The sequence below is a fragment of the Streptomyces sp. NPDC002032 genome (assembly GCF_042890765.1).
Lineage (GTDB): Bacteria > Actinomycetota > Actinomycetes > Streptomycetales > Streptomycetaceae > Streptomyces.
Genome location: NZ_JBIASM010000014.1, coordinates 112,260 through 169,930 on the forward strand (window position 1 = coordinate 112,260; position 57,671 = coordinate 169,930).

Here is a 57,671-nt window from a genome sequence, read left to right on the forward strand (position 1 = left end):
GGAGTCCGAGCCCGGCGCGGCCCCCGTGCTGGTGATCGGCTCGCCGTTCCTGTGGTGGATGCGCGTCGCGGAGCTACGGGCCGTCCTCGCGCCCGTCGTCGCCGGTACGGGCCCCTCCGCGCATCCGGACATAGCCGACGCGCGCGGTTTCGTGCGCGGGCTCGACGCCGCCGTGGACGTGGGGAGCCGGCCCGGCCTGGGCTGGATCGCACACCCGGCCCGGCTGCTGCTGAGGCTCTGCCAGAACGACGCCGCCGAGATGGAGCGCGGCGTGGCCGCGGCCGCCTCGGACCGCGCCCACGACGTGGACTACGGGCTGCGCATCGTCGCCCAGGAGCAGGTCGGCCTCGCCTACGCGGGCTGGGACCGGCTGCTGACCCGGGTCGCGCTGCCCGCCTGGCGGATGGGCCGCTGGCCCACGCACCTCGACGCCGGGGTGGTCTCCGCCCTGACCGAGCTCTCCCGCCGGGACCGGCTCGCGGAGGAGTTCACCTCCCGGCTCGGCGAGCGCCCCGCCTGCGATCTGCTGGAGCGGCCCGGAGTGATCGACGAGGCCACTTCGCTGCTGGCCGCCCGGCTGTTCCACGGGGGTCCGGCCGAGACCGGGCCCGACTGGTCGCCGGTCGACTGGGCGGCGTATCCGGAGGAGGTCGTGGACCGCCAGTGGCGTACGGAGGCGACCCGCCTGCACGCCGCGCTGGATGCCGTCCGCGTCCCGGCGGGCGGCGCCGGTCGCCCCGGAGCCGCACCGGCCGCCCCCGACCCGGCCGCCCCCGCCCCGCCCGCCCCCGCCGGGGACGGCTTCGGCGGGCCGACGCTGGAGCGGGTGCTCGGGTACCTCACCGATCCCGGCGGCGACTGCTGCGCCGGAGAGGCCCTCGCCGGGCGGCTCAGCGCGGACCTGGCCCGCGAGGACCTGGCGCGCGAGGAGCGCACCGCGGACCCCCGCGCGGGCTCCGGCGGCTCCCGGGGCGCGGACACCCTCCCGCTGTTCCCGCTCCAGCCCCCGCGCGCCGGCCGGGACCTGCTGGCCGACCACGTCACCGCCCTGGTGTGCTGCGCGGCCGTGGACTCCGCGGGCGCGGCTCCCGGCCTGGACTGGCTCGACGGCCCGGTCCTGCTGGTCGGCGGCGAGCGCCGCGCCGACCTGGCGCCCCGGGTGCTCTCGCTCGTCGAGGAGGGGGATCCGGAGCCGCTGCGGGACTGGCTGGCGGAGGTGGGCGTACGCCCCGAGAAGCCCGTCCGCCTCGTCTGAAAGCGGCGGTCCACGTTCCGGTCACGTCAATTCGCGACGAACGGTGACGGACTGCGCGCGTTATGTGATGTGCTGGGACCGGTCGCGGCGGGAGTGTCCGAAACCCGCCGCACCGAGGTGACGGAAACGCGTTCGGGGGAGCGAGGGAGGGGAGCGGTATGGGTGCGGACCAGATCCGGCGGTGGGAGTCAGGTGCGCTCGCGCACGCGGTCAACGACCCCTTCGGCCAGGGCCCCCTGCCCTGGTTCCGCGGCAGCGAGCTGTACTTCGACGACACCGGCCAGGTCGTCCCCTGGTACGTGGACCCGTCCCTGGCCCCCGGCCAGCTCCCGCGCCCCCGCAGCAACGGCGGCGGCCCGCTCACCGCCGACGACGTCCACCGCCAGATCAAGGGTTTCGCCTCGAACGGTCCGGTGGCCCCCGGCGAGGCCATCGACTTCCACATCACCGTCGACCCGCCCCAGCAGTTCTCCGTCGACGTCTACCGGATCGGTCACTACGCGGGCGACGGCGCCTCCAAGATCACCACCAGCCCCCGGCTGTCCGGGATCGTCCAGCCGCCCCCGCTCACCGCCGACCGCACCGTCTCCTGCCACCACTGGTGGCTGTCCTGGCGGCTCCAGGTGCCTTCGTACTGGAGCGTCGGCGCGTACGTCGCCGTCCTGACCACCGCTGACGGCTACCGCTCCCACATCCCCTTCACGGTCCGCGACGACGAGCCCGCCGACCTCCTGCTGATCCTGCCCGACATCACCTGGCAGGCCTACAACCTCTACCCCGAGGACGGCCACACCGGCGCCAGCCTCTACCACGCCTGGGACGAGGAGGGCCGCCTCCTCGGCGAACGGGACGCGGCCACCACGGTCTCCTTCGACCGCCCCTACGCGGGCGCCGGCCTGCCCCTGCACGTCGGCCACGCCTACGACTTCATCCGCTGGGCCGAGCGCTACGGCTACGACCTCGCCTACGCCGACACCCGCGACCTGCACGCCGGCCGCGTCGACCCCACCCGCTACCGGGGCCTCGTCTTCCCCGGCCACGACGAGTACTGGTCGGCCCCCATGCGCCGCACCGTCGAAAGCGCCCGCGACCACGGCACCTCGCTCGTCTTCCTCTCCGCCAACACCATGTACTGGCAGGTCGAGCTGGGCCCCTCCCCCTCCGGGGTCGAGGACCGGCTCCTCACCTGCCGAAAACGCCGGGGCCCCGGCCGCCCCAGCCTGTGGCGCGAAGTCGACCGCCCCGAACAGCAGCTGCTCGGCATCCAGTACGCGGGACGGGTCCCCGAGCCCGCGCCCCTGGTCGTCCGCAACGCCACGCACTGGCTCTGGGAGTCCACCGGCGCCACCGAGAACGACGAGCTCGACGGCCTGGTGGCGGGCGAGGCCGACCGGTACTTCCCGCGCACCCAGCTCCCCGAGCACCAGGACCGGATCCTGCTCGCGCACTCGCCGTACGCGGACGGCGAGGGCGCCAAGCGCCACCAGGAGACCTCCCTCTACCGCTCTCCCAGCGGCGCCCTCGTCTTCGCCTCCGGCACCTTCGCCTGGTCCCCGGCGCTGGACCGCCCCGGGCACGTCGACGAACGGATCCAGCGGGCCACGGCCAACCTCCTCGACCGCATCTGCAAGCGCGACTGACCGCCTAGGCCCGGGACGGTCCGGTGCGGCGGCCACCCCCTGCCCCGCGCACGGACCCGCGTGCGGGAGAATGGCCGTGCGCTCGTACAGAACCACAGGGAGACTCCGTGCCCGGATTCGTCGAAAAGCCCGAGCCGGTGCAGGTGCCCGGCCTCGTCCACCTCCACACCGGCAAGGTCCGCGACCTCTACCGGGACGAGGACGGCCGACTCGTCATGGTCGCCAGTGACCGCATCTCCGCCGCCGACTGGGTGCTGCCCACCGAGATCCCCGACAAGGGCCGCATCCTGACGCAGCTCTCCCTCTGGTGGTTCGACCAGCTCGCCGACCTGGTCCCCCACCACGTCATCAGCACCGAGCTGCCCGCCGGCGCCCCCGCCGACTGGGCCGGCCGCGCCCTGGTCTGCAAGAACCTCGACATGATCCCCGTCGAGTGCGTGGCCCGCGGCTACCTCACCGGCTCCGGCCTCGCCGAGTACCGCAAGACCCGTACGGTCTGCGGACTCGCCCTGCCCGAGGGCCTGGTCGACGGCTCCGAGCTGCCCGCCCCGATCTTCACCCCGGCCGCCAAGGCCGAGGTGGGCGACCACGACGAGAACGTCCCCTACGAGGAGGTCGCGCGCACCACCGGCGCCGAGACGGCGGCGCTGCTGCGCCAGACCACCCTCGCCGTCTACGGCCGCGCCCGCGACATCGCCCGCGAGCGCGGGATCATCCTCGCGGACACCAAGTTCGAGTTCGGTCGCGACGCGGACGGCACCCTGGTCGCCGCCGACGAGGTCCTCACCCCGGACTCGTCCCGCTTCTGGCCCGCCGACCAGTGGGAGCCGGGCCACGCGCAGCCCTCCTTCGACAAGCAGTACGTCCGCGACTGGCTGTCCTCCCCGGCCTCCGGCTGGGACTCCAAGGGCGAACTGCCGCCGCCCGTCCTCCCGCAGGAGGTCGTCGAGCGGACCCGCGCCAAGTACGTCGAGGCCTACGAGCGCCTCACCGGCCAGACCTGGAGCTGACGCGGGGGCCGGAACACGAAGAAGGCCCCGATCGGATTCACCGACCGGGGCCTTCTCCAGCTGAGCGGACAACGCGACTCGAACGCGCGACATCCACCTTGGCAAGGTGGTGCTCTACCAACTGAGCTATGTCCGCCTGTGCGCCGTAGCGCGAGGACAACTATACCCAACCCCGCTCGCGTGCGAGACGCACTGCCGTGTGACGGTTCTCGGCGCCCAGCTTCGTCGCCGCCGAGGACAGGTAGTTGCGCACCGTCCCCTGCGACAGCGAGGCCCGCTCCGCGATCTCCGCGATGGGCGCGCCGTCCCCCGCGAGTTCCAGTACCTCCGCCTCCCGGGCCGTCAGCGGGGAGTCCCCCGCGCTGATCGCGTCGGCCGCCAACTCCGGGTCCACGTAACGGCCTCCGGCGTGCACGGTGCGGATCAGCTCGGCCAGCCGCTGGGCCGAGACGGTCTTCGGGGCGAAGGCCCGCACGCCCGCCGCGAGGGCCCGCTTCAGGTGCCCGGGACGGCCGTGACTGGTCACGATCATGGTCTTGCAGCCGGGGAGTTCGGCCCGCAGCGCTGTGGCCACGCTCACACCGTCGGCCCCCGGCATCTGCAGGTCCAGCACCGCCACGTCGGGCCGGTGGGCCCGCGCCATCGCCAGGGCCTCCGGCCCCGAAGCCGCCTCGGCGACCACCACCAGATCGTCCTCCAGGCCCAGCAGCGCGGCCAGCGCGCCCCGGATCAGGTGTTCGTCGTCGGCCAGCAATACCCGTACGGCGCTCACGCCCGCACCTCCACTCGTTCCGTCCGGCTTCCCGGGATCTCGGCCCGCAGCCGGAACCGGCCGCCCTCGGCCGGTCCCGCCAGCAAGGTCCCGTCCACCGCCGCGAGCCGCTCCCTCAGGCCCGCGAGCCCGGATCCGGGCGGTCCCGCCGGGGCGTCGGGCGCCCCGTCGTTCTCCACCAGCAAGGTCACCGTGCCGCAGGGCTCCTGCGCCGTCAGCCGGATCAGGCAGCTGCGCGCGTCCCCGTGCCGCAGCACGTTCGTGGTCGCCTCCCGCACCACCCAGCCGAGCGCCGACTGCACCTCGGCGGGCAGCGCGAGGCCGGCCGTCCCGTACTCGACCCGGCAGTCCATCCCGGCGGCGCTCAGCACCCCGCGCGCGCCCTCCAGCTCCACCGCGAGGTCTGCCTCCCGGTAGCCCCGCACCACGTCGCGCACCTCCCGCTGGGACTCGCGCGCGATCCGCTGCACCTCGATCATCTGGTCGACGGCCTCCGGCCGTTCGCGCCGCGCGAGCTGTACCGCCAGCTCGCTCTTGAGCGCGATCACCGCCAGGTTGCGGCCCATCACGTCGTGCAGGTCCCGCCCGAACCGCAGCCGTTCCTCGGCCACGGCCAGCTGCGCCTGGAGCTCACGGGCCCGGTCCAGCTCGTGGACGGTGTTGAGCAGCCAGCCGGAGAACCCGTAGGCGACGGCCAGGAACGAACTGGTGATCAGCACCCCGACCGCGTACCCGAGGGCCTCACCCAGCGGCATTCCGAGGGCGTAGACGGCCGCGCCCAGGCTCCCCGCCGTCGCCGGCGGTACGTACCGCATGTGCCGGACCTTCTCCAGGGACAGCACGACCGAACCGCAGCCGAAGCAGGCCAGCCCGGACACGGCCACGGCCGCCACCTGCTGGTCGAGCCGCCCGGTCCGGCGCAGGGTGAGGAGGACCAGACAGCCGGCCGCCGTCACGGCCACCACCGCCAGCGCCAGCCGGACCGGCCGCTCCCGGCTGCCGACGATCCGGTCCAGCGCCCTGGAGGTCAGGAAGCCGACGAGTACGGCGTGCGCGCCGACCAGCAGCAGCACCGCCGCCCCGGCCGCGGCGGACGGACCGTCGGGCGCGGAGAGCAGCCCCGAGAGCCCGAACCCGAGGATCTCCATGAGCACGAAGGAGTGGAAGGACCAGCGGGTGTAGAGCTCGACCTTCCCCGCGCTGGTGCGGTGCTTCCACCACCCCGTCAGTTTCGACACGGCTACGTCCCCCGGTGTTCCTCGTGTGCCGGGACCGCGCCCGGACCCTGTTCCCCCAGCCTCGGCGCGTACGGGCCGGACCGGCAGTGTGCGTCGTCATGATCCGCGATGACATTTGTCATCGAGGGGTGACGTGTGCCACATAAAGGATGGGGGGAGCGGCGGCGCCGGACAACGACTGCCGGACAACGACAAAGGCCCCGATCAATGATCGGGGCCTTTGCTTTCTGAGCGGACGACGCGACTCGAACGCGCGACATCCACCTTGGCAAGGTGGTGCTCTACCAACTGAGCTACGTCCGCATGCTTCCCACGGCACAAGTGCCGTGCTCTGCGAGCTCACTCTACCTGATCCACAACCGTGGCCGGTAAAGCGTGCAGAGCGGGTGACAGGGATTGCACACTGCGCCTCCCCCCTGGAAGGGGGGTGTTCTGCTACTGAACTACACCCGCACGACTTCGGGGCCCGGCCTTTCGGCCTCGCCCCTCGGCGTGATCCACACACTAGCCGATCGGAGGGGGTGGATGGCAAATCCGGGGTCAGTGGGCTTCGTTGTAGGCGGCGTAGACCCGCTTCGGGATGCGCCCGCGGGGCGGCACGTCGAGCCCGTTGGACCGGGCCCAGGCCCGTACGACCGCCGGGTCGGGGGCGATCGCCGTGTGCTTGAAGGCCTTCCCGGAACGGGACTGGCGGCGGCCCGCGGCCACGAAGGGGGCCAGGCTCTTCCGCAGTTTCTTTGCGTTGGCCACATTGAGGTCGATCTCGTAGGACTTGCCGTCCAGGGCGAACACGACCGTTTCCGCCGCTTCCCCGCCGCTGATGTCGTCGGAGATCGTGACTACTACGCGTTGCGCCACGGATATCGGTCCCTTCGTGCGCCCTCACCGTCGCTCGCTGACGTGCGGTGATGTCGCCTGTGTGGATGTTTCGGTGGAATGCATCAAACCGTCGGAATCCCGGCTGATTCCTTTGTACCGTGATTCTCATTGAATAGCGAAGCCCAGTTAATTCTCCCCGCGTGTCCCGCCGCAATGCCGGGCACGTGGTTTTCCGGTGGATTTTGCGAAGCGTTGGTGAAGCCCAAACGGCGGGCCGGGCGTCCCCGCAGGATATCTACCCGCGTAGAAATTTCCGCCGGGTACGCTGAGGGAACCGCCTTCGCACCAACCACCACACGGGAGTGCCAGTGGCACGCGTCGTAGTCGACGTCATGCTCAAGCCGGAGATCCTCGACCCCCAGGGCCAGGCGGTGCAGCGTGCACTGCCGCGTCTGGGCTTCGATGGGATCGCCGACGTCCGCCAGGGGAAGCGCTTCGAACTGGAGGTGGAGGGACCGGTCGACCAGGCCGCCCTCGACCGCATCCACAAGATGGCCGAAACGTTCCTCGCCAACACCGTCATCGAAGACTTCACCGTGAAGGTCGAGGCCTGACGGTGAGCACACGCATCGGAGTCGTCACGTTCCCCGGAACGCTCGACGACCGTGACTCGCTGCGCGCCATCCGCCTCGCGGGGGCCGAGCCGGTCCCGCTCTGGCACCGCGACAAGGACCTGCACCAGGTCGACGCGGTCGTCCTCGCGGGCGGCTTCTCCTACGGGGACTACCTGCGCGCCGGAGCCATCTCCCGGTTCTCGCCGGTGATGGGCACCATCATCGAGCAGGCCAGGGCGGGCATGCCCGTCCTCGGCATCTGCAACGGCTTCCAGGTCCTCACCGAGGCCCACCTGCTGCCGGGGGCGATGCTCCGCAACAACCACCTCCACTTCATCTGCCGCGACCAGAAGCTGCGGGTGGAGAACGCGGACACCGCGTGGACCGGCGACTACACCGCCGGCCAGGAGATCTCCGTCCCCCTCAAGAACATGGACGGCCGCTACACCGCCGACGAGCGCACGCTCGACGAACTGGAGGCCGAAGGCCGCGTGGCCTTCCGGTACCTGGACGTCAACCCGAACGGTTCGCTGCGCGACATCGCCGGCATCACCAACGCCGCGGGCAACGTCGTCGGCCTCATGCCGCACCCCGAGCACGCGGTCGAGCCGCTGATCGGGACCGGCCGCACCGACGGCCTCCCGTTCTTCACCTCGGTCCTGAAGAAGCTGGTCAGCGCATGAGCCTCGACACCGTCAAGAACGCCACCGAGACCCCGGACGCCTCCCAGCCCTGGAAGGAACTCGGCCTCAAGGAGGACGAGTACGCCCGGATCCGGGAGATCCTCGGCCGCCGGCCCACCGGCGCCGAGCTCGCCATGTACTCCGTCATGTGGTCCGAGCACTGCTCGTACAAGAGCAGCAAGGTCCACCTGAAGCAGTTCGGCGAGAAGGTCCCGCCGAACGACGCGATGCTCGTCGGCATCGGCGAGAACGCCGGTGTCGTCGACGTCGGCCAGGGCTACGCGGTCACCTTCAAGGTCGAGTCGCACAACCACCCCAGCTACATCGAGCCCTACCAGGGCGCGGCCACCGGCATCGGCGGCATCGTCCGCGACATCCTCGCCATGGGCGCCCGCCCCGTCGCGGTCGTCGACCCGCTGCGCTTCGGCGCGGCCGACCACCCCGACACCAAGCGCGTCCTGCCGGGCGTCGTCGCGGGCATCGGCGGCTACGGCAACTGCCTGGGCCTGCCCAACATCGGCGGCGAGGTCGTCTTCGACGCCTGCTACCAGGGCAACCCGCTCGTGAACGCCGGCTGCATCGGCGTCATGAAGCACGAGGACATCCACCTCGCCAAGGCCTCCGGCCCCGGCAACAAGGTCATCCTCTACGGTGCCCGCACCGGCGGCGACGGCATCGGCGGCGTCTCGGTCCTCGCGTCCGAGACCTTCGACGACACCAAGCCCACCAAGCGCCCCGCCGTCCAGGTCGGCGACCCCTTCCAGGAGAAGCTCCTCATCGAGTGCACCCTGGAGATCTTCAAGGAGAAGCTGGTCGCCGGCATCCAGGACCTCGGCGGCGCCGGGCTCTCCTGCGCCACGAGCGAGCTGGCCTCGGCCGGCTCCGGCGGCATGCGCGTGGAGCTGGACACCGTCCCGCTGCGCGACGCGACGCTCTCGCCCGAGGAGATCCTCATGAGCGAGTCGCAGGAGCGCATGTGCGCGATCGTCGAGCCGCAGTACGTGGACCGCTTCATGGAGATCTGCGAGAAGTGGGACGTCATCGCCACCGTCATCGGTGAGGTGACCGACGGCGAGCGCCTGGAGATCTTCTGGCACGGCGAGCAGATCGTGGACGTGCCCCCGGGCACCGTCGCCCACGAGGGCCCGGTCTACCACCGCCCCTACGCGCGCCCCTCCTGGCAGGACGCCCTCCAGGCCGACGACGCGGGCAAGCTGCCCCGTCCGCAGACCTCCGAGGAGCTCCGCGCGCAGGTCCTGGCCCTGGTCTCCTCCCCGAACCAGGCCTCGAAGTCCTGGGTCACCGACCAGTACGACCGCTTCGTGCAGGGCAACACGGTGCTCTCGCAGCCCGAGGACGCCGGCATGGTCCGCATCGACGAGGACTCCAACCTCGGCGTGGCGATGGCCACCGACGGCAACGGCCGCTTCGCGAAGCTCGACCCGTACACGGGCGCGCAGCTGGCGCTGGCCGAGGCGTACCGCAACGTCGCCGCCACCGGCGCGAAGCCGCTCGCGATCTCGGACTGCCTGAACTTCGGCTCCCCCGAGGACCCGGACGTCATGTGGCAGTTCGCCGAGGCCACCCGCGGCCTCGCCGACGGCTGCTTCGAGCTGGGCACCCCGGTGACCGGCGGCAACGTCTCCCTCTACAACCAGACGGGCGAGAACGCGATCCACCCGACCCCGGTCGTGGCGGTCCTCGGTGTCATCGACGACGTCAACCGCCGTACGCCGATGGCGTTCGCGGAGGCCGGCCAGCTGCTCTACCTGCTCGGCGACACCGCCGAGGAGTTCGGCGGCTCGGCCTGGTCGCAGGTCGTCCACGACCACCTCGGCGGGATGCCGCCCAAGGTGGACCTGGGCCGCGAGAAGCTGCTCGCCGAGATCCTGATCTCGGCCTCCCGCGACGGCATGATCGACGCCGCGCACGACCTGTCGGACGGCGGCGTCATCCAGGCGCTCACCGAGTCCTGCCTGCGCGGCGGCAACGGCGCCCGCGTCGTGGTCCCCGAGGGCCTGGACGCCTTCACCTTCCTGTTCTCCGAGTCCGCGGGCCGCGCCATCGTGGCCGTCCCGCGCAGCGAGGAGCTCCGCTTCACCGACATGTGCGGCGCCCGCGGTCTGCCCGCGGCCCGCATCGGCGTGGTGGACGGCGAGGAGATCGAGGTCCAGGGCGAGTTCACGCTCCCCCTGGCCGAACTCCGCGAGGCCCACGAGGCGACGATCCCGGCCCTGCTGGCCTGATCGTCCCTCCACCGCGAGCCCCCGGCCGGACCTCCGGCCGGGGGCTCGCGTCGTGCCGCGCCGCCGCCCCGGCCGGCGGTGACGCGTTCGAGACGCGCGCAACGGCCGGATTCCGCAAGCCGGTTGATAACTTCGATCATGCCGTCGGGTACCGGGCGGCCGTGCGAAGGACCGGGGTGGGGGATGTTCGAACCGATGGGGCCGACGGGGGGCGGGCCGCTGCCCGACCGAGGCCGACGCCGCAACGCGGTCAACGCGCTCGTGTTCCTCGCCGGCGTCGCCGGCCTGGCCCTCGGCGGCTGGGGCCTGTACGACGCCGTCACGACGCACCAGGCCCGCGGGGCAAGCCGCGCGCTGATCACCTCCGCCTGCGCCGGACTCGTCGACGGCGACGAGGTGCTCGGGCTGCGCGGCGGAGTCGACCGGCTGCGGCTCTCCGACCGGGCCGAGAACACCGTCGACTTCGTCTCGCTGCCCGACAGCTGCGACTTCCAGACCGTCATCGACGGGAAGAAGTACGGGGACCAGCACTTCGTGCTCAAGGTCCGCGTCCTGCCCGCCGGGCCGCCCGAGAACCGGCTCGACACCGTGCCCCGCGCCCCCTTCCCGGGACGCGGCGACGCCCCCCGGGCCGACCTCACCGCGCAGACCGCCCCGACGATGCGCCGCCCCCTGGGCGACGGGCTCCTCGGCGACTACGGCGCCCGCGACGTCACCGTCACCGCCCCGTGCGCCACCCCGCTGCCCGGGACCGGCGCCACCGCCGTACGGGCGAGCGCCCTCACCGGGGACTCCCGGGCCACCGACACCGACCGCCGCGCCCTCGCCCGGATCGCCCGCACGGCCGCGCTGCGCCTGGCCGCCGAACTGGGCTGCACGACCCGGCTGCCGGAGCTGCCCGACGCCCTCCCCGCCCAGGCCACGGCCCTGGGCCCGGCCACCGGGGACCGCCACGACGCCTGCGGCTGGTACGCCGCCCTGCTGCGCACCACGGACCGCGGCGCCCTGCCCGACCGCGCCCTCGGCAGCCCGCAGGCCGCCGCCGCCCGGACGGAGACCTGCCGGCTGGCGGTCAGTCCCGGCGAGACGGAGCGGATCCACACCGCCAGGCCGCGCGCCGACCGGGACCACGTCGACCTCCATGCCGTCCTGACCCGCGACCCCTGGTGGCTGGAGACCCGCTCCTACTTCGGCGAGGACGGCGGCTCCGTCGGCATCGGCGACGGCCGTCTGCCCAGCCCGGTGGGGCCCGGCACGGCGGGGGAACGCGGCGCGCTGACGTACGCGACGGCCAGTTGCCAGGGCCACCCGGCCGTCTTCACCCTGCTGGCCGACCGCACCTACGCCTCCCAGGTCATCCGCGACCGCTACGCCGAGGTGTTCGGGGCCTACGTCCGGGACGCGGCGGCCCGTCACGGCTGCACCCAGGTCACCCTCCCCCAGTAGGGTCGCCCCATGCCGCCCGTCAAGAAGAAGCCGCGCACCTACGACCAGGCGAGGATCCGCGCGGCCGTCACCGCGCAGTTCGGGCACCTCGCCGAAGCCGTACGGGGGCTGACCCCGGAGCAGCTCGCGCGGCCCAGCGGGGTCGGGGACTGGAGCGTGGCCGACCTCGCCGGGCACGTCGCCTGGATCGCCGACTCCCTCGCCGCCGGCCTGGCCCGGCCGCCCGGCGCCGTCCCCGAGCTGACGGCCGTCGAGTGGCCCTTCGCCACCGCCTCCCTCGCCGGGAAGATCTCCGAGGCCGCCCGGGAGACCCTCACCGGCGCCCCGCTCCCCGAGCTGTACGCGCGGGCCGCCGCCGCGCTGGCCGGGGCCCTGGAGCAGAGCCCGGGCAGCCGCGTGCTGGACCTGTGGATCGGCGACATGACCCTCGCCGACTTCCTGGTCACCCGGACCGTCGAACTGGTCGTGCACACCGACGACCTCAACCGGGCCCTGCCCGGCCTCGGCGTCCCCGTCGAACGCCAGGCCCTGGCCGCCTGCACCCGGCTGCTCGCCGACGCCCTCGCCGTGAAGGCGCCGGGCGGCTCCGTGGAGGTGCGGATCCCGCCCTTCGCGGTGGTCCAGTGCGTCGAGGGGCCCCGCCACACCCGCGGCACCCCGCCCAACGTGGTGGAGACCGACCCGCTCACCTGGATCCGGCTCGCGACGGGCCGCAGCGGCTGGGCGGCGGAGCTCGCCGCGGCCCGGGTCAGCGCGAGCGGGGAGCGCGCCGACCTGGCCGGGCTGCTGCCCCTGATGAGCTGAACGGGCGAGCCGGGGAACCGGCCGCGCCGCCGGCCCGTCCCAGGGGCATGCGTACCCTCAGGCACCTCGCCCCCGGCCTGGCCGCCCTGCTCGCCGCGCTCGCCCTCACCGGCTGCCGGGGCGGCTCCTCCGACGCCGTCCTCACCCCGGACGGCCCCGGCTCGCAGCGGCCCGCCGCGAACGCCCCGCTCACCGCGACCACCTGGACCGTGGCATCGGTCGACGGCGCGGCCGCCCCCGCCGGCCCGCCCGGCCCCGCCCGCCTCACCATCGCCCCCGACGGCACGGCGAGCGGCAGCCTCGGCTGCAACCGCTTCAGCGCCCCCGTCACCGTCGCGGGCGCCACGCTCACCGTCGGCCCGCCGACCACCACCCGGATGGCCTGCGAGGGCCCGGCCGGCGCACAGGAGCGCGCCCTGACCGCGCTGTTCGCCGCGGGCCCCCTGACCTGGAAGATCCAGGAGCGGACCCTGACCCTGACCGCCCCCGACGGCAAGGGCCTCACCGCCGAGGCGGCCTCCGCCGCCGAATGACCCCGGCGCGGGGGCGCGCGGCCTCAGGCCGGGTACGGCAGCAGCCCCGCGTCCGTCTTCTCCCAGGCCGCGCGCAGTTCGGCCAGCCGGGCCGGTTCCACGGCCGCCTTGTCGGCCTGCTCGCGCAGGTCCCCGGCGAGGTCGAACAGCTGGTCGCGCCCCGACTTGCCCCGGTAGTACTTCCAGTCGCCCCGGCGCAGCGCCCGCTCCCCGCGCACCCGCCAGAACAGGTTCCGCTCCGCCACCTGCTCGCCGCGCAGCAGGTACCCGGCCAGGCTCACCCCGTCCAGCGGGTACGCGCGGTGCGGCCGGGTCCCGGCCAGCTCCAGCAGCGTCGCCGTCCAGTCCGGGCTGAACACCGGCACCCGGCTGACCTGGCCGCCGTCCAGCCGCGCGGGCCAGCGCACGATGTTCGGCACCCGGATCCCGCCCTCCTGGAGCGAGGCCTTGTTGCCCGACAGCGGCCAGTTGTACGAGAAGCGCTCGCCGCCGTTGTCGCTGGAGAACACCACGACGGTGTCCTCCTCCTGCCCGGAGCGCTTCAGCGCCTTCAGCACCTCGCCGACCGACCGGTCCAGGTCCTCGACCATCTGCTTGTACTTCTCGACGGAGCCGCCGTCCTGGTGCCACAGCGCCCGACCGTCACCGGCCTTGATCCGCCGGACGATCTCGGCGCTCTCCTTCGTGTCCCCGTCGGCGATCCACGGCCAGTGCGGGGTGGTGAAGTTGAGGTTCAGCAGCCACGGCTTGCCGTGGTGGTCGCGGGAGACGTACTCGCTCGCCCGCTCGGTGATGATCCTCGTGTAGTAGCGCAGGTCCTTGTACTCGGCGTCGCCCTCGTACAGGTCGTACTCGCCGCCCAGGCCGAGCTTGGAGTAGTACTCCAGCGCCCCGCCGAAGTTCCCGAAGAACTCCTCCCAGCCCGACTTGGTGGGGCTGTAGTCCGGCAGGTAGCCCGCGTGCCACTTCCCGATGAGCGCGGTGGCGTACCCCGCCTCCTTCAGCAGCGAGGCCAGCGTCGGGTGACTCGGCTCCAGGCCAGCCGACTTGTCGGCGATCGGCTCGGCCAGACCGCCCTTGGTACGGGCCGGATAGCGCCCGGTGTACAGGCTGAACCGGGTCGGCGAGCAGGTCGCCGAGCCCGAGTAGGCGTCGGTGAACCGCACCCCCTGGCGGGCCAGCCGGTCCAGGTTCGGGGTCTTGATGTGCGGCGAGCCGTACGAGGACAGGTCGGCCCAGCCCAGGTCGTCGCCCAGGATGAACAGGATGTTCGGCCGCCGGGAACGCCGCTCCCGCGCGGCCCGGAACTCCCGCTCCGAGGACCCCGCGGCGGGGCTCTCGGCAGCGGCTGCGGGGCTCGCGCCCAGCCCGACCGCGGCGGCCGCCGCGCTCGCTCCGACGGCGCCGCCGAAGGCACGCCGGGACAGGGGGGATTCGTACGAAGACACGAGTACTCCAGGGCATGGCCCGTCGGCCTGCCCGGGGGCGGCGCGGGACGGCGCACGGCACGACGGGACAGGCCTGGACGGGACGGGAGGGAAAGACCGGGGGACGGCCGGACGCCGGGCGCGGAACGCCGCAACGGCGGTCGCGGCGACGGGAAACGCCGCCGGGATCCGGACGCAGGAGGCACTGGGGAGGAACGGCGCGCGTCAGCGCGCGGCGGAACTACGCGCAGCTACGACAGATGGCGCTCGCGACACGGACCAGGTCCACGTGCCGGCGCTCGACGAGGGTGACGGCTCGGTCACCGAGGGGCTGCATGAGCCGGAAGCCTGTACGAACCCACAGGCACCTGTCAACCAGGGCATTCCGGATGCCGAGACGCCCGCCCGGTCACCCTCCGCACGGGTAACCAGACTGTCCGCACTGTGACTTTTCCCGAGCGTCCCCAATTCGGACCAGTGGTCGATCTCGCCTACACTCGGAGCCGTGCCTCGTGGTGATGGACGACTCAACCACGACCTGCTCCCCGGTGAGAAGGGCCCCCAGGACGCTTGCGGCGTCTTCGGTGTCTGGGCTCCGGGTGAAGAGGTCGCCAAGCTCACCTACTTCGGACTGTATGCACTGCAGCACCGCGGACAAGAGTCTGCGGGCATCGCTGTGAGCAACGGTTCCCAGATCCTCGTCTTCAAGGACATGGGCCTCGTGTCCCAGGTCTTCGACGAAACCTCTCTCGGCTCGCTCCAGGGTCATATCGCGGTCGGTCACGCCCGCTACTCGACCACCGGAGCCTCCGTCTGGGAGAACGCCCAGCCGACCTTCCGCGCGACCGCCCACGGCTCCATCGCCCTGGGTCACAACGGCAACCTGGTGAACACCGCCGAACTCGCCGAAATGGTCGCCGACCTCCCCCGTCAGGACGGCCGCGCCACCCAGGTGGCGGCCACCAACGACACCGACCTGGTCACCGCCCTCCTCGCCGGCCAGACCGACGAGGACGGCAAGCCCCTGACCATCGAGGAGTCGGCCACCAAGGTCCTCCCCCAGGTCAAGGGCGCCTTCTCCCTCGTCTTCATGGACGAGGGGACCCTCTACACCGCCCGTGACCCGCAGGGCATCCGCCCGCTGGTCCTCGGCCGCCTGGAGCGCGGCTGGGTGGTCGCGAGCGAGACCGCCGCCCTCGACATCTGCGGCGCCAGCTTCGTCCGCGAGGTCGAACCGGGCGAGCTCATCGCGATCGACGAGAACGGCCTGCGCACCTCGCGCTTCGCGGAAGCGAAGCCCAAGGGCTGTGTCTTCGAGTACGTCTACCTGGCGCGCCCGGACACCGACATCGCCGGCCGCAACGTCTACCTCTCGCGCGTCGAGATGGGCCGGCGCCTCGCCAAGGAAGCCCCGGTCGAAGCCGACCTGGTGATATCGACTCCGGAGTCGGGCACGCCCGCCGCCGTCGGGTACGCCGAAGCCAGCGGGATCCCGTTCGGCGTCGGCCTGGTCAAGAACGCCTACGTCGGCCGGACCTTCATCCAGCCCTCGCAGACGATCCGCCAGCTCGGCATCCGTCTCAAGCTCAACCCCCTCAAGGAAGTCATCCGGGGCAAGCGCCTGGTGGTCGTCGACGACTCGATCGTCCGCGGCAACACCCAGCGCGCGCTCGTGAAGATGCTCCGCGAGGCCGGCGCGGCCGAGGTCCACATCCGGATCTCCTCCCCGCCGGTGAAGTGGCCGTGCTTCTTCGGCATCGACTTCGCCACCCGGGCCGAGCTGATCGCCAACGGCATGACGGTCGACGAGATCGCCACGTCGATGGGCGCGGACTCGCTCTCGTACATCTCGCTCGACGCGATGATCGAGGCGACGACCATCCAGAAGCCCAACCTCTGCCGGGCCTGCTTCGACGGCGAGTACCCGATGGAGCTGCCCGACCCGCAGCTCCTGGGCAAGCAGCTCCTGGAGTCCGAGCTCGCGGGCGGTACGGACGCCGCCGACGCGCTCCGTCGCCCGTAGCGGTCCTCCCCACCCGGTTCAACCTGCGCCGGGCCCTGTCTTCAGAGGCTTTTCCCAGGGCCCGGCACCACACGCAGTAACGACACGAAAGCTCTCTCCTGTCATGACAGAGAAGACCACCGGTGCCAGCTACGCAGCCGCAGGCGTGGACATCGAAGCGGGCGACCGCGCCGTCGAGCTGATGAAGGAGTGGGTGAAGAAGACGCAGCGCCCCGAGGTCCTCGGCGGCCTCGGCGGTTTCGCCGGTCTCTTCGACGCTTCCGCCCTCAAGCGCTACGAGCGCCCGCTGCTCGCCTCCGCCACCGACGGGGTGGGCACCAAGGTCGACATCGCCCGCCGGCTCGGCGTGTACGACACGATCGGCCACGACCTGGTCGCGATGGTCATGGACGACATCGTCGTCTGCGGTGCCGAGCCGCTCTTCATGACGGACTACATCTGCGTCGGCAAGGTGCATCCCGAGCGTGTCGCGGCCATCGTGAAGGGCATCGCCGAGGGCTGCGTCCTCGCCGGCTGCGCCCTGGTCGGCGGCGAGACCGCCGAGCACCCCGGCCTGCTGGGCCCGGACGACTTCGACGTGGCGGGCGCGGGCACGGGCGTCGTCGAGTACGACCGCCTCCTCGGAGCCGATCGCATCCGTGCGGGTGACGCCGTCATCGCGATGGCTTCGTCCGGCCTTCACTCGAACGGGTACTCGCTCGTCCGGCACGTCCTCTTCGACCAGGCCGGGATGTCCCTGGACCAGCACGTCGAGGAGCTCGGCCGGACCCTCGGCGAGGAACTGCTGGAGCCGACCAAGATCTACTCGCTGGACTGCCTGGCCCTCACGCGCACGGCCGAGGTGCACGCCTACTCGCACATCACGGGCGGCGGCCTCGCGGCGAACCTGGCCCGGGTCATCCCGGACCACCTGCACGCCACGGTCGACCGGTCGACCTGGGCGCCCGGTGCGATCTTCGACCTGGTCGGCAAGGCCGGATCGGTCGAGCGCCTGGAGCTGGAGAAGACCCTGAACATGGGCGTCGGCATGATGGCCGTGGTCCCGCAGGAGTCGGTCGACGTCGCCCTGACCGCCCTGGCCGACCGAGGCGTCGACGCCTGGGTGGCCGGCGAGATCCTGGACCGGGGCGAGCACGCCGAGGGCGCGACCCTCACCGGTTCGTACGCGGTCTGAGCAGCACTGAAACCCGGCCCTGGGCGATGCCCCGGGCCGGGTTTCGGTGTTTACGAGTGTGGGAGCCACGGGTGGTGACACCCGCTGCGGAGTTGTTCCGCGTCAAGCCCCGCGACGGTGCGCCGACGGACCGGACTCTTCGTCCTCGTCCTCGTCGTCATCGCTGTTGTACAGAGCCGCGTACTTGGCGTACGGGTCGTCGTCGTCTTCGTCCTGATCGTCATCGACTTCGACCGGCGCGCTGATAGGCAGCGGCTCTGTCGGCGATGCGCCCAGCTCATTGGCCAGACGCGAGAGGTCAGTCCCGCCGCTGTTGTACTTCAGCTGGCGGGCGACCTTTGTCTGCTTGGCCTTGGCCCGGCCGCGCCCCATGGCTCGACCCCCTCGGTGACGGGGCTCGACGGCCCCAGAGTCTGACACGCGTTCATGGTTCGGAGCGGGCTCTCCGTGGAGAGACCGTCCGTAGGGGTTTAACGGTACCTGCTTCCGCGGCCATACGGTACGCCGCCCGCATGACACGCCTCGACGCAGAACCAGCGGGACACCCCGTACTCGCTGGTCAGCTGCGATTTTAACGCTTTCCTGGCTCACGACCCGCCGAAGTGCAGTGAGTTCCGTCTCGCCGCACCCCGGCGGGCCCTGCGGGATGCCTAGGCCGTACGGGCCGCGGCCCGCGCGGCGAGCGCGTCGGCCATCCGCTGTTCGGCGATCCGGTCCGCCGCGGCGGCCGGCGGAATCCCGTCGGACTTCGCACGTGCGAATATCGCCAGGGTGGTGTCGAAGATCTTCGCCGCCTTGGCCTTGCAGCGGTCGAAGTCGAAGCCGTGCAGCTCGTCGGCGACCTGGATGACCCCGCCCGCGTTGACCACGTAGTCCGGCGCGTAGAGGATCCCGCGGTCCGCGAGGTCCTTCTCGACGCCGGGGTGGGCGAGCTGGTTGTTGGCCGCGCCGCACACCACGGTGGCGGTCAGGGCCGGCACGGACGCGTCGTTCAGCGCGCCGCCGAGGGCGCAGGGGGCGTAGATGTCCAGACCGGGGGTCCGGATCAGCGCCTCCGTGTCGGCGACCGCGCTGACCTTGCCGCCGGGGTGCCGCTCCAGGACGGCCCGCACGGACTCCGCGCGGACGTCCGTGATCACGACCTCGGCGCCGTCCGCCAGCAGGTGCTCCACGAGGTGGTGCCCGACCTTGCCGACACCGGCCACGCCGACCTTGCGGCCGCGCAGGGTCGGGTCGCCCCACAGGTGCTGGGCGCTGGCCCGCATGCCCTGGAAGACGCCGAACGCGGTGAGCACCGAGGAGTCGCCGGCGCCGCCGTTCTCGGGGGAGCGGCCGGTGGCCCAGCGGGTCTCGCGGGCGACGACGTCCATGTCGGCGACGTAGGTGCCGACGTCGCAGGCCGTGACGTAGCGGCCACCGAGGGACTCCACGAACCGGCCGTAGGCCAGCAGCAGTTCCTCGCTCTTGAGGGTGGCCGGGTCGCCGATGATCACGGCCTTGCCGCCGCCGAGGTCGAGACCGGCGAGGGCGTTCTTGTACGACATGCCGCGCGAGAGGTTCAGCGCGTCCCGGACGGCCTCCTCGTCGGAGGCGTAGGCGTGGAACCGGGTGCCGCCGAGGGCGGGGCCCAGGGCGGTGGAGTGGATGGCGATGACGGCCTTGAGGCCTGACGCTCGGTCCTGGCACAGCACGACTTGCTCGTGGCCGCCCTGTTCGCTGCGGAACAGGGTGTGCAGGACGCCGTCGGTCATTTCGGTCACGGTGGTGACTCCCATGGAAGAGATGCGGCGGAAGGACGCCCGCCCTGCGGGTGGGGGAGGGCGTTGCTTGGAGCAGAGTAAGACCTGCGGGCCGCCCGGGCGCCCCCTGTCCGGGGATCGGAACACTCCCGTGTGACGCCCCGCCCGCGATGCCCGGTGAGCGGGGCCCGCGGGCCCCGCCGGACCCGTTCCCCCGGCTGTGGCGCTCCGGAGGTGAACCGGGCCCCGAAAAGGGGGAGTACGGGAGCGTGAACGAATCCTCCCGCTCCTTCCCGGTCGTGCCGTACGCCTCCTACCTGCGGGTCTACGAGCCCCTGGCCGCCTTCCCGGAGCCGGAGCGCACGCACTGGGCCGGCTACGCCCGGCGCGGGACCGCTCCGACGGCCCAGGACGAACTGCGCCGGTCGCTGACCGACTTGGTGCGCGTCCCGGTGGTGGGCGTTCCGCCGCACGAGAGCGCGGACGCCTTCACGGCGGAGGTCGACGGGGTGCTGCTCGTGTGCCCGTGGCGGACCCGGCTGCGCGGCTGGCTGGCGCTGGGGGAGCTGGCGGAGTCCTTCCCGCCGCCGGTGCTGGACGCGGCCCTGCCCCCGGCGGCCCGCCGCCGGGCCGCCGCGGAGTACGAGGAGTGGCGCGGGCGCAACCCCGACGCGCGCCCGTGGATCCGTACGGGGGTGTGGCAGGTGCCGCTGCGCTGGTTCGTGCTGGTCGCGGACGAGGAGCGGGAGTACCTGCCGGGCGAGCGGCTGCGCTACCGGACGCCGATGGTGCAGGCCCGGCGCCGGCTCGCCCGGGGGCTGCGGATCCTGCGCGCGGCGGAGGGGTACGGGCAGCTGGCCGAGGGGCTGGTGGAGGTCGGCAGCTGGCTGGAGGAGTTCCATCCGCGGTCGATGGTCGAACTGGACTACGGGGGCCTGCTGTACGCGCTGCCCGCCGCCGCCCTGGAGGGGGACCGGACGGCCCGGGACCTGGAGGAGGGGATCGCGGCCCTGCGGGACGGGAAGCCGGAGGCCGCTTCCGAGGTGTACGGGGAACTGGCGCTCCGCTGGCGGGCGGTCAGGGAAAGACTGTTCGCGAACTGAGAGTCTGTTCGTGAACGGCCGGATGAGGCATCGTGTGACCGTGGTCTCACCCCCGTTCGGACGGTGTGCGTATCGCCCGTATCGGTTGTCATCGGCCGATCGGTCACAACCCGCAGATCAGGGGCTTGATCACGACATTAGGGTCTTAGTTCCAGGACCTACGTCCCGATACGGGCCATTGGCCCAAGCGTGACGGACCGCACTATCTACACCCTTGCGCCCTTCCCCTACCCTCGTGCCAAAATAGGACAAGGAGTCCGGGGAGGGTTCCTTCCGCCCAACTAAGGGCGGAATGCTCGGTATTGCACTCTATGGGGGGTCTGACGACTCCTGATCGCTCTGTGACTGATCGTCACAGTGGGGTGACTGTCCGTTATGGGGCGGTCCATCGGCTTCCGCCGCTGATGAACACCTCGGAGGGCAATTCCATCGGTTTGGCCCTTGGGGCTGGACGGATGGTGTAGTTGTAGTGCCGAGGACAAGCCGTTCGTCCTATAACCGACTCGGCCTGCGTATGTCCATTTCGGGCAACGCGGGCCAAGGTGCAGAATTTAGAGGAAAGAACCGAGATGGTTCGGTTCTCCCGAGGAGGCCGCTCATGACCGCTCGCACCCCTGATGCCGAGCCGCTGCTGACCCCGGCTGAGGTTGCCACGATGTTCCGCGTGGACCCGAAGACGGTCACCCGCTGGGCCAAGGCTGGCAAGCTCACGTCCATCCGCACCCTGGGTGGACACCGCCGTTACCGCGAGGCTGAGGTCCGCGCACTGCTCGCGGGAATTCCGCAGCAGCGCAGCGAGGCCTGAGGTCCCGCATCACCCCTGCTTTAACCGGGTTCGAATCGGGTCCCCCAATCCGATGAAACCCACATGGCTTCATGCGGTGGGGCCTGCCCCAACAGGCTCACTACCGTCGATCGCGCTGGACTCCGCCGGGTCCAGCGCGATCTTTTTTTATGCCCGGAGGGCCTGCGTCCGGCGGAGGCGGGTGCACGCCGGCCGGTCAGGTGCCATTGCACATATTAAATCGAGTAGGCGTAGGAGTCCGATAAACGTACGAGTCTCAAAAACTCGTGTGGTGACTCCCGTCACAGCTGATAACTCTTGTACATCCGGCATTGCGTTCCGTAAGGGGATCTCCGGTGCAGAGCGCCACGCGCCGCCGGGGGATTTTCCCCCCTCGGGGGACATGTCAGCCGGAGTCGCTGGAGGGGGCCTGGAGCGCCTGTGGGGGCCTGGGCCGCCCCTGAGTGCCCCGAGGGCGGGAACGGCCCGCGGAGGGGCTCCTGAGGCTTTCGGGGCCCCGACGCGATGATCATGGGTAGGGGGCGGCCGTCCGTCGGCCGTCCGTATCCCCGGCCCCACGGCACCCGGAAACGCGTCAGGGCCCGTATTCCTTGCGGAATACGGGCCCTGACGTTTCTGCGAACCTGACGGGACTTGAACCCGCGACCTCCACCTTGACAGGGTGGCGAGCTAACCAACTGCTCCACAGGTCCTCGTTCGCGGCCGATTGCCCGGCTGCGAATCACACTGTACAGCAGGTCAGGGGGTGCGGTCGAACCCGGTCACGGAGCGAGGGCGTCGACCGCCTTCACGATCCGTTTGTCCGAGATCGGGTACGCCGTGCCGAGCGCGTGGGCGAAGTAGCTGACCCGCAGTTCCTCGAGCATCCAGCGGATCTCGGTGACCGCCTCCGGGACCGGCCGGCCCTTCGGCAACTGCTCCAGCAGCCACAGGTACTCGTCCCGCATCTCGTGGACCTTCTCCATGCGCGTGGTGTCGCGCTGGGCGCCCGTCGGCATCTGCTGGAGCCGCCGGTCCGCCGCCACCAGGTAGCGCATCAGGTCCGGCAGCCGGCGCAGACCGGTGAGGGTCACGAAGCCGGCCGGCATCAGTGCCGCCAGCTGGGCCTTCACGTCCGCGACGTTCGCCATCAGGGCCAGGCTGTTGGTGGCCTTCAGCCGCCGCTCGCAGGCCTGCCAGGCGGCGAGCACCTGCTGTACCTGGGAGACCGTCCGTACGGTCGTGTCCACCAGATCGGCCCGCACCGCGTCGTAGAGCCTGCGGAACCCGGCCTCGTCCCAGGCCGGGCCGCCGTGGTCGGCGATCAACTTGTCGGCCGCCGCCGTGGCGCAGTCGTCGAACAGCGCCTGGATGGAGCCGTGCGGGTTCCTGGACAGGGCCAGCTTCTGCTGGTTGGTGAGCTTGTCCGAGGCGAACTTCGCCGGGTTCACCGGGATGTTCAGGAGGATCAGCTTCCGGGTGCCCAGCCACATGGCCCGCTGCTGCTCGGTCTCCGTGTCGAAGAGCCGTACCGAGACGCTCGTCCCCTCGTCCACCAGCGCCGGGTACGCCTTCACCGGCTGGCCCGCCCATGGGGCATCCCCGCGGCGAAGCCGTAGGGGAGGGGTCTCGAACACCTTGGTCAGGGTGCCGATGGTCCAGTCGGTCAGCCCGGTGCGCTCCAGCGACTCCCCGCCCGCCCGCTCGGCGGTGGCGGCGGCCGCCTTGGACAGGGCCTGGCGGGCCTTGGGCTTCAGGCGCAGCCGCAGGGCCTCCAGGTCCTTGTCCTCGGCGAGGTTCTTGCGGCGCTCGTCGACGATCCGGAAGGTGATCTTCAGGTGGTCCGGGATCCGGCTCAGGTCGAAGTCCTCGGCCGCGACCGGGACACCGACCATCCGGTGCAGCTCGCGCGCCAGGGTCACCGGCAGCGGCTCCTGGAGCGGCACCGCCGTGTCCAGGAAGCGGCCCGCGAAGTTCGGCGCGGGTACGTAGTGCCGGCGGATCGGCTTCGGCAGGGACCGGATCAGCTCCGTGACGACCTCCTCGCGCAGGCCCGGGATCTGCCAGTCGAAGCCCTCGTCGGTGACCTGGTTCAGGACCTGGAGCGGGATGTGGACGGTCACGCCGTCCGCGTCCGCGCCCGGCTCGAACTGGTACGTCACCCGGAACTTCAGCTGCCCCTGCCGCCAGGAGTCCGGGTAGTCGGCCTTGGTGACCCCGGCCGCCTTCTCCGTCAGCAGCATCTCGCGCTCGAAGTCGAGGAGTTCGGGCTCCTCGTGCTTCTTGTGCTTCCACCAGGAGTCGAAGTGCGCCCCCGAGACCACGTGGTCCGGGATGCGCCGGTCGTAGAAGTCGAAGAGGGTCTCGTCGTCGACCACGATGTCTCGGCGCCGGGCCCGGTTCTCCAGCTCCTCCACCTCGGTGAGGAGCTTGCGGTTGTCCGCGTAGAACTTGTGGTGCGTACGCCAGTCGCCCTCGACCAGCGCGTTGCGGATGAACAGCTCGCGCGAGACCTCGGGGTCGATCCGGCCGTAGTTGATCTTCCGCTGGGCCACGATCGGGACCCCGTACAGGGTCACCTTCTCGTACGCCATCACCGCCGCCTGGTCCTTCTCCCAGTGCGGCTCGCTGTACGTGCGCTTGATCAGGTGCCCGGCGAGCGGCTCCACCCACTCGGGCTCCACCTTGGCGTTGACCCGCGCCCACAGCCGCGAGGTCTCCACCAGCTCCGCCGACATCAGGAACTTCGGCTGCTTCTTGAACAGCGAGGACCCCGGGAAGATCGCGAACTTGGCCGAACGGGCGCCCAGGTACTCGTTCTTGTCGGTGTCCTTCAGGCCGATGTGCGACAGCAGGCCGGCCAGCAGCGAGATGTGGATGTTCGTCTCGGCGGCGTCCGCCTCGTTGACGTGGATCCCCATCGTCTTCGCGACCGTGCGCAGCTGCGAGTAGATGTCCTGCCACTCGCGGATCCGCAGGAAGTTCAGGTACTCCTGCTTGCACATCCGGCGGAACGAGGACGAGCCGCGCTCCTTCTGCTGCTCGCGGACGTAGCGCCACATGTTCAGGAAGGAGAGGAAGTCGCTGGTCTCGTCCTTGAACCGGGCGTGGTTCTGGTCCGCCTGCGTCTGCTTGTCCGAGGGCCGCTCGCGCGGGTCCTGGATCGACAGGGCCGCCGCGATGACCATCACCTCGCGGACGCAGTTGTTCTTGTCCGCCTCCACCACCATGCGGGCCAGCCGCGGGTCCACCGGCAGCTGGGACAGCTGGCGGCCCATGGGCGTCAGCCGCTTCTTGTGGTCCTTCTCCGACGGGTCCAGCGCGCCCAGCTCCTGGAGCAGCTGCACGCCGTCACGGATGTTGCGGTGGTCGGGCGGGTCGATGAAGGGGAACTTCTCGATCTCGCCCAGACCGGCGGCGGTCATCTGGAGGATGACGGAGGCCAGGTTGGTGCGCAGGATCTCCGCGTCCGTGAACTCCGGCCGCGACAGGAAGTCGTCCTCCGAGTACAGCCGGATGCAGATGCCGTCGCTCGTACGGCCGCAGCGGCCCTTGCGCTGGTTGGCGCTGGCCTGCGAGATCCGCTCGATCGGCAGCCGCTGGACCTTGGTGCGGTGGCTGTAGCGGGAGATGCGGGCGTTGCCCGGGTCGATCACGTACTTGATGCCGGGAACCGTCAGCGAGGTCTCCGCGACGTTCGTCGCCAGCACGATCCGCCGGCCCGTGTGCTGCTGGAACACCCGGTGCTGCTCGGCGTGCGAGAGGCGGGCGTAGAGGGGGAGGACCTCGGTGGAGCGGAGCCCCCGCTTCTCCAGCGCGTCCGCCGTGTCCCGGATCTCGCGCTCACCGGAGAGGAAGACCAGGACGTCCCCCGGTCCCTCCGCCTGGAGCTCGTCCACGGCCTCGCAGATCGCGGTGATCTGGTCGCGGTCCGCGTCCTCGGAGTCCTCCTCCAGGAGCGGGCGGTAGCGGACCTCCACCGGATACGTCCGCCCGCTGACCTCGACGATCGGGGCGTCCCCGAAGTGCCGCGAGAACCGCTGCGGGTCGATCGTCGCGGAGGTGATGACCACCTTGAGGTCGGGGCGCTTGGGCAGCAGCGTGGCCAGGTAGCCGAGCAGGAAGTCGATGTTCAGCGACCGCTCGTGCGCCTCGTCGATGATGATCGTGTCGTACGCGCGCAGCTCGCGGTCCGTCTGGATCTCCGCGAGGAGGATGCCGTCCGTCATCAGCTTCACGAAGGTGGCGTCCTGGTCCACCTGATCGGTGAACCGGACCTTCCAGCCGACGGTCTGCCCGATCTCGGACTTCAGCTCCTCAGCGATGCGCTCGGCGACCGTGCGCGCCGCGATCCGGCGGGGCTGGGTGTGCCCGATCATGCCCCGGACGCCGCGCCCCAGCTCCATGCAGATCTTGGGGATCTGCGTGGTCTTGCCGGAGCCGGTCTCGCCCGCGACGATCACGACCTGGTGGTCGCGTATCGCCTCGGCGATCTCGTCCTTCTTCTGGCTGACGGGCAGGTTCTCGGGATACGTGACCTCCGGCATCCGCGAGGCGCGCCCGGCGAGCCGCTCGGCGGCCTTCGCGGCCTCCGCGGCGATCTCGTCGAGTACGGCCTGCTTGGCCTCGGGCTTGCGGATGCGGCGGGCGCCTTCGAGGCGGCGGCCGAGGCGGTGCGCGTCACGGAGGGAGATCTCACCGAGAAGCGTCTGCAGGGCGGCGAAGGAAGTAGACATACCTGGTCGAGGATCTCACCTGGGCCGGGCGGGTGGCGAACGCATTTGTGCCCCTCCCCGTACCATTTCGGGACGAGTCCCCCCGTTTGCGCAAGTGAGAGGCAGCCCACCGTGTCCCGCCGTCGCCGTGTGTGGTGCCTCCTGGCCGCCGTGCTCGCGATGCTGCTGGGCACGACCGGGGCCGTCCCCGCCGCGGCCGCCCCGGCCCCGGCGGCCGCGCACGCCCCGGCCGCCGGATCCGGGAACCCCGCCGCCGAGGTCCTCCAGGAGCTCCGGGAGCGCGGGCCCTCCTGCGCCCCCGGCGCCCCCGGCCACGGCGCCGTCCCCGCCCCCGCGGTCCGGGCCGGCGACGGGCACGCGCAGCTGCCGCCGGGCGGGAGCGTGCCCGTGGCGCAGCGCCCGTACGCACCGGCGCCCGTACGGGTCCACGTCCGCGGACCGGACCGGCCGGCGCCCGGTCCCGTGGAGCTCTCGGTGCTCAGGGTGTAGGGGGAGCGGTCCCACCGGTCCCTCCCCTTTCTTCCGCCCCGCACCACTGGAGCACCCGCATGCCCTCTTCGCCCCGCAAGCCCTCCTCCCGCAAGCGCTCCCGCACGCCCCTGGTGGTCTCCGCCGCCACCGCCGTCGCCGCGATCACCCTCGGCCTCGTCTCCTGGCAGGCCACCGCCCCCGAGGACAGGCCCGCCCGCGAGAGCGCCTCCGCCGCCGGCTCCGCGCCCCGCACCGACGGCCCCGCGTCCGCACTGGCGGCCCTGGCCCGCCGCGAAGCCGGCGACAAGCTCGCCGTGGGCCGCCCCGACGCGCCCGTCGTCCTCATCGAGTACTCCGACTTCAAGTGCGGGTACTGCGGCAAGTTCGCCCGGGACACCGAGCCCGCCCTGGTGAAGAAGTACGTCGACGAAGGCACCCTGCGCATCGAGTGGCGCAACTTCCCGATCTTCGGCGCCGACTCCGAGGCCGCCGCCAAGGCCGCCTGGGCCGCCGGACAGCAGGACCGCTTCACCGCCTTCCACGCGGCCGCGTACGCCGAAGGGGCCAAGGAGAAGGGCTTCGGCGGGGAACGCCTCACCGAGCTGGCCCGGCAGGCCGGCGTCCCGGACCTGGAGCGCTTCCGGCGCGACCTCGACTCCCCGCAGGCCGCCGAGGCGCTGCGCCGGGACCAGGAGGAGGGCTACCGCATCGGCGTCAGCTCCACCCCCTCCTTCCTCGTCGGCACGACGCCCCTCGCCGGCGCCCAGCCCCTGGCCGCCTTCGAAGCCGCCATCGCCAAGGCCCGGGCGGCGGCCCGCCCGTGACCGGCATCGGATACCTGGCCGCCCTGCTCGGCGGCCTCCTCGCCCTGCTCAGCCCGTGCAGCGCCCTGCTGCTGCCCGCCTTCTTCGCCTACTCGATCGACTCCCCCACCCGGCTCCTCGCACGCACCGGGATCTTTTACGCGGGCCTCGCGAGCACCCTCGTACCGCTGGGCGCGGCCGGCTCGTACGCGGGCCGGTTCTTCCACGGCCACCGCGAAGGGCTCGTGCTCTTCGGCGGCTGGCTGATCATCGCGCTCGGCCTGGCCCAGATCCTCGGCCTCGGCTTCGCCCCGAAGCGGCTCAGCGAGCTGTCCGGGCGGATCCGCCCCACCACCGCCCTGTCCGTGTACGCCCTCGGCGCCGTCTACGGACTGGCCGGCTTCTGCGCCGGCCCCATCCTGGGCAGCGTCCTCACGGTGGCGGCGGTCAGCGGCAGCCCGGTCTACGGGGGCCTGCTGCTGGCGGTGTACGCGCTGGGCATGGCCGTGCCCCTCTTCCTGCTGGCCCTGCTCTGGGAGCGCTTCGACCTCGGCCGGCGGCGCTGGCTGCGCGGACGCCCCCTGCGGCTGGGCCGGTTCGCCCTGCACTCGACCTCGCTGCTGTCCGGGCTCTTCTTCATCACCCTGGGCACGCTGTTCCTGGCCTTCGACGGGGCCACCGCCCTGCCCGGGCTGCTCGACGTCGACGACTCGTACGCCGTCGAGGAGCGGGTGCGCGCCCTGGCCGACACGGTGCCGGACTGGGCGCTGCTGGGCCTGGTCGCCGCGGGCGCGGCGGCGTACGGGCTGGTCCGCTGGCGCCGGAGCGGGCAGGAGGAAGCGGAGGAAGCGGAGGAAGCGGAGGGATGACACGCAGAAGGCCCCGTCCGGAGACGGGGCCTTCTCGGCTGTGGCTGGGGCCGGGGTCGAACCGGCGACCTATCGCTTTTCAGGCGATCGCTCGTACCAACTGAGCTACCCAGCCACGAGACTGTTTCCAGCCTCAGCGAACCTGACGGGACTTGAACCCGCGACCTCCACCTTGACAGGGTGGCGAGCTAACCAACTGCTCCACAGGTCCTTGCATTGTGCGAGAACAAGTCTCGCACATGGTGTTGCGTACCCCCAACGGGATTCGAACCCGTGCTACCGCCTTGAAAGGGCGGCGTCCTGGGCCACTAGACGATGAGGGCTAAAGGCCCGCCGGGCACTTTGCAGCGCGTCGGGGACGTGAGAAGCATATGGGATCGGGGGAGCTATCGCCAAAACGGTTTCCCCCGGAGCGACAATGGCCGGGTGCTGGAGATGACGCGCGAGGAGTTCGAAGAGCTCGTCGCAGAGGCCCTGGACCGCATCCCGCCCGAGCTGACACGGCTGATGGACAACGTCGCCGTGTTCGTCGAGGACGACCCGCCCGCCGACGATCCCGAGCTCCTCGGCCTGTACGAGGGGACCCCGCTCACGGAGCGCGGCGAGTGGTACGCCGGAGTGCTCCCCGACCGGATCACGATCTACCGGAACCCCACGTTGCGGATGTGTGAGGACCGGGAGAGCGTGGTCGCCGAGACGGAGGTGACGGTGGTGCACGAGATCGCCCATCACTTCGGGATCGACGACGAGCGGCTGCACGCACTGGGTTACGGGTGACCCGGCCGGTACCGGGGGGCGAGGCGATCGACCCCGACGTCGACCTCCACGTACCGGCCCAGCGGGCCGAGCCGCAGGCCCGGGTGCTGGCCGCGGTGGCGGCGGGCGGGGCCCTCGGCGCCTCGGCGCGCTACGGGATCGGCCTGCTGTGGCCGGCCGCGCCCGGGGGCTTCCCCTGGGCCACCTTCTGGATCAACGTCTCGGGCTGCGCGCTCATCGGCGTCCTGATGGTGCTGATCGGCGAGGGCGGGCGCAGTGCGCCCCATCCGCTGGTGCGCCCCTTCGCCGGCGTGGGGGTGCTCGGCGGGTTCACCACCTTCTCCACCTACGCCGTCGAGTTCTCGGGGCTGCTCGACGCGGGCCGGGCGCGGGTCGCGCTGGGTTACGCCGCGCTGACGGTGGCGGCCGCGCTGGGCGCGGTGTGGGCGGCCGCCTCGGCGACCCGGCTGGCGGTGCGGCCGCCCGGCGGGCGGGGGCGCGGGTGAACTGGCTGCTGGTGGTGGCGGGCGCGGTCGTCGGGGCGCCGCTGCGCTACCTGACCGACCGGGCGGTGCAGATCCGGCACGACTCCGTCTTCCCGTGGGGGACCTTCGTGGTCAACGCCTCGGCCTGTCTGCTGCTGGGCGTGCTGACGGGGGCGGTGCTGGCCGGTACGGGCTCCTCGCGCGTGCTCCTGCTGCTCGGGACGGGCCTGTGCGGGGCGCTGAGCACGTATTCGACCTTCTCGTACGAGACCCTGCGGCTGGCGGAGCGCGGCTGGAAGTTCCTGGCCGTCGCGAACGTCCTGGCATCGGTGCTGGTCGGGCTGGGTGCCGTGCACCTGGGCTCGCAGGTGGCCCGGCAGCTGTTCGCATGAGGGGCGTGTCTCTTACGGGGTAAAGGGAGTTGGGCTCATTGACCCGCCCAACGCGGGCCCCGTCGCAGTGTTCCGGAGGTGCCCTCGTGCGCCCTTTGTCCGTTTCCCTGTCCGCTTCCCTCAGACTGGCCGTCTCCGCGCTCGCCGTCGCGGCGACGGCCGGGTGCATGAGCGTCGGCGAGGACGCCGCGAAGCCGGGGCCGGCCTCCTCCGTGGGCGGCAAGGACACCGGCGGGGCCGCCCAGGGCTCGACCACCGGCCACGGCTCCGGGGTGCACGGCAACGGGCACGGCGTGAAGGACGGTACGGGGAACCAGGACGGCAAGACCGGTGAGCCCGGGAAGGCCTCCGGCGTGACCGGCGCCTCCCCCGGCCCGGGCGCTCCCGCCGGGAAGCCGGGGCCGCCCTCGCCGTCGGCGGGGCCGGGCGGCGGGGCGGGCGGCCAGGGCGGGCAGGTGCCCTCCGGGGGCGGCTCGGGCGGCTCGGGTTCCGGTTCCGGGGGCTCCGGTTCCGGCTCGGGGTCGGGTTCCGGATCGGGCTCCGGCTCCGGCGGCTCGGGCTCCGGTTCGGGCTCGGGCGGGTCCGGCGGCTCCGGCGGCTCCGGTGGTTCGGCCACTCCGCCTGTGGTGGATCCCACTCCGCCTGTGACGCACCCCACCCCGACGGACCCCCCTCCGCCGAGCCCGCCGGCCCCCGGCCCGACCGCCGCGACGGCGTAGGAAGCTGGGGTTCGACCCGGTCCGGCCGGGTCGCAGTGCAGCGCTCGTCCAGGGTGTTTTCGCAGGTCAGCGGCTTTCTTGTGGGAGTGACTTGCCAGACCCCCAGGAGGGTGCGTATGGTTATAGATCGTTTGATCCCATTGCCCGGCGCCGAATCCGAAGAGCGCCGTGTGGCGCGTACTCTCCCTAGCCGTGGCTGACCGCATTGAGGCGGTCGATTTGCGATTCACGGAGTTTGGGCGCGTGCCGAGACTCCGGAAGGTTTCGCATTTCGCATGTCCATTTCCAGTTCTGACCGTTCCGTCATGCCCGAGAACGACTCCAACGACGAGATCCTCACCGCCGAGACCCTTGCGGTCACCGAGGCCATGGAGGCCATCGAGGCGGAGGAGATCATCGAGGCCCTCGAGGCCGACGTGACGTCCGACGGCTCCCTCTCCGACGACGAGGCCGACGCGGCCGACGACGCCGACGCGGAGCCCACCATCACCTTCAGCGACCTGGGCCTGCCCGACGGCATCGTCCGCAAGCTCGCCCAGAACGGTGTCACCGCCCCCTTCCCGATCCAGGCCGCGACCATCCCGGACGCCCTGGCCGGCAAGGACATCCTCGGCCGCGGCCGTACCGGCTCCGGCAAGACCCTCTCCTTCGGTCTGCCGACCCTGGCCTCGCTGGCCGGCGGCCACACCGAGAAGAAGAAGCCCCGCGCGATCATCCTCACGCCGACCCGTGAGCTCGCGATGCAGGTCGCGGACGCCCTCCAGCCCTACGGCGACGTGCTCGGCCTGAAGATGAAGGTCGTCTGCGGCGGTACCTCCATGAGCAACCAGATCTACGCCCTGGAGCGCGGCGTCGACGTCCTCGTCGCCACCCCGGGCCGTCTGCGCGACATCATCAACCGCGGCGCCTGCTCGCTGGAGAACGTCAAGATCGCCGTCCTCGACGAGGCCGACCAGATGGCCGACCTGGGCTTCCTGCCCGAGGTCACCGAGCTGCTCGACCAGATCCCCGGCGGCGGCCAGCGCATGCTCTTCTCCGCCACCATGGAGAACGAGATCGGCACCCTGGTCAAGCGCTACCTGACGAACCCCGTCACGCACGAGGTCGACAGCGCCCAGGGCAACGTCACGACCATGACGCACCACGTCCTCGTCGTGAAGCCGAAGGACAAGGCGCCGGTCACGGCCGCCATCGCCGCCCGCAAGGGCCGCACCATCATCTTCGTCCGCACCCAGCTGGGCGCCGACCGCATCGCCGAGCAGCTCATCGAGTCCGGCGTGAAGGCCGACGCGCTGCACGGCGGCATGACGCAGGGTGCCCGCACCCGCGTCCTCGCGGACTTCAAGGACGGTTACGTCAACGCGCTCGTCGCCACCGACGTCGCCGCCCGCGGCATCCACGTCGACGGCATCGACCTGGTCCTGAACGTGGACCCGGCCGGCGACCACAAGGACTACCTGCACCGCTCGGGCCGTACCGCCCGTGCCGGCAAGTCGGGCGTCGTGGTCTCCCTGGCCCTGCCGCACCAGCGCCGCCAGATCTTCCGCCTGATGGAGGACGCGGGCGTCGACGCCTCGCGCCACATCGTCCAGGGCGTCGGCGCGTTCGACCCCGAGGTCGCCGAGATCACCGGTGCGCGTTCGCTCACCCAGGTCCAGGCCGACTCGGCGAACAACGCCGCCAAGCAGGCCGAGCGTGAGGTCGCCGACCTCACCAAGCAGCTGGAGCGCCTGTCGCGCCGTGCCGTGGAGCTGCGCGAGGAGGCCGACCGCCTCGTCGCCCGTTCCGCCCGCGAGCGCGGTGAGGACCCGGAGGCCGCCGTCGCCGAGGTCGTCGAGGCCGCCGAGGCCGAGGTCGCGGCAGCCGTCGCCGCCGTGGCCGAGCCCGTCGCCCAGGAGCGCACCTTCGAGCGCCGCGACGACCGCGGCAACTTCGAGCGCCGCGACAACCGCGGTGGCGACCGCGGCGGTGACCGTGGTGGCGACCGTGGCGGCTTCCGTCGCGATGACCGTCCGTCGGGTGGTTTCCGTTCCGGTGGTGACCGTCGTGACGACAACCGTGGTGGCGGCTTCCGTCGCGACGACCGTCCGTCGGGTGGCTTCAACCGTGACGACCGTGGTGGCGACCGTGGCGGCTTCCGCCGTGACGACCGTCCGTCGGGTGGTTTCCGTTCCGGTGGTGACCGTCGTGACGACAACCGTGGTGGCGGCTTCCGTCGCGACGACCGTCCGTCGGGTGGCTTCAACCGTGACGACCGTGGTGGCGACCGTGGCGGCTTCCGTCGCGATGACCGTCCGTCGGGTGGTTTCCGTTCCGGTGGTGACCGTCGTGACGACAACCGTGGTGGCGGCTTCCGTCGCGACGACCGTCCGTCGGGTGGCTTCAACCGTGACGACCGTGGTGGCGACCGTGGCGGCTTCCGTCGCGATGACCGTCCGTCGGGTGGTTTCCGTTCCGGTGGTGACCGTCGTGACGACAACCGTGGTGGCGGCTTCCGTCGCGACGACCGTCCGTCGGGTGGCTTCAACCGTGACGACCGTGGTGGCGACCGTGGCGGCTTCCGCCGCGACGACCGTCCGTCCGGCGGCTTCCGTCCCGGTGGCGCCGGCGAGCGCCCCTACGGCCGCCGCGACGACAACCGCCCCTCCGGCTCCGGCTCCGGCTCGACCGGTTCCTTCGGTGGCCGTCGCGACGACAAGCCCCGCTGGAAGCGCAACGGCTGACGCCTGAGCGTCAACTGACGAAGGATCGGCCCCCACAGCACTCCGGTGCGGTGGGGGCCGCACCCTTTTCCGGCCCCTCCCACCCCCCGCGCCCCTGATGGCGGGAAATCTACTGGCCCACACCCGGCGATACCCGATCGGCCGACGGCCCCTCTCCGGCTATGCTCTGGGGTGAGCACCTGGAGGGCCATTAGCTCAATTGGCAGAGCAGCGGACTTTTAATCCGTTGGTTGTCGGTTCGAGTCCGACATGGCCTACCCGTCGCAGCGTCATCCGTGACGCTCTGACCTGCTCCTTCTGTGGCCCGTCCGGGGTTTCCCTGGCGGGCCACAGTGCTGCGCGCGACCTTCGGGGGCGGCTGCGGGCCCGGCGCGTGCCCGGTGGGTGTGCGGCGCCCGCCCCGGTGGATGTCCCGGTGGGTGTCCCGAAGAGCCGGACGCTACCTATTCTTAGGGCTCTGACCTGCGGTTATGTAGGTCCAGGGGGGTGTGAGGGCGGTAATTGGCGAAGGGCGTCCCCCGAATGACGTAGAGTTGGGTTTACCGACGCGGGGTGGAGCAGCTCGGTAGCTCGCTGGGCTCATAACCCAGAGGTCGCAGGTTCAAATCCTGTCCCCGCTACTCAGTACGAAGGCCCGGTTCCCTTGTGGAACCGGGCCTTCGTCGTGTGTGCCCGCCCCGGACGCCGCCGTCACCCGATCGGTCCGGTCCGGTCGCCCCTGGCGGCCCGTACCGACAGCCTGGAGGGGGCAGTCGGGACCGGGCGGCAGGAGAGCAGCGTGGTGGGGCTGGGCCGGCAGGACGGCGACGCGAGCGGCACGGCGGAGGCGGGCGACGGCGCCGCCCGGAGCGTGGTCCGGGCGATGCCGGTGCTGCTGATCCTCCTGGGCCTCGTCTTCGACCTGGCGACCCCGCCCAGCTTCACGGGTTCCCCCTTCTTCACGGCCGCCCCGCTGATCGCGGCCCCCCTCTTCACCTTCCGCGGGACGGCCCTGACCGGGATCGCCGCCTGCGCGGCCGTCGTCGCCCTGCACTTCGCCAACGGCACCACCTGGAAGGTGGAGGCGCTGACCGAGCTGGCGACGGTGCTGACCGTCTCCGGGCTGGCGCTGCTCATCAACCAGGTCGTGCGGCGCAGCGGCGAGCGGCTCGCCTCCGCGCGCGGGATCGCCGAGGCCGCCCAGCGCGCCGTGCTGCCCACCCCGGCCGAGCGCATCGCGGGGCTGCACGTCTTCGCGCGGTACGAGGCCGCGCAGGCCGACGCGTTCATCGGCGGCGACCTCTACGCCGTCCAGGACACCCCGTACGGAGTGCGGCTGGTGGTGGGCGACGTACGGGGCAAGGGGCTGGGGGCGGTGGAGGCCGTGGCGGTGGTGCTGGGGGCCTTCCGGGAGGCGGCGGAGACCGAGCCCACCCTGGAGGCGCTGGCGCAGCGGCTGGAGCGGGCGCTGGCCCGTGAGGGCGTGCGGCGGGACAGCCTGGACGCCGTCGAGGGGTTCACCACCTGCGTGCTCGGCGAGGTCCCGGCCGGCGCCGGGGTGCTGCGGCTGCTCAACCGGGGCCACCCCGAACCGCTGCTGCTCCGGGCGGACGGGGGACTGGCAGTGCTGGCGCCGCCCGAGCCAGCGCTGCCGCTGGGCCTGGGGGAGTTGTCGGCCGGCCCGCCGGACCGGGTCGGGGAGTGGCCCTTCCCCGAGGGCGGCATCCTGCTGCTGTTCACCGACGGCCTGACCGAGGCCCGGGACGCGTCGGGCGCCTTCTACGATCCGGCGGCCCGGCTGCGGGGGCGGGTGTTCCCGGGGCCGGGGGAGGTGCTGAGCGCGCTCAGCAGCGACGTCCGGCGGCACACGGGCGGCGGGGCGACCGATGACATGGCGCTGCTGGCGGTGGGACGGCCGGGGCGGGGGCAGCCGGAGCGGCGGCGGACGGTGCCGGTGGTGCCCAGGGACGAGGTGTGAGGGGAGCAACGGCGCAGCCCCAGCGTGTGGGTGACGCTGCGTAGTCCGAAGAGCGCGGTCAGCGATAGGGGTTGACGGTTCGTCACTTGGTCATCGTGGCCGAAGTGATGGGGGTGGGTGGGGCTTTAACTGGGGGATTGCCCTGGGATGCGGCCGATGTCCAGGCCAGAGGTGTGCGGGGTGTGGCTGATTGGCGTTAACGATCAATCGCAACAGCTTGGAATCACTCCCCCTCGTCTATTACCTTTCGATAACGCAGCGCGGATGTCCCAGCCGTCGCAAGAGACGGCACCCGTGCGCGTTCCCGCTCATGAGGAGTGTGCCCCGGTGGCCTCCAACTCGCCTGCCCCTGAAGGCATCGACGTCCAGGAGACGCCCACCGCCGGAGCCTGGGGCGAGTGGAACCCGACGGAGGACTCCGCCCGCCCGGTCCGCGGCAAGCACCGCGTCCTCAAGCCGCGCGGCGGACTCGCCCGCAGTTCGACCGTGCTCGGCGTCGGCGTGATCGCGGCGGTCGGAGCGGGTGGCATCGCCACCGCGCAGGACCGGCCCCAGGCCGCGATATCCATGCCCTCGCTGCCGGACCTGCCCGACCTGCTGGGCGGCGGCGGGCACGCTTCCGACGCGCCGGCCGTCCGGACCGCCGGAATCCCGCAGCAGGCCGATGGGGCCGACCTGAGCCGGCCCGACGCCGGCGAGGCGCTGCGCCACCGGATCCTCCAGCAGGCCGAGTCGCAGCACGAGGCCGTCGAGGCCCAGGCCCGGGCGGACGCCGAGCGGATCGCCCGCGAAGCCGCCGCCCAGGAGGCCCGCGGCCAGAAGGAAGCCGCGGACAAGGAGGCCGAGGCGGCCCGCGCCGCCGCCGAGAAGGCCGCCGCGGACCAGGCCGCCGCCGAGCAGGCCGCCACGGAGCGGGCCGCCGCCGAGCAGACCGCCGTCAAGGCGGCCGCGGCGGGCGCCGGTCCGGCGACGAAGGCCGCCGGCGGGTACTCCCTGCCGACCTCCGCCTACACCCTCACCTCGCACTACGGCGACTCCGGCTCCATGTGGTCCTCCGGCCACCACACCGGCCTCGACTTCGCGGCCCCGACCGGTACCCCGGTCAAGGCCGTGGGCGGCGGGAAGGTCATCTCGGCCGGCTGGTCGGGCCCGTACGGCTACCGGATCGTGCTCCAGCTCGATGACGGTACGGAGGTCTGGTACTGCCACCTCTCCTCCATGTCGGTCACCTCCGGCTCCGTCGGCGCGGGCGAGACCATCGGCCGCGTCGGCGCCACCGGCAACGTCACCGGGGCCCACCTGCACCTGGAGGTGCGCAGGGGCGGCTCGACGGTCGACCCGCTGGCCTGGCTGGAAGGCAAGGGGCTCAACGTCTGAGAGACCCAGAGACCCCCTAGCGGCCCGAGGACGACAGGGCCGCCGGGGGCTGCGGCGCCGGCCGCCGGGGAGGCGGGACCGCCGAGAGCAGGGGCGCACCGGACGGGCCGGGCGCGTACCGGCCGGCCAGCGGGTCGAAGCGGGGCGGCAGCAGTTCCTCCAGGACCGCCGCCCGGGCCAGCGCGGGCGCGGCCGTCGCCCGGCGCTGCCAGAGGCGGTGCAGCAACTCCCGTTCCCGCTCGGCGAAGTCCCGGTCGTGCGCGGGGGTGCGGGCCGGGCCCGTGTGCCGGGCGTGCCGGCGCAGCAGGGCGAGGGCGGCGGCGTCCGCCGCGTAGCGGGACACCGTCCGGGCGGCGGGGCGGCCTCCGGTGCGGCGGGCCAGGGCGCGCGCCAGCGAGCGGGCCGGCATCGAAGCCAGGGCCGGCACCTCCGCCGGGCCGAGCCAGCCCGCGCGGGCGTACACCGACAGCTCGGCGGCGACGGCCCGCAGCCGGTGGCGCCGTATCCGCACGGCCAGCCCCAGCAGCAGGGCGAACACCGGGACCATCACGCAGCCGTAGACCACGTAGAAACCGTACTCACCGAAATGTGAGGAGGCGTTCCACAGCGCGTGCAGCCCCATGGCGAGGGCCAGCCCCAGCAGGGGCGGTCCGGCGCCGCGCATCCGCCGGGTCCGGGCCCGGGCGCCGCGGCGGGCGCCCAGCGCGGCCGCGCCGAAGCCGAGACCGGTGAGCACGGTGAAGAGGGGGTGCGCGAAGGGGGAGAGCACCCCCCGGACGAAGAAGGTCGCCGCCGTCATGGAGTCCAGGAGGCCGGTGCCCTTGGCGAGGTCCTCCTCGAAGGCGTTGCCCAGGTAGAGGACGTTCTCGGTGAAGGCGAAGCCGGTGGCGGTGAACCCGGCGATCACGAACCCGTCGGCGGGGCCGCTGAGATGCCGTCTGCGGAAGGCGGACATCAGGAGCAGCGCGGCGGCCTTGGCGCTCTCCTCCACGACGGGCGCGATGGCAACCGAGCCGAGCCGGTCGGCGTCGAAGGGGTCGGTGGTGGCCGCGGCGACCCACTCGGTGGCGAAGCTGTTGGCCAGTATCGCGATGAGCGCCGCGGTGCAGGCCCCCCAGCCGAAGCAGAACGCCAACTGCCGCCAGGGGTGCGGCGCGGCCCGGCCGAGCCACCGGAACGCCGCCATCAGCGGCGGCACCGGCAGCAGGGCCAGACCCAGGCCCACGAGGAAGCCGGCCGTCCCGGTCTGCTCCCGTACGAGTTCGAGGATGCTCACCCCGGTCGCGGTGAGCAGGATGACGGGCACGCACACGCGGACCGGGCCCGGTGTGCGTGCGAGCACGCGGGCCGGCGCTCGGAGCACATGATGACCCTACCGAGTCGGTCGGACACTCGGAGTGACGTTTGTCAGTTCTTGGCTTCGGCGCGGGTGAAGAGCAGGTCGTGGACGACGTGGCCCTTGTCGAGTCCCTGGCCCTCGAAACGGGTGAGGGGGCGGTAGTCGGGGCGCGGCGCGTAGCCGCCGTCGGCCTGCGTGTTCTCGAACTCCGGGTGTGCGGTGAGCACTTCGAGCATCTGCTCGGCGTACGGCTCCCAGTCGGTCGCGCAGTGCAGCAGGGCCCCGGGCGCCAGGCGGGTGGCGGCCAGGTCGAGGAACTCGGGCTGGATCAGCCGCCGCTTGTGGTGACGGGCCTTGGGCCAGGGGTCCGGGAAGTACACGCGCAGTCCGGCGAGGGAGCCGGGCGGCAGCATCTCGCGGAGCAGGATGATCGCGTCGCCATTGGCCACGCGGACGTTGGTGAGCCCGGAGCGCTCGGCGAGCGCGAGCAGGTTGCCCTGGCCGGGGGTGTGCACGTCGGCGGCGAGGATGCCGGTCGAGGGGTCGGCGGCGGCCATCTGGGCGGTGGCCTCGCCCATGCCGAAGCCGATCTCCAGGACCACGGGCAGGCCGTCGAAGAGCCGGTTCAGGTCGATGACCTCGTGGCCGTCGATGTCGAGCCCCCAGGTGCCCCAGAGGCGCTTGAGCGCTTCGCCCTGGCCGGTGGTCACCCGGCTGCGGCGCGGCTGGAAGCTGCGGATCCGCCGCTCGTGGTGCGACCCGGCGGGGTCGGGCGCGGGGCCGTCGGGGAAACGGGGCTCGGTGCGCCACTTGGGGGGCACGTACGCGGTCGCCTCCGGTGCGGTGTCCGGGAGGCTGGGCTGGGGGTTCGGGGACTCAGACACAATGCGCCGATTCTACGACGCGGGCGCCCTGGCCGGACGGCGGCGAGGTCCGGGGCGGGCGGCGGCTCGCCGGGGCAGCCGTGGCCGGGCCGGTCCGCGCCGCGCCCGGCGTGCGGGGTCCGGCGCCCGGCGGGCGGGTCCTACGAGCGGGAACTAGCGGGCGGCCGGGGCGCCGCGGGTCAGGCGGGGCAGGGAGGCGTCCAGGGCCGGGACCGCGCGGCGGCGCGGGGTGGAGGTACCGGTCCAGCAGGTGCCCCGGCGGGCCAGCAGGCGGCGCAGCCACAGCTCCATCGAGACGAGTTCCGCCAGCCCGTCGAGCGGGACGGGCCGCCCGTCGGCGGCGTCGGTCAGGGCCTGGCGCACGAGCCGGGTGTCGATCAGCCCGGCGTCCGCCAGCAGCGGCGCGGTGAACAGCGCGAGCAGGCCGGGCAGGGCGGCGCGCAGCCCGAGCCGGGTCGCGGCCTCGTTCGGCGCGTGCGCGGTGGCGCCCCAGCCGGGCGGCAGTTCGCGGACCCCGGCCGAGGCCAGCACGCTGCGCAGGATCGCGGCCCGGGCCCCGGGCTGCACCCGCAGGGACTCCGGCAGGGCGCGCGCGGCCCGGACGACCTGGTTGTCGAGGAACGGTGCGTGCAGGCGCTGGCTGCGGACCTCCACGGCCTGCTCGAAGACCCGGTGGTCGGCCGCGTGCCGGGCCAGGGTCGCGCGGGCGCGGGCCTCGCCGGGGCGCAGCGACAGCGGGGGCCGGCCGGCGGCGGCCCGCAGCCGGATCGATACTTCCGCCAGGGCCTCGCCGGTGAGCCAGCCCGCGGCGGGGCCCGGCCGGGACCAGGTCAGGGCGGCGAGCGAGGCGTCGACCGGCCCCGACGCGGTGGCGGCGGCCCCGCCCTCGCGCAGCCGGGCCGCGGCGGCCTCGATGCCCGCGCGGTACGGCGTACGGGCGAGACGGCGGGCGGCCGAGTAGACGGTGAGCGGCACCAGCAGGGACTCCCCGGACGCCGAGGCGGAGCGGGCGAGGGCGGCGACGGGGCGCAGCAGGTGGCGGCGCCTGCGGTCCATCAGGAGGTCGGCCATTCGGGCGGGGTGGGCGTCCAGGACCTGGCGGGCCCCGTGCCCGGTGAAGTGGTCCGCCGAGCCGGCCGCCAGCCGGCGCCGCTCGCGGGCGGCGAAGACGAGGGAGGGGCCGGGCTCGTCGGTGAGCGGGCCGTCGAGGTCGGCGTACGGGAGGGCCTCCTCGGCGGCGGCGACCACGACGTGGTGCAGCCGGGGGTCGGCGGCGATGGCGTGGGCCCGTTCGAGTTCGGCCTCGCGGCCCTGCGGGGTGGCCAGGTCGTTGAAGGTGACGGCGAGCAGCCGGGAGCCGGTGCCGGGCAGGGTGCCCGGTGAGCCGGGGAGACCGGCGGCGAGGAGGGCCAGCGTCGCGGAGGCGCTGCCGCCGGAGAGGTCGGCGCCCACCCCCGGTGCGGGGGCTCCCCGGGCCGCGCGCCGGTCGGCGGGGCCCATTCCGGGCACGGGCCCGGGGTCGGGGACCAGGGCGTCGGGGGCATGGCGGGGCGCCGTGAGCCGGGCGCGCACCGCGGCCGTCAACGCTTCCCGTACGCCCTCCACCGCGCGCTCCGGGTCCGCCTCGGGCGCGGCCACGGCGAGGGAGGCCACCTGCTCGTAGCCGGTGATCTCCCGGGAGCCCTCGCGCAGGATCAGCGTGTGCCCGGGCGGGATGCGCCGCACGCCGACGTACGGTGTGCCGTCGCCCAGTGCCTCCGGGCTGTCGGGGCAGGCCAGCAGGGCCGCGAGGTGGCCGACGTCGAGCTGGGCCTCGATGAGGTCGGCGAGGGGGAGGGCGGCGGTGGCGTACGCGGTCCCGCCCGCCCAGGGCGTGTAGAAGACGGGCCGGGCACCCGCGAGGTCGCCGAGGACGGTGATGCGGCGGCCCGCCTGCACGACCGCGGTGTAGCTGCCGGACCACTCGGTGAGATGGCGCAGGGCCCCGCCGCGGGCGGCGTACAGGGCGCGGCGCAGCTCGGCGTCGGTGGCGCCGCAGCAGCCCAGGACGGCGAGGCGGGTGAAGGGGTCCGCGGGGTCGGCGGTGACGGTGCGGATCTCGTCGGGGCGCCAGTCGCCGACGGCCCAGAGGGGGTCGGGATCGCCCCACAGGAGCTGGGCGCCGACGGGGTGGACGGTGCGTTCCGCGTCCTGGGCGGCCGGGTCGTCGGCGTAGGCGGCGTCGGCGATGCCGCCGTGGGGCGCCGCGTGGTCCGCGTGGTCCGCGTGGTCCGTGTGGGGGTGGCGGCCGTACTGCCCGTGCTGGGGGCCGTGCCGGGAGCCGGGCTGCTGACCGTACGGGCCGTGGGCGGGGTCCGCGTAGCCCGCCGGGCCGGTCGCGGTACGGCTCGATGTGCCCTGGTCGAAGACCCGTCCGGCCGTGCCGAAGCTCGCGGCGATACTGCTCCACCCGACCAACCAGCGCACCGCCGCCTCCCCCAGCCCGTGGGCACATGACCGGGGCAACGGACGGCACGGACGACGTGGTCGGCGCTGTGGGCGCGGCCGGCGGGGCCCCGGGTGGCTCGGGGTCCATGCTGCCACGAGACGGGCGTGCGAGAGTGGCTTCGGGGGGCGCACATGTAAACGAACACGCCCCGGCCACGCGGTATTTGGCGTTCCGTTCCCACCGCCCCATAGGTCGGTTTCGGCCATTCTTCGGCCGTACTGAGTGCCCGCCCCGGTCCGGCCGGTCCGCGCACGGGGGCGCGGTCCGGGAGGTGGGAGCCACCCCCCGGACCGTTCCGCCACCCGCGGGGATTGAGGCAGCGGCATCCCCCGGCCCGCCGGTTCCACGCGGCGGGCCGACCCACGCACCGCACATCGAATCGCCGGGCCCCCGGAGCGGCCAGAGCGCACGGCCGGGCGCACGGCCACACGGGCGGAGCACGGGCTGACACGTGCGCCCCGGGCCCGGGCCGCGCCCCGACTGTGCATACGGACAACAATCCCGCCATACGGAACTCGGGGCCTTAACGCTTGGGAGGCGGGGAACTACGCTGGGTTTACGAAATGCCGGGCGCCTATGCCCCGGCGGCGTCTGCGTTCCGCGTGTGACGAGGGGTGGCGCATGTCCAGGGAGCTCCGCGAGCCCAATGAGAAGCTCGGCGCCGTCCTCGCCCTCGCGGGCATCAGCAACGCGGGACTGGCCCGGCGGGTCAACGACCTCGGCGCGCAGCGCGGGCTGACGCTCCGGTACGACAAGACGTCGGTCGCGCGGTGGGTGTCGAAGGGGATGGTGCCGCAGGGCGCCGCCCCGCACCTGATCGCGGCCGCGATCGGCGCGAAGCTGGGCCGCCCGGTGCCGCTGCACGAGATCGGCCTGGCGGACGCGGACCCCGCGCCCGAGGTGGGGCTGGCCTTCCCGCGTGACATCGGGGCCGCCGTGCGTTCGGCGACCGACCTCTACCGGCTCGACCTCGCGGGACGCCGGGGCGGTGGCGGGATCTGGCAGTCGCTCGCCGGGTCCTTCGCGGTGTCGGCGTACGCCACGCCCGCGTCGCGCTGGCTGATATCCCCGGCCGACAGCTCGGTGGCGCGCGAGCCGGGTCCGGTACGGGATCCGGGGGCGGGTGCGCGGGCCGGCTCCGAGGCGCGGGCAGAGACGGCATCCGGGTCCGGGGCGGGCTCCGCGGCGGGCTCCGGGGCGGGGGCCGCGGGCGCCGAGGCCCGTACGCCCCGCCGGCCGACGACCGCGCCCGGCCGGCCCGCCGGACCCGCCGATGCTTCTCCTGCCACTCCGCCGATTACCCCCGCTGTGCCCGCTGTGCCCGCTGTGCCGGGAGTGTCCGTGCTGCCCCGGCAGGGGGCGTCCGGCCACCCCGTGCAGCGCCCCGGCGGCCGCTCCGCCCCGCCCCGGCAGGCGTCCGAAAGCCCCGCGCAGGGCGTTGTGCCCGCCCGGTCCGGAGCCGAAACCGGGCCGCCCGCCCCGGCCGGGACGGCCCCCGCCGCCGGGCCCCCGGCACCCTCGGACCCCTCCCCGCAGCGCGTCGGCCACAGCGATGTGACGAAGCTGCGCGAGGCCGCCGAGGACGCCCGCCGCTGGGACTCCAAGTACGGCGGCGGGGACTGGCGTTCCTCGATGGTGCCCGAGTGCCTGCGGGTCGACGCGGCGCCGCTGCTGCTCGGCTCCTACACCGACGAGGTGGGCCGCGCCCTGTTCGGCGCGACCGCCGAACTGACCCGGCTGGCGGGCTGGATGGCCTTCGACACCGGCCAGCAGGAAGCCGCCCAGCGCTACTACATCCAGGCGCTGCGGCTGGCCCGCGCGGCCGCCGACGTACCGCTCGGCGGGTACGTGCTGGCCTCGATGTCCCTCCAGGCCACCTACCGGGACTTCCCCGACGAGGGCGTGGACCTCGCGCAGGCCGCCGTCGAGCGCAACCGCGGCCTCGCCACCGCCCGCACCATGAGCTTCTTCCGCCTCGTGGAGGCCCGCGCCCACGCGAAGGCGGGCGACTCGGCGGCCGCCGGGGCCGCGCTGCGCGCGGCGGAGGGCTGGCTGGAGCGGTCCCGCGAGGGGGATCCCGACCCGACCTGGCTGGGTTTCTACTCGTACGACCGGTTCGCGGCGGATGCGGCGGAATGCTACCGGGACCTGAAACTCCCGCGGCAGGTCCGGCGCTTCACCGAGCAGGCCCTGTCCCGCCCAACGGAGGAGTACGTGCGCTCGCACGGGCTGCGCCTGGTGGTCAGCGCGGTCGCCGAGCTGGAGTCGGGCAACCTCGACGCGGCCTGCGCGGCCGGCACCCGGGCCGTGGAGGTCGCGGGCCGGATCTCCTCGGCGCGGACGAACGAGTACGTACGGGACCTGCTGCACCGGCTCGAACCGTACGGGGACGAACCCCGCGTCGCGGAGCTGCGCGAACGGGCCCGGCCGCTGCTGGTGGCCCCCGCGTAGCCGCTCTGTCGGTGGCGGGGTGCAGTATGCAGGGGTGGGAGGTGTCAGCGTGGGCGGCGGCGTGGACTGCGATGTGCTGGTGATCGGCGGCGGAATCGTCGGCCTGTCGACGGCGCATGCCCTGGCGCGGCTGGCTCCGGGGACCAGGGTGACCGTCCTGGAGAAGGAGGCCGGGCCGGCCCGGCACCAGACGGGCCGCAACAGCGGGGTGATCCACAGCGGCATCTACTACCGCCCGGGATCGCTGAAGGCCCGTTTCGCGGTGCGCGGGGCCGCCGAGATGGTGAAGTTCTGCGCCGAGCACGGCATCGCGCACGAGGTGACCGGCAAGCTGATCGTCGCCACCGAGCGCGCGGAGCTGCCCCGCCTGCACGCGCTGGTCCAGCGCGGCCGGGAGAACGGCATCCCGGTGCGCGAGCTCGGCCCGGCCCAGATCGCGGAGTACGAGCCGCACGTCCGGGGCCTGGCCGCCATCCACGTCGGCACGACCGGCATCGTCGACTACGGACAGGTCGCCGCGCAGCTCGCGGAGTCCTCCGGCGCGGAGATCGTCTACGGCGCCGAGGTGGACCTGATCTCCCGCCGCCCCTCCGCCGTCGCGGTGCGCACCACGTCCGGGCTGGTGGTCCGGGCGAAGGTCCTGGTCAACTGCGCGGGCCTGCAGTGCGACCGGATCGCCCGCCTCGCCGGTGACGACCCGGGCATGCGGATCATCCCCTTCCGGGGCGAGTACCACGACCTGGCCCGCCCGGAGCTGGTGCGGGGGCTGGTCTACCCGGTGCCCGACCCGGCGTTCCCCTTCCTCGGGGTCCACCTCACCCGGGGCATCGGCGGCGGCGTCCACGTCGGTCCGAACGCCGTCCCCGCGCTGGCCCGCGAGGGCTACGGCTGGGGCACCGTCCGGCCCCGCGACCTCGCCACCGAGCTGGCGTGGCCGGGCTCCTGGCGGATGGCCGCCCGGCACTGGCGCTACGGGGCCGGGGAGATCCACCGCTCGCTGTCGAAGCAGGCCTTCACGGAAGCCGTACGCCGCCTCCTGCCCGCCGTCACCGCCGCGGACCTGACCCCGGCGGCGGCCGGGGTCAGGGCGCAGGCCGTCCTGCGGGACGGCACCCTCGTGGACGACTTCCTCATCCAGGAGGCCCCGCGCACGGTCCACGTCCTCAACGCCCCCTCCCCGGCGGCGACGGCGTCCCTCCCGATCGGCGAAGAAATCGCCACCCGCACCCTCACCACCCTCCACACCCCCTGACCGGCCCCCGCCCTGTCAGCCGCGCCGGCGTTTGAGGCGCTGGCGCGGAGTACCGTGTGGTGAGCCGGAGCCGGATCGTCCAGCCGCGCCGGCGCTTGAGGCGGGAACGGTGGAAGGGCGGGGAGGGGAACACCCCGCGCAGCGGCAACCGGCTGCCCCCGCCCGGCCCCGGCCCCCGCCCGGCCCCGGCCCCCGGCCGGCCCCCGGCCCCCGGCCGGCCCCGGCCCCCGGCCCCCGGCCGACCCCGGCCCCCGGCCCCCGGCTGGCCCCGCCGACCCGCCCGCAAAACTCCGCACCGCTTCCCGCAGGGTCAGGGCAGAATTGCCCGGTGCGGTACCTCATCCTCGGCGTTACCGAGGCACGTGACGAGACCGGCGCCCCCCTTCCCCTCGGCGGCGCCCGCCTGCGCGCGCTCCTCGCCGCCCTCGCCCTGCGCGCCGGCGGCCCCGCCGCCGTCCCCGTCGCCGACCTGGTCGACGAGGTCTGGGGCGACGACCCGCCCCAGGACGCCCCCGCCGCCCTCCAGGCCCTCGTCTCGCGGCTGCGCCGCGCCCTCGGGTCCCGCGACAGCGTCCGCGCCGACCCCACCGGCGGCTACCGCCTGGCCGCCGCCCGCGAGGACGTCGACCTCCACCGCTTCACCCGGCTCGCCACCCTCGGCGCCGAACAGCTGGCCGGGCCCGCCGCCGACCCCGCCGCCGCGCTGGCCACCCTCCGGGAGGCCCTCGGGCTCTGGCGCGGGCCCGCCCTCGCCGACCTCCCCGAGCCCGCCCGCACCCCCCACGCGGCCGCCGCCGAAGCCCGCCGCACCCGCGCCGCGCGCGACCGCGTGGAGGCGGACCTGCGCTGCGGCGCCACCGCACCGGCCACGCTCCTGCCGGAGATCGAGGCGCTGATCCACGAGCATCCGTACGACGAAGAACTGCGCGCCCAGCAGCTGCGCGCACTGCGCGCCGCCGGACGCCCCGCAGACGCGCTCGCCGCGTACGAGCGCACCCGACGCGACCTCGCCGAGCGCCTCGGCACCGACCCCGGCCCCCGGCTGCGCGCCCTGCACGCGGAACTGCTCCAGCCCGCGGCCCAGCCGGCGGCCCACCCCCCGGCCCACCCCCCGGCCCACCCCCCGGCCCAGCCGGCGGCCCAGCCCCCGGCCCAGCCGACCCCGCCCCCACAGCCCCGCGGCAACCTCCGCCCCCGCCTGACCTCCTTCGTCGGCCGCGAGCCCGAACTCGCCGCCCTCGCCGGTGACCTCACCCGCTTCCGCCTCGTCACCCTCACCGGGCCCGGCGGTTCCGGAAAGACCCGCCTCGCCGAGCACGCCGCCGCCGGCCGGCCCGCATCCGGCTGGCTCGTCGAACTCGCCCGCCTCGACCACCCCGGCGCCGTCCCCGGCGCCGTCCTCAGCGCCCTCGGCCTGCGCGAGAGCAACCTCGTCGCCCGCGAGAAGGCCACCCCCGCCGACCCCACCGACCTCCTCGTCGAGCACTGCGCCCACCGCCGCCTGCTCCTCGTCCTCGACAACTGCGAGCACGTCATCGGCGCTGCCGCCGAACTCGCCGAGCGGCTCCTCACCCACTGCCCCGGCGTGCAGATCCTCGCCACCAGCCGCGAACCCCTCGGCGTGCCGGGCGAGTTCCTGCGCCCCGTGGAACCCCTGCCGCCCGCCACCGCGCACCGCCTCTTCGCCGACCGCGCCGCCTCCGCCCGCCCCGGCTTCAGCCCCGCCGACGATCCCGCCGCGGTCGCCGAGATCTGCGCCCGCCTCGACGGGCTGCCGCTGGCCATCGAACTGGCCGCCGCGCGGCTGCGCCTGCTCACCCCGCGCCAGATCGCCGACCGGCTCGACGACCGCTTCCGCCTGCTGACCGGCGGCGCCCGCACCCTCCTGCCCCGGCAGCAGACCCTGCGCGCCGTCGTCGACTGGTCCTGGGAGCTGCTCGACGCCCCCGAACGGGCCGTCCTCGCCCGGCTGTCCGTCTTCGCCGGCGGCTGCGACCTGGCCGCCGCCGAAGCCGTCTGCGCCGAACCCGACGGCGCCCTCGACGTCGCCGACGTCCTCGGCTCCCTCGTCGACAAGTCCCTCGTCCTCGCCGAACCCGACGAGGCCACCGACGCCATGCGCTACCGCATGCTCGAAACCATCCACGAGTACGCCGCCGAACGCGCGGCCGCCGATCCGTCCGGCCTCCGCGCCGCCGCCCGCCGCCACGCCGCGTACTACCTCGCCTTCGCCGAGCGCGCCGAACCCCTGATCCGCTCCGAGGCCCAGCTCCCCTGGATCCGGCGCGTCGAGACCGAGCTCGACAACCTCCGCTCCGCCCTCGCCACCACCCTCGAAGCCCCCGCCCCGGACGCCGCGCAGGCTCCCGACGCCGCGCAGGCTCCCGACGCCGCGCAGGCCCCCGAAGACGCGCAGGCTCCCGACGCCGCGCAGGCCCCCGAAGACGCCCAGCGCATCGCCCTCGCCCTCGGCTGGTTCTGGTGGCTGCGCGACTACCGCGTCGAGGGCGTCGAATGGATCGGCCGCATCCTCGACCGCACCCCCGCCGACGTCGCCGAGGGCTCCCGCGCGTACTGGAACTCCCTGCACCTGCGGATCCTGCACATGTTCCTGCTGGCCGAGAGCAACCGGGGCGACCTCTTCCGCACCCCCGAGCACCGGGCCCACGTCGCCCGCATCCGGGAGGTCTTCCGCCAGGACGTGCCCGAGTCCACCCGCTTCCCGGGGATGCTCTGGCCCGCGCTCGGCTTCCTCACCGGCGAGACCCCCCAGTTCCTGACCGACCTCGACCAGGGCGTCGCCACCGCGCGCCGTCACGGCGGGGACTGGGAACTCGGCGTCATCCTCATGCTCCGCGCCCACACCGCCATCGACACGACCGGCGGCCTGCCCACCGTCGACGCCGACCTCGCCGAGCTCCGCCGGATCGCCTCCCGGGTCGGCGACCGCTGGACCCGCGCCCAGGTCGCCAGTGCCGCCGGGGAGATGGCCCTCTCCCGCGGCCGGTACGAGGAAGCCCGCGCCGAGTACGAGGAGTGCCTGCGCCTGGCCCGCGAGGTCGGCGCCCACACCGAGGCCCCCTTCGCCATCGCCCGTATCGCGGAAGCCGTCTACGGCGGCGGCGACCTCGACGGCGCCGAGCGGCTCCTGGCGGAGGCCGAGCAGGAGGCCGAACGGCAGGGCGGGGTGTACGACGTCGCCGCCTTCGCCCGGCTCCTCGCGGCGACGTTCGCCCTCCAGCGCGGGGACACCGCCCGGGCCCGCGCCGCGTGGCGGGCCGCCCACACCGCGGCGGCGGACCTGACCGGGCCCCCGCAGTTCGCGGCCGGGCTGGACGGCGTCGAGGCGGTCCTCCTCGCCCGCGAGCAGGGCCCGCGAGCCGGCCTCGCCAAGGCCGCGCAAGGCCTGGCGACGGCGGTCGCGGCCCGCTGTGCGGAGCGCGTCCTGGCCGCGCTCGCCGAGACGGGAGCCCTGCTGCTGGCGGACGCCGACCGGCCGGCCGACAGCGTACGGGTCCTCGCCGCGGCCACCGCCTGGCGCGCGGGCCACCCCCGCTCGGTCCCCGAGGAGGCCGCTCTGGAGGGCCTCCCGGCCCGCAACCGCGCCCGGCTCGGGGCGGCCGGCCACGCCGCCGCGGAAGCGGAGGGCCGGACCCTCACCCCCACCGAGGTGGCCGCCGCCCTCGCCGCCCCCGCCGTGCTCAGCGGCAGCTGATCACGGCGTCGGCCCAGCTCGCCAGCGTCGGCAGGCGCCCCTGCCCGGCCTGCTCCACCACCAGCCGCAGCGTCTCGTGCCCGGCCAGCGACACCCGCACGGCGGCCGGGGCGTCCCCGTAGCCGAGCACGCCCGAACGCCACAGCCGCTGCCCGTCCGCGTACACGGAGAACCGCAGCGTCCCGTCGGTCAGCAGCGACAGCCCGTCGACCCCGGCCCGCGCCGAGAAGCTCGTGCACTGCCGGTTGAGGGTGATGTCCACCGAGGAGCGGGAGTTCACGGTGATGCCCTGCCCGAACCGCTGGCCGCCGACCTCCAGCCCCCACCGCTGCCACACCCAGCTGCTGCGCCAGGTCTCCACCTCCGGACCGGTGTGCCGCCCGTAGGCGGAGTGCACGAGCCGCGCCAGCGGGAACCCCTGAGCCGGCGCGGGCTGCTTCGGCGAGGGCTTCGCGGGCGTCGGCGAGGGCGTCGGCGAGGGCCTTGGCCGGGGCGGGGCCGGCGCGGGCGCCTTCGAAGCCGGAGCCGGTACGGAGACCGGCGGCGCGGCCGGCCCCGACGGCGTCGGCGTGGGGCCGCGCCGGGGCGGTACGGACCCCCGCGCGGCCGGCTCCGGGACCGCCGGCGGGCTGCTCACGGGCGGGTCGGACAGCGCCGGCGCCGGCACCGCCGGGGCCACGACCCCGGGCGCGGGCTTCGCGGCGGCGGGCGGTTCGGGCTCGTCCCCGGTGAGGGCGAACACCACCCCGGCGGCCGCGGCGACCGCCACCCCGGCGGCGATGGCGGCCTTGGCCGGCAGTCCCAGCCCCTCGGACACGGCGGCGCCCCCGGCCCCCGCCCCGGCGCCCCCGGACCCACCGGCGGCGCCCGCCCCGGCGGCGGCCCCCGCGGCCCCGGCCCCGGCACCCGCTCCGGCCGATGAACCGCCCACGGCGGCGGCAGCGGCCCCCGCCCCGCCGGCGGCGACGGCCCCGCCCGCCACCACCCCTGCCGCCTTGGCGGCGTACCCGGCGGCGAACCACCCGATGACCGCGACCGGCAGCAGCGCGGGAATCCCCGCGTTGACGTCCTTGAGCTCCCCGGCGGCGAGCCTGCAGTTGGCGCACTCCTCCAGGTGCTTGCGCAGCCCCCGCTCCGCCCGCATCCGCAGCCCGCCCCGGGCGTACGCGCCCAGCCGGTCCGCGTACCGGGCGCAGTCGCCGCCCTCACTGAGCGCGGAACTCACGTGCGCCTGGAGATAGGCCTGCTTGAGCCCCTCACGGGCCCGACTGGCCAGCACCGCGGTCGCGTTGGCGCTCAGCCCGAACAGCGGGGCGATCGCACTCGGCGAGGCCTCCTCGACCGTGGTGTGCCACAGCACGGCCTGCCACCGCTCGGGCAGGCTCCGGAAGGCCTGCATGGCCAGCGACCGCTCGGCCTCGTGCATCGCCCGTACGTCCGCGCCCAGTTCAAGGGTGTCGTCGCCGGACAGTCCGCCCAGCGCGCCGGCCCCGCCGTCCGCCCCCGCGGCCGCCTGCTCGGCGAACAGCGCGAAGTCCTCGACGAGATGCTCCCGCCGGGCCGTCTTCGCCCAGGCCGCGGCGACCCTCCGTACGGTGGTCAGCAGATAGGCCCGCACCGACTGGTCCGGTCCCGAGCCGCCCCGTACCGCCTGGAGGGTCCGTGCGAACACCTCGGCGGTCAGATCGTCCGCGGTGTGCGCGTCCCGGCAGCAGGTGCGGGCGTAGCGCCGCACGGCATCGGAGTGCCGGCGGAACAGCTCCTCGTACGCGCCGTCATCGCCACCGCGCATCCGGGCGATCAAGTCCGCGTCGGCAGGCGGCGGTTCGGCGGCGCCGGGAAGGGGAGCGGCATGCCGCCCGCCCGGTTCGCGCTGGGCCGGTACCTGCCCGTCGGGCAGACTCCCCGCCCCGGCCTCACCGGCGGCTGCCCCGAGGGACTCGTCCCGCCCGTCAACGCTCACCGCGGAAGCCCCCGCACGACACACTCAGACCGGTACACCGATCCAGCGTGGCACACGGGTAACGCGCCCCGGGGCCCTCTGCGCAGCATCCACCCGTCCGGGCAGGTTCCGGCAACCGATGGCACCCCCGAGGCCATCCCCGAAGGCGTCCCGGATCCGCTCCTCACCCGTTCGAGCGACCGGCGCGCAGCGCCACCCCGTTGACGCCCGGCCCCCGGAAACCCCACCCCGGCCGAAGCCGGGGCAGGGCCGCCACCGGCACCTGACCGGCACCAGCACCCGAGCGGCACCGCCACCCGACCGGCACCGCCACCCGGCTCACACCACCGCGCTCACACCACCCGGCTCACACCGTCCGGCTCACACCGTCCGGGAACGCAGCCCTTCGAGCAGGATGTCCAGCAGCCGGGCCGAAGCCGCGGCCTGCTGCGCCGGGTCCGGCAGCGCGGGCGCGGCGGTCGCTATCACCAGCAGCACATCGGCCACCGTGACATCGGCCCGCAGCTCACCGGCTTCCCGGGCCCGGTCCACCAGCCGGCCGACGACCTCCAGCAGCGCACCCGCCCCGGAGTCCTCTGCCGGCTCGTCCTCGACGGCGCTGCGCGAGCCCACGACCCGCAGATCGGGAACCCCGGCCACGACGGCCTGCCGCTGCTGCGGCACCCGCGCCGCCGCCTCGCCCTCGGCCGCGTCCTCCTCGGCCGCGCCGACCCGCAGTACCTGCGGCGGCAGCAGCCGGCCCGCGCCCGAGGCGACGGAGGTGCGCAGGAAGCGCGACAGCGCCTGCCACGGCTCCTCCTCCTGGCCGAGTGCGGAGGTGGCCTGCTCGGTCAGCCGGGCGGTCTCCTCCTCGGCTATCCGCCGGACCAGGACGTCCTTGCTCGGGAACCGCCGGTAGACGGTTCCGACACCGACCCGCGCACGCCGCGCGACGTCTTCCATCGGAGCCCCGTAGCCGAGCTCGCCGAAGACCTCGCGGGCCGCCCGCAGGACGTGTTCGAGATTGCGCTGGGCGTCGACGCGCAGCGGGGTCGAACGGCCCACCCCGTGGGTCGTGGCGCCCGCGATCACGCGGCTGCCACCCTCTGCGGACAGAGCGGTGACAGAACCATGGAAATCGGAAATGTGCATATGTATCCCCCGGTAATCATTTGTCTCCCCCCGGAGACACTCCCCGCCTTCGTGCCGAGGGGGGCCACAGTCATGCGGCCCTGGTCCTACTCCTCGACGAGATACGAACATAGTTGAGCCAGAGTCAATTCAGAAGAGGCAGCCCCGGACGGAGCGCCGCCCGATCGGAGCATTCACCCCCACTTTTCCGCCGCAAGTCCCCGGAATCACCCCTTCCGCAGCCCCTGACCTGCAGACCTTTACCCCGATCCGGACTCCTCGGCAGCCCTGTCCCGGGATGAACACCGGTCACACAATGTGCCGGGCCTGTGGACAAACTCCCGGCCACGTTGCGTCATGGGATGGTGAAGGCTGCTAACTCCCGGGGCGACGCACCCGGCACCCCGCCCCCCGCGCGCATCCTCGTGGTCGGAGGCGGCTACGTCGGCATGTACACGGCCCTCGGTCTCCAGCGGAAGCTGAGATCCGGCGAAGCCGAGATCACGGTGGTCACGCCCGATCCCTACATGACGTACCAGCCCTTCCTCCCGGAAGCCGCCGCGGGCTCCATCTCCCCCCGCCACGTCGTGGTCCCCCTGCGCCGCGTCCTCGACCGCTGCCGCATCGTCATCGGCGAGGCGCGCCGCATCGACCACGCCAAACGGACGGCCACCGTCACCACCCTCGCCACGGCCGAGGAGGGCACCGGTGACATCGAGATCGCCTACGACGAACTCGTACTCGCCCCCGGATCGGTCTCCCGCACCCTCCCCATCCCGGGACTCGCCGACTACGCCATCGGATTCAAGACCGTGGAAGAGGCCATCGGCCTGCGCAACCACGTCATCGAACAGATGGACATCGCCTCCTCCACCCGCGACCCCGCCATCCGCGACGCCGCCCTGACCTTCGTCTTCGTCGGCGGCGGATACGCCGGCGTCGAAGCGCTCGGCGAACTGGAGGACATGGCCAGATACGCGGCCCGGTACTACCACAACGTCACACCCGAGGACATGAAGTGGGTGCTGGTCGAGGCCAGCGACCGCATCCTCCCCGAGGTCGGCCCCGAAATGGGCACCTACACCGTCCGCGAACTGCGCCGCCGCAACATCGACGTACGCCTGGAAACCCGCCTCGACTCCTGCGAGAACCGGGTGGCCGTCCTCAGCGACGGCTCCCGCTTCCCCACCCGCACCGTCGTCTGGACCGCCGGCGTCAAACCCCACCCCGTCCTCGCCGCCAGCGACCTGCCGAGGAACGAGCGCGGCCGCCTCGTCTGCACCTCCTTCCTCACCGTCGAGGGCGTCGAACACGCCTGGGCCGCCGGTGACGCCGCCGCCGTCCCCGACATCACCGCCCCCGTACCCGGCATCGAGTGCGCCCCCAACGCGCAGCACGCCGTCCGCCAGGCCAGACGCCTCGCCGACAACCTGATCGCCGCCCTCCGCGACGAGGTCCTCACCGAGTACGCCCACAAGTACGTCGGCTCCGTCGCCTCCCTCGGCCTCCACAAGGGCGTCGCGCACGTCTACGGACGCAAGCTCAAGGGCTACCCCGCCTGGTTCATGCACCGCGCCTACCACCTCAGCCGCGTCCCCACCTTCAACCGCAAGATGCGCGTCCTCGCCGAGTGGACCCTCTCGGGCCTCTTCAAGCGGGAGATCGTTTCTCTCGGCTCCCTCGAACACCCCAGGGCAGAATTCGAACTCGCCGCGGGCGGAGGCCACCGCCACCACCCACCCCACCCGCCCCACCCAACCCCCGACCCCCCGCAGGACAGCCAGGGCTGACGTTGTCAGTGCGGTCGGCCACACTGGACGTGTGACCATAGGTGGGCTCACACCTGCACAGAGTGACCTCCCCGTCGAGCGACCGACCACGAGCGACACAGCGACCACTTGCGACACCACGAGGCTTGAACGCAGTGAACTTCACGCGCTGGAGCGCCCGGTTTCCCGGAACGCAGCGCCGCGCCGCCGCGCGGAACGAGCACGCCGCAGCCCAGGCCAAACGGGGTGAAGGCGCCGTTCCGGCGGCCCGCGGCGCGGCCGGCTACCCCCTCACGCCGCCCCCCGACGACGGCACCCCCGCCGACGCCACCGTCTCCGGCACCGGCACGGCACCGCTCCCCGCCGTCCCCGCCCTCGACGAACTCTCCGTACGGGAGGTCCTCGGGCTGCTCCCGGCCCTCGTCGCCCTCGTCCACGGCCCCGAACACCGCGTCGCCTACGTCAACGACGCGTACACCGCCGGCTTCGGCGCCCGCACCGCCGGCGCCCCCGCCCGCGAAACCCTCCCCGAACTCGGCGAGCTGGGCCTCCTCGAACTCCTCGACCAGGTCCGGCGCAGCGGAAAGCCCCGTACGGCCAAGAACCGCACCGCCCCCGGCGGCGGCAGCTCCTACACCGTCACCTGCACCCCCGTCGAGTTCCCCAAGACCGCCCCCGACGGCCCGCCGGACCCCCACCACACCGGGATCCTCGTCCACCTCGCCGACGTCACCGACCACGCCGAAGCCGTCGACCGCCTGCGCGCCAGCGAACGCCGCCAGCGCGAGGCCGCCGTCACCCTCCAGCGCTCCCTCCTGCCCCAGGAGCTGGAACAGCCCGACGACCTCCGCGTCGCCGCCACCTACCAGCCCGGCGGCACCGAAGCGGCCGTCGGCGGCGACTGGTACGACGTCATCACCCTCGGCGCCGGCCGCACCGCCCTCGTCATCGGCGACGTCATGGGCCGCGGCGTCCGCGCCGCCGCCGTCATGGGCCAGCTCCGCACCGCCGTCCGCGCCTACGCCCGCCTCGACCTCCCGCCCCACGAGGTCCTCCAGCTCCTCGACGGCCTCGCCGCCGAGATCGACGCCAGCCAGATCGCCACCTGCGTCTACGCCGTCCACGACCCCAACGAGGGCCTCCTCGCGTACGCCTCCGCCGGACACCTCCCCATCCTCGTCCGCGACGAGGACGGCACCGTCCGCCGCGCCGCCGACCCCACCGGCCCGCCGCTCGGCACCGGCGGCTGGCTCCACACCTCCGGCACCATCGCCCTCGGCCCCGGCTCCACCGCCGTCCTCTACACCGACGGCCTCGTCGAACGCCGCGGCGAGGACATCGACGAAGGCGTCGCCACCCTCGAACGCGCCCTCTCCGGCGCCCAGGGCACCCCCGCCGTCGTCTGCGACCGCCTGATGCGCGCCCTCGGCGTGGACGCCGACCACGACGACGACGTCGCCGTCATGGTCCTCCAGCAGCCCGCCCGCACCGGCGCCGACGCCGAGCTCTTCCACAACGCCGCCCTCGAACTCCTCGGCGGCGTCGAAGCGGCCCCCCGCGCCCGCGCCTTCGCCCAGGGCGTCCTCGCCTCCTGGCGCTTCCCCGCCGAACTGTGCGACCTCGGCGTCCTCGCCGCCAGCGAGCTCGTCGCGAACTCCCTCCAGCACGGCACCCCGCCCATGCGCCTGCGGCTGCGCCGCACCGACCGCCGCCTGATCATCGAGGTCACCGACGGGGACGACCACCTCCCGCGCCGCCGCCGCGCCGAACCGGCCGACGAGACCGGCCGCGGCATCTCGATCATCGCCACCATCGCCTCGTCCTGGGGCACCCGCCGCACCCCCGGCGGTGGCAAGGCCGTCTGGTGCGAGTTCGCCCTCCCCGACAAGTAACCGCCCACGCGGAAGGCCCCGGTCCACAGGACCGGGGCCTTCCCCGTACTTCCACACCCCTCACCCGCGTACGCCTACACGTGCGCGGGCTCCGCGACCCCGGCCGCCGCACCGACGGCCGGCCCGCCCTGCGCCACGACGCGCGACAGCGACGGGTTGTCCTGCACCGGCGTCAGCCGCCCGCCCAGACGCAGCGCCAGCCACGCGATGCCCAGCGAGACCACGACGAAGGTCCCGATGTAGAGCATCGGAATCCCGGCTCCCAGCGGCACGCCCAGCGGCCCGAGCGCCAGCGCCATCTGCTTCACCAGGGCGAAGGCCGAGTTGTACTGCCCGACCGAACCCTCCGGAGCCAGGTCGGCCACCAGCGGCGCCAGCGTCGGCGACAGCATCGCCTCGCCGATCCCGAAGAGGGCGTACGTCGTCACGAACGCGCCCGCGGCCATCACCGCACTGCCGTGCCCGAGCCCGGAGAACCCGGCGATCAGCCAGGCGACCGTCCAGATCAGCCCGACCAGCGCGATCACCCGGGAACGACGGCGCTTCTCCACCAGCCGCAGCACCACGAACTGCGCCACGACGATCGCACCGGTGTTGGCGGCCAGCGCGAACCCGAGGACCGAAGGGGAGATCCCCGCGGCCTCGGTGCCGAAGGCGGCCAGACCCGACTCGAACTGTCCGTAGCAGGCGAAGAAGAGCACGAAGCCCAGGACGCACAGCTGCACCATGGCCTTGTGCCGCAGCAGCCGCTTCCAGCCACCGCCCGCCCGCGCGCCGTCCCCCTGCGGCATGGCCTCCTTGAGCCCCGCCACCTGCGGCATGCGCACGGTGGCGATGACCCCGGCCAGCACCAGGAACATCACGGCCTCGATGCCGAACAGCAGGGTGAAGCTGCCGGGCCGGTTCACGTCGACGATCTGCCCGCCGACGAGACCGCCGATGCCCAGACCCAGGTTCTGCATGAAGAACTGCAGCGCGAACGCACGCGTCCGGGTGGCCGGCGTCGAACACCACACGATCATCGTGGCCAGCGCCGGCTGCATCACGGCCTGACCGGCGCCGAGCGCCAGCGCGGACAGCAGGATCGGCACGACACCCGTGGAGAGCCCGAGCGCGAGCGCCCCGGCCGAGGCGGCCACGGCCGCACCGATGACCACGGGCACCGGACCGCGCCGGTCGATGACCCGGCCGGTGAAGGGCAGCGCGACGAGAGCACCCAGGGCGAAGGCCACGAACGCACTCGTGGCCGCCATGGAACCCAGACCCCGCACCTGCGCCACATAGATGTAGAGGAACGGAACCGTGAAACCGATGCCGAACGCGGTCAGCGCGTTGCCGGCCTGGATCCGCCGCATCGCAGCGCCCATCACCTTGGTCACTTCTCACCTGCCTTTGAGACCTGAAGCCTGAAGACTTCATAGCTAAACTTCAAGCCTTAACAGTACACACTGAAGGAGTTAGACGCCAACGGGCTCGTGCCATACTTCGGACCATGGGTGACACCCCCGACGGCACTGCGCCCGTCCACGAGCCGAGCCTCGACGAGCAGATCGCCGTCTACCAGCGCGAATTCCAGGACCTCGACCCCCAGGTCGAGAAGGTGGTCTCGGCCCTGAGCCGCCTGAACCGACGGATGAACGTCGCGTACGGACGCCAGACCGCGGCCCTGGGCATCAGCAACGCGGAGTGGGAGGTCCTCAAGGCCCTCGTCATCTCCGGGGCGCCGTACCGGATGGGCCCGAGCGAGCTCGCGAAGCAGCTGGGCCTCACGCCGGCGGCGATGACCCACCGCATCGACCGCATGACGGCGGAGGGCCTGGTCACCCGGGAACGGGACGAGTCCAACCGGGTCCGCGTGATCGTGGAGCTGACGGACGAGGGCCGCAGCAAGTGGCTCGACGCGATGCGCGCGGCCACGGTCTTCGAGGAAGACCTCCTCCAGGACCTCTCCACGGCGGAGCGCGGAGTACTGGGCGACATGCTCACCCGCCTCCTGGACCGCGTCGAGGACCTCCAGTCCCCGAGCTGACACCGGGGAGTTGACACCTCTCCCGTGGATCCGTAAGGTTCTTCGAGTTGCCCCAGAGCCGGAAGGTTCTGACGTCAACGAATCCCGCCGCCTCGTTGCGGCAACCTACTCAGCACGATCTCCCACTGGGAACGAATTCGGCGCGCCCGAATTCATTTCCGAAGGCCCGATTATCGGTTGC

43 protein-coding genes and 9 tRNA genes (1 of these 52 only partly in view) are annotated in these 57,671 nt (G+C 73.3%); 31 read left to right on the forward strand and 21 right to left on the reverse strand.

Features of this window, described 5'->3' with window-relative positions:
* The 3 genes from ACFYYT_RS27650 to ACFYYT_RS27660 all read left to right on the forward strand — a co-directional run.
* Positions 1 to 1,255: the 3' portion of a hypothetical protein gene (locus ACFYYT_RS27650; RefSeq protein ID WP_351823896.1), read on the forward strand. The gene continues 446 nt to the left of window position 1, outside the view; only the last 1,255 of its 1,701 coding nucleotides appear in the window; its start codon lies beyond the left edge, outside the window; it ends in the stop codon at positions 1,253 to 1,255.
* 158 nt (positions 1,256 to 1,413) lie between these two features.
* Positions 1,414 to 2,895 (forward strand): N,N-dimethylformamidase beta subunit family domain-containing protein, encoded by a 1,482-nt coding sequence (locus ACFYYT_RS27655; RefSeq protein WP_351823899.1) that lies wholly within the window; start codon positions 1,414 to 1,416, stop codon positions 2,893 to 2,895.
* A gap of 107 nt (positions 2,896 to 3,002) precedes the next feature.
* Positions 3,003 to 3,905, forward strand: coding sequence for a phosphoribosylaminoimidazolesuccinocarboxamide synthase (locus tag ACFYYT_RS27660; protein WP_351823902.1), 903 nt, complete (start codon positions 3,003 to 3,005; stop codon positions 3,903 to 3,905).
* A 63-nt stretch (positions 3,906 to 3,968) separates the two neighbouring features.
* On the opposite strand, the gene ACFYYT_RS27665 is transcribed toward ACFYYT_RS27660, so the two are convergent.
* The 6 genes from ACFYYT_RS27665 to ACFYYT_RS27690 form a co-directional block, all read right to left on the reverse strand.
* Positions 3,969 to 4,041: transfer RNA gene (locus ACFYYT_RS27665), tRNA-Gly, on the reverse strand.
* 24 nt (positions 4,042 to 4,065) lie between these two features.
* Positions 4,066 to 4,677 carry a response regulator transcription factor gene (locus ACFYYT_RS27670; protein ID WP_351823905.1) on the reverse strand — a complete coding sequence of 204 codons (612 nt, stop codon included), beginning with the start codon at positions 4,675 to 4,677 and terminating at the stop codon, positions 4,066 to 4,068.
* Entirely contained in the window at positions 4,674 to 5,915 is a 1,242-nt protein-coding gene (locus ACFYYT_RS27675; protein WP_351823908.1) for a histidine kinase, read from the reverse strand. The genes ACFYYT_RS27670 and ACFYYT_RS27675 overlap by 4 nt, the downstream gene beginning before the upstream one ends.
* 230 nt (positions 5,916 to 6,145) lie before the next feature.
* Positions 6,146 to 6,218 (reverse strand) — tRNA-Gly (locus ACFYYT_RS27680).
* Positions 6,219 to 6,296: 78 nt separating this feature from the next.
* A tRNA-Gly gene (locus tag ACFYYT_RS27685) sits at positions 6,297 to 6,368 on the reverse strand.
* An 87-nt stretch (positions 6,369 to 6,455) separates the two neighbouring features.
* Positions 6,456 to 6,773, reverse strand: a complete 318-nt coding sequence (locus ACFYYT_RS27690; RefSeq protein ID WP_351823911.1) for an Lsr2 family protein — start codon at positions 6,771 to 6,773, stop codon at positions 6,456 to 6,458.
* 329 nt (positions 6,774 to 7,102) lie between these two features.
* On the opposite strand from ACFYYT_RS27690, the gene purS reads away from it, so the two are divergent.
* The 6 genes from purS (at position 7,103) to ACFYYT_RS27720 (ending at position 13,060) form a co-directional block, all read left to right on the forward strand.
* On the forward strand, positions 7,103 to 7,348 hold the full coding sequence (gene purS, locus ACFYYT_RS27695; protein WP_042801325.1) for a phosphoribosylformylglycinamidine synthase subunit PurS: 246 nt from the start codon (positions 7,103 to 7,105) through the stop codon (positions 7,346 to 7,348).
* A gap of 2 nt (positions 7,349 to 7,350) precedes the next feature.
* On the forward strand, positions 7,351 to 8,031 hold the full coding sequence (gene purQ, locus ACFYYT_RS27700; protein ID WP_351823915.1) for a phosphoribosylformylglycinamidine synthase subunit PurQ: 681 nt from the start codon (positions 7,351 to 7,353) through the stop codon (positions 8,029 to 8,031).
* A complete protein-coding gene (purL, locus tag ACFYYT_RS27705; RefSeq protein ID WP_351823918.1) occupies positions 8,028 to 10,277 on the forward strand; it encodes a phosphoribosylformylglycinamidine synthase subunit PurL in 2,250 nt (749 codons plus the stop codon). Before purQ ends, purL begins: the two co-directional genes overlap by 4 nt.
* A gap of 183 nt (positions 10,278 to 10,460) precedes the next feature.
* Complete coding sequence (locus ACFYYT_RS27710; RefSeq protein WP_351823921.1) at positions 10,461 to 11,723, forward strand: hypothetical protein; 1,263 nt, start codon at positions 10,461 to 10,463, stop codon at positions 11,721 to 11,723.
* Between the two features lie 9 nt (positions 11,724 to 11,732).
* Positions 11,733 to 12,527 carry a sterol carrier family protein gene (locus tag ACFYYT_RS27715; RefSeq protein WP_351823924.1) on the forward strand — a complete coding sequence of 265 codons (795 nt, stop codon included), beginning with the start codon at positions 11,733 to 11,735 and terminating at the stop codon, positions 12,525 to 12,527.
* Positions 12,528 to 12,574: 47 nt separating this feature from the next.
* Positions 12,575 to 13,060 carry an META domain-containing protein gene (locus tag ACFYYT_RS27720; RefSeq protein ID WP_351823927.1) on the forward strand — a complete coding sequence of 162 codons (486 nt, stop codon included), beginning with the start codon at positions 12,575 to 12,577 and terminating at the stop codon, positions 13,058 to 13,060.
* Between the two features lie 23 nt (positions 13,061 to 13,083).
* Here the strand turns inward: ACFYYT_RS27720 and ACFYYT_RS27725 are convergent, their stop codons facing one another.
* Together ACFYYT_RS27725 and ACFYYT_RS27730 are read right to left on the reverse strand one after the other, a co-directional pair.
* On the reverse strand, positions 13,084 to 14,508 hold the full coding sequence (locus ACFYYT_RS27725) for a sulfatase-like hydrolase/transferase (RefSeq protein ID WP_351823930.1): 1,425 nt from the start codon (positions 14,506 to 14,508) through the stop codon (positions 13,084 to 13,086).
* A gap of 220 nt (positions 14,509 to 14,728) precedes the next feature.
* Complete coding sequence (locus tag ACFYYT_RS27730) at positions 14,729 to 14,824, reverse strand: putative leader peptide (RefSeq protein ID WP_351823933.1); 96 nt, start codon at positions 14,822 to 14,824, stop codon at positions 14,729 to 14,731.
* Positions 14,825 to 14,992: 168 nt separating this feature from the next.
* Between ACFYYT_RS27730 and purF the strand changes: the two genes are divergently transcribed.
* A complete protein-coding gene (gene purF, locus ACFYYT_RS27735; protein WP_351823936.1) occupies positions 14,993 to 16,510 on the forward strand; it encodes an amidophosphoribosyltransferase in 1,518 nt (505 codons plus the stop codon).
* A 103-nt stretch (positions 16,511 to 16,613) separates the two neighbouring features.
* Complete coding sequence (gene purM, locus ACFYYT_RS27740) at positions 16,614 to 17,684, forward strand: phosphoribosylformylglycinamidine cyclo-ligase (RefSeq protein WP_351823939.1); 1,071 nt, start codon at positions 16,614 to 16,616, stop codon at positions 17,682 to 17,684.
* Between the two features lie 102 nt (positions 17,685 to 17,786).
* Here purM and ACFYYT_RS27745 read toward each other — a convergent pair whose 3' ends face one another.
* Both ACFYYT_RS27745 and ACFYYT_RS27750 read right to left on the reverse strand, forming a co-directional pair.
* Positions 17,787 to 18,056 carry a DUF3073 domain-containing protein gene (locus ACFYYT_RS27745; RefSeq protein ID WP_351823942.1) on the reverse strand — a complete coding sequence of 90 codons (270 nt, stop codon included), beginning with the start codon at positions 18,054 to 18,056 and terminating at the stop codon, positions 17,787 to 17,789.
* Positions 18,057 to 18,334: 278 nt separating this feature from the next.
* A complete protein-coding gene (locus tag ACFYYT_RS27750) occupies positions 18,335 to 19,444 on the reverse strand; it encodes a Glu/Leu/Phe/Val dehydrogenase dimerization domain-containing protein (RefSeq protein ID WP_351823944.1) in 1,110 nt (369 codons plus the stop codon).
* 248 nt (positions 19,445 to 19,692) lie between these two features.
* Between ACFYYT_RS27750 and ACFYYT_RS27755 the strand changes: the two genes are divergently transcribed.
* Both ACFYYT_RS27755 and bldC read left to right on the forward strand, forming a co-directional pair.
* Complete coding sequence (locus tag ACFYYT_RS27755; RefSeq protein WP_351823947.1) at positions 19,693 to 20,526, forward strand: hypothetical protein; 834 nt, start codon at positions 19,693 to 19,695, stop codon at positions 20,524 to 20,526.
* 598 nt (positions 20,527 to 21,124) lie between these two features.
* A complete protein-coding gene (bldC, locus tag ACFYYT_RS27760; RefSeq protein WP_003949541.1) occupies positions 21,125 to 21,331 on the forward strand; it encodes a developmental transcriptional regulator BldC in 207 nt (68 codons plus the stop codon).
* Between the two features lie 618 nt (positions 21,332 to 21,949).
* Here the strand turns inward: bldC and ACFYYT_RS27765 are convergent.
* Both ACFYYT_RS27765 and hrpA read right to left on the reverse strand, forming a co-directional pair.
* Positions 21,950 to 22,023 (reverse strand) — tRNA-Asp (locus tag ACFYYT_RS27765).
* A gap of 69 nt (positions 22,024 to 22,092) precedes the next feature.
* A complete protein-coding gene (gene hrpA / locus ACFYYT_RS27770; protein ID WP_351823950.1) occupies positions 22,093 to 26,046 on the reverse strand; it encodes an ATP-dependent RNA helicase HrpA in 3,954 nt (1,317 codons plus the stop codon).
* Positions 26,047 to 26,157: 111 nt separating this feature from the next.
* Between hrpA and ACFYYT_RS27775 the strand changes: the two genes are divergently transcribed.
* From ACFYYT_RS27775 to ACFYYT_RS27785, 3 genes are read left to right on the forward strand one after another with little or no spacing between them, the layout of a single operon-like run.
* Positions 26,158 to 26,535, forward strand: coding sequence for a hypothetical protein (locus ACFYYT_RS27775; protein WP_351823953.1), 378 nt, complete (start codon positions 26,158 to 26,160; stop codon positions 26,533 to 26,535).
* 59 nt (positions 26,536 to 26,594) lie between these two features.
* Positions 26,595 to 27,341, forward strand: coding sequence for a thioredoxin domain-containing protein (locus ACFYYT_RS27780; protein WP_351823956.1), 747 nt, complete (start codon positions 26,595 to 26,597; stop codon positions 27,339 to 27,341).
* Entirely contained in the window at positions 27,338 to 28,189 is an 852-nt protein-coding gene (locus tag ACFYYT_RS27785) for a cytochrome c biogenesis CcdA family protein (protein WP_351823959.1), read from the forward strand. Before ACFYYT_RS27780 ends, ACFYYT_RS27785 begins: the two co-directional genes overlap by 4 nt.
* A 41-nt stretch (positions 28,190 to 28,230) precedes the next feature.
* Here the strand turns inward: ACFYYT_RS27785 and ACFYYT_RS27790 are convergent.
* From ACFYYT_RS27790 to ACFYYT_RS27800, 3 genes are all read right to left on the reverse strand, one after another.
* A tRNA-Phe gene (locus tag ACFYYT_RS27790) sits at positions 28,231 to 28,304 on the reverse strand.
* A gap of 22 nt (positions 28,305 to 28,326) precedes the next feature.
* A tRNA-Asp gene (locus tag ACFYYT_RS27795) sits at positions 28,327 to 28,400 on the reverse strand.
* 39 nt (positions 28,401 to 28,439) lie between these two features.
* Positions 28,440 to 28,512, reverse strand: a tRNA-Glu gene (locus ACFYYT_RS27800).
* Positions 28,513 to 28,615: 103 nt separating this feature from the next.
* Here ACFYYT_RS27800 and ACFYYT_RS27805 point away from each other — a divergent pair.
* The 9 genes from ACFYYT_RS27805 to ACFYYT_RS27845 all read left to right on the forward strand — a co-directional run bounded on the left by ACFYYT_RS27805 (position 28,616) and on the right by ACFYYT_RS27845 (position 36,598).
* Entirely contained in the window at positions 28,616 to 28,966 is a 351-nt protein-coding gene (locus ACFYYT_RS27805) for a metallopeptidase family protein (RefSeq protein ID WP_351823962.1), read from the forward strand.
* A complete protein-coding gene (locus tag ACFYYT_RS27810; RefSeq protein ID WP_388609607.1) occupies positions 28,963 to 29,451 on the forward strand; it encodes a CrcB family protein in 489 nt (162 codons plus the stop codon). Before ACFYYT_RS27805 ends, ACFYYT_RS27810 begins: the two co-directional genes overlap by 4 nt.
* On the forward strand, positions 29,448 to 29,822 hold the full coding sequence (locus ACFYYT_RS27815; RefSeq protein WP_351823965.1) for a CrcB family protein: 375 nt from the start codon (positions 29,448 to 29,450) through the stop codon (positions 29,820 to 29,822). The genes ACFYYT_RS27810 and ACFYYT_RS27815 overlap by 4 nt, the downstream gene beginning before the upstream one ends.
* A gap of 86 nt (positions 29,823 to 29,908) precedes the next feature.
* Entirely contained in the window at positions 29,909 to 30,541 is a 633-nt protein-coding gene (locus tag ACFYYT_RS27820; protein WP_351823968.1) for a hypothetical protein, read from the forward strand.
* Positions 30,542 to 30,816: 275 nt separating this feature from the next.
* Positions 30,817 to 33,264 (forward strand): DEAD/DEAH box helicase, encoded by a 2,448-nt coding sequence (locus tag ACFYYT_RS27825; RefSeq protein ID WP_388609612.1) that lies wholly within the window; start codon positions 30,817 to 30,819, stop codon positions 33,262 to 33,264.
* 184 nt (positions 33,265 to 33,448) lie between these two features.
* A tRNA-Lys gene (locus tag ACFYYT_RS27830) sits at positions 33,449 to 33,521 on the forward strand.
* A 289-nt stretch (positions 33,522 to 33,810) separates the two neighbouring features.
* Positions 33,811 to 33,884: transfer RNA gene (locus tag ACFYYT_RS27835), tRNA-Met, on the forward strand.
* Positions 33,885 to 34,042: 158 nt separating this feature from the next.
* Entirely contained in the window at positions 34,043 to 35,221 is a 1,179-nt protein-coding gene (locus ACFYYT_RS27840) for a PP2C family protein-serine/threonine phosphatase (RefSeq protein WP_351823974.1), read from the forward strand.
* 327 nt (positions 35,222 to 35,548) lie between these two features.
* A complete protein-coding gene (locus tag ACFYYT_RS27845; protein ID WP_351823977.1) occupies positions 35,549 to 36,598 on the forward strand; it encodes a M23 family metallopeptidase in 1,050 nt (349 codons plus the stop codon).
* 16 nt (positions 36,599 to 36,614) lie between these two features.
* On the opposite strand, the gene ACFYYT_RS27850 is transcribed toward ACFYYT_RS27845, so the two are convergent.
* From ACFYYT_RS27850 to ACFYYT_RS27860, 3 genes are all read right to left on the reverse strand, one after another.
* A complete protein-coding gene (locus tag ACFYYT_RS27850; RefSeq protein ID WP_388609616.1) occupies positions 36,615 to 37,961 on the reverse strand; it encodes a PrsW family intramembrane metalloprotease in 1,347 nt (448 codons plus the stop codon).
* A 44-nt stretch (positions 37,962 to 38,005) separates the two neighbouring features.
* Positions 38,006 to 38,821, reverse strand: coding sequence for a tRNA (guanosine(46)-N7)-methyltransferase TrmB (gene trmB, locus ACFYYT_RS27855; RefSeq protein ID WP_385314694.1), 816 nt, complete (start codon positions 38,819 to 38,821; stop codon positions 38,006 to 38,008).
* A gap of 153 nt (positions 38,822 to 38,974) precedes the next feature.
* A complete protein-coding gene (locus ACFYYT_RS27860; RefSeq protein ID WP_388609618.1) occupies positions 38,975 to 41,287 on the reverse strand; it encodes an asparagine synthase-related protein in 2,313 nt (770 codons plus the stop codon).
* 643 nt (positions 41,288 to 41,930) lie between these two features.
* Here ACFYYT_RS27860 and ACFYYT_RS27865 point away from each other — a divergent pair.
* The 3 genes from ACFYYT_RS27865 (at position 41,931) to ACFYYT_RS27875 (ending at position 48,727) form a co-directional block, all read left to right on the forward strand.
* Complete coding sequence (locus ACFYYT_RS27865; RefSeq protein ID WP_351823980.1) at positions 41,931 to 43,760, forward strand: sporulation protein; 1,830 nt, start codon at positions 41,931 to 41,933, stop codon at positions 43,758 to 43,760.
* Positions 43,761 to 43,779: 19 nt separating this feature from the next.
* The gene (lhgO, locus tag ACFYYT_RS27870; protein WP_351823983.1) at positions 43,780 to 45,012 is read left to right on the forward strand and encodes an L-2-hydroxyglutarate oxidase; all 1,233 of its coding nucleotides are present in this window, start codon (positions 43,780 to 43,782) and stop codon (positions 45,010 to 45,012) included.
* A 328-nt stretch (positions 45,013 to 45,340) separates the two neighbouring features.
* On the forward strand, positions 45,341 to 48,727 hold the full coding sequence (locus ACFYYT_RS27875) for a BTAD domain-containing putative transcriptional regulator (protein WP_351823986.1): 3,387 nt from the start codon (positions 45,341 to 45,343) through the stop codon (positions 48,725 to 48,727).
* Here the strand turns inward: ACFYYT_RS27875 and ACFYYT_RS27880 are convergent.
* Complete coding sequence (locus ACFYYT_RS27880; protein WP_351823989.1) at positions 48,714 to 50,519, reverse strand: sigma-70 family RNA polymerase sigma factor; 1,806 nt, start codon at positions 50,517 to 50,519, stop codon at positions 48,714 to 48,716. The genes ACFYYT_RS27875 and ACFYYT_RS27880 overlap by 14 nt on opposite strands.
* Positions 50,520 to 51,050: 531 nt before the next feature.
* On the reverse strand, positions 51,051 to 51,821 hold the full coding sequence (locus tag ACFYYT_RS27885) for a helix-turn-helix domain-containing protein (RefSeq protein WP_351823992.1): 771 nt from the start codon (positions 51,819 to 51,821) through the stop codon (positions 51,051 to 51,053).
* A 341-nt stretch (positions 51,822 to 52,162) separates the two neighbouring features.
* Between ACFYYT_RS27885 and ACFYYT_RS27890 the strand changes: the two genes are divergently transcribed.
* Together ACFYYT_RS27890 and ACFYYT_RS27895 are read left to right on the forward strand one after the other, a co-directional pair.
* Complete coding sequence (locus ACFYYT_RS27890) at positions 52,163 to 53,590, forward strand: NAD(P)/FAD-dependent oxidoreductase (protein WP_351823995.1); 1,428 nt, start codon at positions 52,163 to 52,165, stop codon at positions 53,588 to 53,590.
* A gap of 134 nt (positions 53,591 to 53,724) precedes the next feature.
* Complete coding sequence (locus tag ACFYYT_RS27895) at positions 53,725 to 55,461, forward strand: ATP-binding SpoIIE family protein phosphatase (RefSeq protein WP_351824011.1); 1,737 nt, start codon at positions 53,725 to 53,727, stop codon at positions 55,459 to 55,461.
* Positions 55,462 to 55,535: 74 nt separating this feature from the next.
* On the opposite strand, the gene ACFYYT_RS27900 is transcribed toward ACFYYT_RS27895, so the two are convergent.
* A complete protein-coding gene (locus ACFYYT_RS27900; RefSeq protein WP_351824014.1) occupies positions 55,536 to 56,828 on the reverse strand; it encodes an MFS transporter in 1,293 nt (430 codons plus the stop codon).
* A 125-nt stretch (positions 56,829 to 56,953) separates the two neighbouring features.
* Here ACFYYT_RS27900 and ACFYYT_RS27905 point away from each other — a divergent pair, with 125 nt between their 5' ends.
* Positions 56,954 to 57,490 carry a MarR family winged helix-turn-helix transcriptional regulator gene (locus tag ACFYYT_RS27905; protein WP_030292304.1) on the forward strand — a complete coding sequence of 179 codons (537 nt, stop codon included), beginning with the start codon at positions 56,954 to 56,956 and terminating at the stop codon, positions 57,488 to 57,490.
* Positions 57,491 to 57,671: the final 181 nt, after the last annotated feature.

Excerpts from the sequence above, each read along its gene's own strand:
- ACFYYT_RS27715 (WP_351823924.1), top strand. The coding sequence starts at position 11,733 with ATGCCGCCCGTCAAGAAGAAGCCGCGCACCTACGACCAGGCGAGGATC.
- ACFYYT_RS27745 (WP_351823942.1), bottom strand. The coding sequence starts at position 18,056 with ATGGGGCGCGGCCGGGCCAAGGCCAAGCAGACAAAGGTCGCCCGCCAG.
- ACFYYT_RS27780 (WP_351823956.1), top strand. The coding sequence starts at position 26,595 with ATGCCCTCTTCGCCCCGCAAGCCCTCCTCCCGCAAGCGCTCCCGCACG.
- ACFYYT_RS27710 (WP_351823921.1), top strand. The coding sequence starts at position 10,461 with ATGTTCGAACCGATGGGGCCGACGGGGGGCGGGCCGCTGCCCGACCGA.
- purL (WP_351823918.1), top strand. The coding sequence starts at position 8,028 with ATGAGCCTCGACACCGTCAAGAACGCCACCGAGACCCCGGACGCCTCC.
- ACFYYT_RS27730 (WP_351823933.1), bottom strand. The coding sequence starts at position 14,824 with ATGCAGCCCCTCGGTGACCGAGCCGTCACCCTCGTCGAGCGCCGGCAC.
- ACFYYT_RS27905 (WP_030292304.1), top strand. The coding sequence starts at position 56,954 with ATGGGTGACACCCCCGACGGCACTGCGCCCGTCCACGAGCCGAGCCTC.
- hrpA (WP_351823950.1), bottom strand. The coding sequence starts at position 26,046 with ATGTCTACTTCCTTCGCCGCCCTGCAGACGCTTCTCGGTGAGATCTCC.
- ACFYYT_RS27655 (WP_351823899.1), top strand. The coding sequence starts at position 1,414 with ATGGGTGCGGACCAGATCCGGCGGTGGGAGTCAGGTGCGCTCGCGCAC.
- ACFYYT_RS27865 (WP_351823980.1), top strand. The coding sequence starts at position 41,931 with ATGTCCAGGGAGCTCCGCGAGCCCAATGAGAAGCTCGGCGCCGTCCTC.
- ACFYYT_RS27885 (WP_351823992.1), bottom strand. The coding sequence starts at position 51,821 with ATGCACATTTCCGATTTCCATGGTTCTGTCACCGCTCTGTCCGCAGAG.
- ACFYYT_RS27720 (WP_351823927.1), top strand. The coding sequence starts at position 12,575 with ATGCGTACCCTCAGGCACCTCGCCCCCGGCCTGGCCGCCCTGCTCGCC.
- bldC (WP_003949541.1), top strand. The coding sequence starts at position 21,125 with ATGACCGCTCGCACCCCTGATGCCGAGCCGCTGCTGACCCCGGCTGAG.
- purM (WP_351823939.1), top strand. The coding sequence starts at position 16,614 with ATGACAGAGAAGACCACCGGTGCCAGCTACGCAGCCGCAGGCGTGGAC.
- ACFYYT_RS27900 (WP_351824014.1), bottom strand. The coding sequence starts at position 56,828 with ATGGGCGCTGCGATGCGGCGGATCCAGGCCGGCAACGCGCTGACCGCG.
- ACFYYT_RS27890 (WP_351823995.1), top strand. The coding sequence starts at position 52,163 with ATGGTGAAGGCTGCTAACTCCCGGGGCGACGCACCCGGCACCCCGCCC.
- ACFYYT_RS27825 (WP_388609612.1), top strand. The coding sequence starts at position 30,817 with ATGTCCATTTCCAGTTCTGACCGTTCCGTCATGCCCGAGAACGACTCC.
- ACFYYT_RS27880 (WP_351823989.1), bottom strand. The coding sequence starts at position 50,519 with ATGCGCGGTGGCGATGACGGCGCGTACGAGGAGCTGTTCCGCCGGCAC.